The sequence below is a fragment of the Exiguobacterium sp. s145 genome (assembly GCF_018618835.1).
GTDB classification, from domain to species: domain Bacteria; phylum Bacillota; class Bacilli; order Exiguobacteriales; family Exiguobacteriaceae; genus Exiguobacterium_A; species Exiguobacterium_A artemiae.
The window spans coordinates 1-50,029 of sequence record NZ_JACSMV010000024.1 but is presented as its reverse complement, the minus strand read 5'-3'; the positions used below and the strand labels follow the sequence as shown (position 1 = coordinate 50,029).

Annotated in this window: 47 protein-coding genes; 12 read left to right on the top strand and 35 right to left on the bottom strand. The window is 46.4% G+C overall.

Annotated elements, in window-relative coordinates; genetic code table 11:
- Nucleotides 1-212 precede the first annotated feature (212 nt).
- Nucleotides 213-407, bottom strand: coding sequence for a hypothetical protein (locus KNQ07_RS14315; protein ID WP_214767437.1), 195 nt, complete (start codon nucleotides 405-407; stop codon nucleotides 213-215).
- 170 nt (nucleotides 408-577) lie between these two features.
- On the opposite strand from KNQ07_RS14315, the gene KNQ07_RS14310 reads away from it, so the two are divergent.
- A complete protein-coding gene (locus tag KNQ07_RS14310; protein WP_214767433.1) occupies nucleotides 578-1,057 on the top strand; it encodes a glutathione peroxidase in 480 nt (159 codons plus the stop codon).
- A 125-nt stretch (nucleotides 1,058-1,182) separates the two neighbouring features.
- Here KNQ07_RS14310 and KNQ07_RS14305 read toward each other — a convergent pair whose 3' ends face one another.
- Both KNQ07_RS14305 and KNQ07_RS14300 read right to left on the bottom strand, forming a co-directional pair.
- Entirely contained in the window at nucleotides 1,183-1,752 is a 570-nt protein-coding gene (locus KNQ07_RS14305) for a hypothetical protein (protein ID WP_026832030.1), read from the bottom strand.
- A gap of 95 nt (nucleotides 1,753-1,847) precedes the next feature.
- Complete coding sequence (locus KNQ07_RS14300; RefSeq protein ID WP_214767429.1) at nucleotides 1,848-2,942, bottom strand: glycerate kinase; 1,095 nt, start codon at nucleotides 2,940-2,942, stop codon at nucleotides 1,848-1,850.
- 249 nt (nucleotides 2,943-3,191) lie between these two features.
- On the opposite strand from KNQ07_RS14300, the gene KNQ07_RS14295 reads away from it, so the two are divergent.
- Both KNQ07_RS14295 and KNQ07_RS14290 read left to right on the top strand, forming a co-directional pair.
- Nucleotides 3,192-3,881, top strand: coding sequence for a hypothetical protein (locus tag KNQ07_RS14295; protein ID WP_214767426.1), 690 nt, complete (start codon nucleotides 3,192-3,194; stop codon nucleotides 3,879-3,881).
- Nucleotides 3,878-4,507 (top strand): hypothetical protein, encoded by a 630-nt coding sequence (locus tag KNQ07_RS14290; protein ID WP_214767423.1) that lies wholly within the window; start codon nucleotides 3,878-3,880, stop codon nucleotides 4,505-4,507. The genes KNQ07_RS14295 and KNQ07_RS14290 overlap by 4 nt, the downstream gene beginning before the upstream one ends.
- An 88-nt stretch (nucleotides 4,508-4,595) precedes the next feature.
- On the opposite strand, the gene KNQ07_RS14285 is transcribed toward KNQ07_RS14290, so the two are convergent.
- The gene (locus KNQ07_RS14285; protein WP_214767420.1) at nucleotides 4,596-5,504 is read right to left on the bottom strand and encodes a Gfo/Idh/MocA family protein; all 909 of its coding nucleotides are present in this window, start codon (nucleotides 5,502-5,504) and stop codon (nucleotides 4,596-4,598) included.
- A 158-nt stretch (nucleotides 5,505-5,662) separates the two neighbouring features.
- On the opposite strand from KNQ07_RS14285, the gene KNQ07_RS14280 reads away from it, so the two are divergent.
- Both KNQ07_RS14280 and KNQ07_RS14275 read left to right on the top strand, forming a co-directional pair.
- Entirely contained in the window at nucleotides 5,663-6,916 is a 1,254-nt protein-coding gene (locus KNQ07_RS14280) for a serine hydrolase (RefSeq protein WP_214767418.1), read from the top strand.
- A 152-nt stretch (nucleotides 6,917-7,068) separates the two neighbouring features.
- Nucleotides 7,069-7,680, top strand: a complete 612-nt coding sequence (locus tag KNQ07_RS14275; RefSeq protein ID WP_214721783.1) for an AmiS/UreI family transporter — start codon at nucleotides 7,069-7,071, stop codon at nucleotides 7,678-7,680.
- A gap of 132 nt (nucleotides 7,681-7,812) precedes the next feature.
- On the opposite strand, the gene KNQ07_RS14270 is transcribed toward KNQ07_RS14275, so the two are convergent.
- From KNQ07_RS14270 to KNQ07_RS14210, 13 genes are read right to left on the bottom strand one after another with little or no spacing between them, the layout of a single operon-like run.
- Nucleotides 7,813-8,760: an LCP family glycopolymer transferase gene (locus KNQ07_RS14270; protein WP_214767416.1), complete on the bottom strand. Its 948-nt coding sequence runs from the start codon at nucleotides 8,758-8,760 to the stop codon at nucleotides 7,813-7,815.
- A 34-nt stretch (nucleotides 8,761-8,794) separates the two neighbouring features.
- A complete protein-coding gene (locus tag KNQ07_RS14265; RefSeq protein WP_035387569.1) occupies nucleotides 8,795-9,538 on the bottom strand; it encodes a hypothetical protein in 744 nt (247 codons plus the stop codon).
- A 23-nt stretch (nucleotides 9,539-9,561) separates the two neighbouring features.
- Complete coding sequence (locus KNQ07_RS14260; protein WP_214767414.1) at nucleotides 9,562-10,716, bottom strand: aminotransferase class I/II-fold pyridoxal phosphate-dependent enzyme; 1,155 nt, start codon at nucleotides 10,714-10,716, stop codon at nucleotides 9,562-9,564.
- On the bottom strand, nucleotides 10,713-11,780 hold the full coding sequence (locus tag KNQ07_RS14255; protein WP_214767412.1) for a lipid II:glycine glycyltransferase FemX: 1,068 nt from the start codon (nucleotides 11,778-11,780) through the stop codon (nucleotides 10,713-10,715). The genes KNQ07_RS14260 and KNQ07_RS14255 overlap by 4 nt, the downstream gene beginning before the upstream one ends.
- Nucleotides 11,761-12,381, bottom strand: a complete 621-nt coding sequence (locus tag KNQ07_RS14250; RefSeq protein WP_026832018.1) for a sugar transferase — start codon at nucleotides 12,379-12,381, stop codon at nucleotides 11,761-11,763. The genes KNQ07_RS14255 and KNQ07_RS14250 overlap by 20 nt, the downstream gene beginning before the upstream one ends.
- A 16-nt stretch (nucleotides 12,382-12,397) precedes the next feature.
- On the bottom strand, nucleotides 12,398-13,507 hold the full coding sequence (locus tag KNQ07_RS14245; protein ID WP_214767410.1) for a glycosyltransferase family 4 protein: 1,110 nt from the start codon (nucleotides 13,505-13,507) through the stop codon (nucleotides 12,398-12,400).
- Nucleotides 13,495-14,838, bottom strand: coding sequence for a nucleotide sugar dehydrogenase (locus KNQ07_RS14240; protein ID WP_251139567.1), 1,344 nt, complete (start codon nucleotides 14,836-14,838; stop codon nucleotides 13,495-13,497). The genes KNQ07_RS14245 and KNQ07_RS14240 overlap by 13 nt, the downstream gene beginning before the upstream one ends.
- 12 nt (nucleotides 14,839-14,850) lie before the next feature.
- On the bottom strand, nucleotides 14,851-16,200 hold the full coding sequence (locus tag KNQ07_RS14235) for a phenylacetate--CoA ligase family protein (protein WP_214767408.1): 1,350 nt from the start codon (nucleotides 16,198-16,200) through the stop codon (nucleotides 14,851-14,853).
- On the bottom strand, nucleotides 16,190-17,227 hold the full coding sequence (locus tag KNQ07_RS14230; RefSeq protein WP_214767406.1) for an NAD-dependent epimerase: 1,038 nt from the start codon (nucleotides 17,225-17,227) through the stop codon (nucleotides 16,190-16,192). The genes KNQ07_RS14235 and KNQ07_RS14230 overlap by 11 nt, the downstream gene beginning before the upstream one ends.
- A complete protein-coding gene (locus KNQ07_RS14225) occupies nucleotides 17,217-18,509 on the bottom strand; it encodes a hypothetical protein (RefSeq protein ID WP_214767404.1) in 1,293 nt (430 codons plus the stop codon). Before KNQ07_RS14225 ends, KNQ07_RS14230 begins: the two co-directional genes overlap by 11 nt.
- Before the next feature lie 14 nt (nucleotides 18,510-18,523).
- Nucleotides 18,524-19,786 carry an oligosaccharide flippase family protein gene (locus KNQ07_RS14220; protein ID WP_214767402.1) on the bottom strand — a complete coding sequence of 421 codons (1,263 nt, stop codon included), beginning with the start codon at nucleotides 19,784-19,786 and terminating at the stop codon, nucleotides 18,524-18,526.
- Nucleotides 19,787-19,800: 14 nt separating this feature from the next.
- Entirely contained in the window at nucleotides 19,801-21,669 is a 1,869-nt protein-coding gene (locus tag KNQ07_RS14215) for a polysaccharide biosynthesis protein (RefSeq protein WP_214767400.1), read from the bottom strand.
- Between the two features lie 21 nt (nucleotides 21,670-21,690).
- Nucleotides 21,691-22,341 (bottom strand): YveK family protein, encoded by a 651-nt coding sequence (locus KNQ07_RS14210; RefSeq protein ID WP_214767398.1) that lies wholly within the window; start codon nucleotides 22,339-22,341, stop codon nucleotides 21,691-21,693.
- 328 nt (nucleotides 22,342-22,669) lie between these two features.
- Here KNQ07_RS14210 and KNQ07_RS14205 point away from each other — a divergent pair, with 328 nt between their 5' ends.
- Both KNQ07_RS14205 and KNQ07_RS14200 read left to right on the top strand, forming a co-directional pair.
- The gene (locus tag KNQ07_RS14205) at nucleotides 22,670-23,959 is read left to right on the top strand and encodes an O-antigen ligase family protein (RefSeq protein WP_251139565.1); all 1,290 of its coding nucleotides are present in this window, start codon (nucleotides 22,670-22,672) and stop codon (nucleotides 23,957-23,959) included.
- Between the two features lie 31 nt (nucleotides 23,960-23,990).
- Nucleotides 23,991-24,749 (top strand): hypothetical protein, encoded by a 759-nt coding sequence (locus KNQ07_RS14200; RefSeq protein WP_214767396.1) that lies wholly within the window; start codon nucleotides 23,991-23,993, stop codon nucleotides 24,747-24,749.
- Nucleotides 24,750-24,809: 60 nt separating this feature from the next.
- Here the strand turns inward: KNQ07_RS14200 and KNQ07_RS14195 are convergent, their stop codons facing one another.
- Nucleotides 24,810-25,802, bottom strand: coding sequence for an ATP-grasp domain-containing protein (locus tag KNQ07_RS14195; RefSeq protein WP_214767394.1), 993 nt, complete (start codon nucleotides 25,800-25,802; stop codon nucleotides 24,810-24,812).
- Between the two features lie 95 nt (nucleotides 25,803-25,897).
- Nucleotides 25,898-26,395 (bottom strand): VanZ family protein, encoded by a 498-nt coding sequence (locus KNQ07_RS14190; RefSeq protein ID WP_251139564.1) that lies wholly within the window; start codon nucleotides 26,393-26,395, stop codon nucleotides 25,898-25,900.
- 233 nt (nucleotides 26,396-26,628) lie between these two features.
- Here KNQ07_RS14190 and KNQ07_RS14185 point away from each other — a divergent pair, with 233 nt between their 5' ends.
- Nucleotides 26,629-27,048, top strand: a complete 420-nt coding sequence (locus tag KNQ07_RS14185; protein ID WP_214767390.1) for a helix-turn-helix domain-containing protein — start codon at nucleotides 26,629-26,631, stop codon at nucleotides 27,046-27,048.
- Nucleotides 27,049-27,113: 65 nt separating this feature from the next.
- On the opposite strand, the gene KNQ07_RS14180 is transcribed toward KNQ07_RS14185, so the two are convergent.
- The 4 genes from KNQ07_RS14180 to KNQ07_RS14165 all read right to left on the bottom strand — a co-directional run bounded on the left by KNQ07_RS14180 (nucleotide 27,114) and on the right by KNQ07_RS14165 (nucleotide 29,782).
- Complete coding sequence (locus KNQ07_RS14180; RefSeq protein WP_026832004.1) at nucleotides 27,114-27,425, bottom strand: hypothetical protein; 312 nt, start codon at nucleotides 27,423-27,425, stop codon at nucleotides 27,114-27,116.
- A gap of 184 nt (nucleotides 27,426-27,609) precedes the next feature.
- A complete protein-coding gene (locus KNQ07_RS14175) occupies nucleotides 27,610-28,353 on the bottom strand; it encodes a hypothetical protein (RefSeq protein ID WP_214767388.1) in 744 nt (247 codons plus the stop codon).
- On the bottom strand, nucleotides 28,346-29,557 hold the full coding sequence (locus KNQ07_RS14170; RefSeq protein ID WP_214767386.1) for a hypothetical protein: 1,212 nt from the start codon (nucleotides 29,555-29,557) through the stop codon (nucleotides 28,346-28,348). The genes KNQ07_RS14175 and KNQ07_RS14170 overlap by 8 nt, the downstream gene beginning before the upstream one ends.
- A 78-nt stretch (nucleotides 29,558-29,635) precedes the next feature.
- Nucleotides 29,636-29,782 carry a hypothetical protein gene (locus tag KNQ07_RS14165; protein WP_214767384.1) on the bottom strand — a complete coding sequence of 49 codons (147 nt, stop codon included), beginning with the start codon at nucleotides 29,780-29,782 and terminating at the stop codon, nucleotides 29,636-29,638.
- A 146-nt stretch (nucleotides 29,783-29,928) separates the two neighbouring features.
- Between KNQ07_RS14165 and KNQ07_RS14160 the strand changes: the two genes are divergently transcribed.
- Nucleotides 29,929-30,816 (top strand): helix-turn-helix domain-containing protein, encoded by an 888-nt coding sequence (locus KNQ07_RS14160; RefSeq protein ID WP_214767383.1) that lies wholly within the window; start codon nucleotides 29,929-29,931, stop codon nucleotides 30,814-30,816.
- Nucleotides 30,817-30,821: 5 nt separating this feature from the next.
- Here KNQ07_RS14160 and KNQ07_RS14155 read toward each other — a convergent pair whose 3' ends face one another.
- From KNQ07_RS14155 to istA, 4 genes are all read right to left on the bottom strand, one after another.
- The gene (locus KNQ07_RS14155) at nucleotides 30,822-31,055 is read right to left on the bottom strand and encodes a hypothetical protein (protein WP_214767381.1); all 234 of its coding nucleotides are present in this window, start codon (nucleotides 31,053-31,055) and stop codon (nucleotides 30,822-30,824) included.
- Nucleotides 31,056-31,354: 299 nt separating this feature from the next.
- Complete coding sequence (locus tag KNQ07_RS14150) at nucleotides 31,355-31,528, bottom strand: hypothetical protein (RefSeq protein WP_167331054.1); 174 nt, start codon at nucleotides 31,526-31,528, stop codon at nucleotides 31,355-31,357.
- 89 nt (nucleotides 31,529-31,617) lie between these two features.
- Complete coding sequence (gene istB, locus KNQ07_RS14145; RefSeq protein WP_214767440.1) at nucleotides 31,618-32,316, bottom strand: IS21-like element helper ATPase IstB; 699 nt, start codon at nucleotides 32,314-32,316, stop codon at nucleotides 31,618-31,620.
- Between the two features lie 11 nt (nucleotides 32,317-32,327).
- Entirely contained in the window at nucleotides 32,328-33,764 is a 1,437-nt protein-coding gene (gene istA / locus KNQ07_RS14140) for an IS21 family transposase (protein ID WP_214767379.1), read from the bottom strand.
- A gap of 262 nt (nucleotides 33,765-34,026) precedes the next feature.
- Between istA and KNQ07_RS14135 the strand changes: the two genes are divergently transcribed.
- The gene (locus KNQ07_RS14135) at nucleotides 34,027-34,608 is read left to right on the top strand and encodes an LOG family protein (RefSeq protein WP_214767377.1); all 582 of its coding nucleotides are present in this window, start codon (nucleotides 34,027-34,029) and stop codon (nucleotides 34,606-34,608) included.
- Nucleotides 34,609-34,646: 38 nt separating this feature from the next.
- On the opposite strand, the gene galU is transcribed toward KNQ07_RS14135, so the two are convergent.
- The 4 genes from galU to KNQ07_RS14115 form a co-directional block, all read right to left on the bottom strand.
- Complete coding sequence (gene galU, locus KNQ07_RS14130) at nucleotides 34,647-35,525, bottom strand: UTP--glucose-1-phosphate uridylyltransferase GalU (RefSeq protein ID WP_214767375.1); 879 nt, start codon at nucleotides 35,523-35,525, stop codon at nucleotides 34,647-34,649.
- A gap of 479 nt (nucleotides 35,526-36,004) precedes the next feature.
- Complete coding sequence (locus KNQ07_RS14125) at nucleotides 36,005-37,807, bottom strand: glycosyltransferase family 2 protein (RefSeq protein ID WP_214767373.1); 1,803 nt, start codon at nucleotides 37,805-37,807, stop codon at nucleotides 36,005-36,007.
- A gap of 188 nt (nucleotides 37,808-37,995) precedes the next feature.
- Nucleotides 37,996-38,949: an ABC transporter ATP-binding protein gene (locus tag KNQ07_RS14120; RefSeq protein ID WP_214767371.1), complete on the bottom strand. Its 954-nt coding sequence runs from the start codon at nucleotides 38,947-38,949 to the stop codon at nucleotides 37,996-37,998.
- A 14-nt stretch (nucleotides 38,950-38,963) separates the two neighbouring features.
- On the bottom strand, nucleotides 38,964-39,773 hold the full coding sequence (locus KNQ07_RS14115) for an ABC transporter permease (RefSeq protein ID WP_214767369.1): 810 nt from the start codon (nucleotides 39,771-39,773) through the stop codon (nucleotides 38,964-38,966).
- An 800-nt stretch (nucleotides 39,774-40,573) separates the two neighbouring features.
- Here KNQ07_RS14115 and KNQ07_RS14110 point away from each other — a divergent pair.
- Nucleotides 40,574-42,430: a bifunctional metallophosphatase/5'-nucleotidase gene (locus tag KNQ07_RS14110; RefSeq protein WP_214767367.1), complete on the top strand. Its 1,857-nt coding sequence runs from the start codon at nucleotides 40,574-40,576 to the stop codon at nucleotides 42,428-42,430.
- 42 nt (nucleotides 42,431-42,472) lie between these two features.
- Here the strand turns inward: KNQ07_RS14110 and KNQ07_RS14105 are convergent, their stop codons facing one another.
- The 4 genes from KNQ07_RS14105 to KNQ07_RS14090 form a co-directional block, all read right to left on the bottom strand.
- On the bottom strand, nucleotides 42,473-43,885 hold the full coding sequence (locus tag KNQ07_RS14105; RefSeq protein WP_214767365.1) for an ankyrin repeat domain-containing protein: 1,413 nt from the start codon (nucleotides 43,883-43,885) through the stop codon (nucleotides 42,473-42,475).
- A 503-nt stretch (nucleotides 43,886-44,388) separates the two neighbouring features.
- Entirely contained in the window at nucleotides 44,389-44,901 is a 513-nt protein-coding gene (locus KNQ07_RS14100) for a VanZ family protein (RefSeq protein WP_214767363.1), read from the bottom strand.
- Between the two features lie 121 nt (nucleotides 44,902-45,022).
- Entirely contained in the window at nucleotides 45,023-46,042 is a 1,020-nt protein-coding gene (gene desA, locus KNQ07_RS14095) for a Delta(5) desaturase DesA (RefSeq protein WP_214767361.1), read from the bottom strand.
- Between the two features lie 323 nt (nucleotides 46,043-46,365).
- A complete protein-coding gene (locus tag KNQ07_RS14090; protein ID WP_214767359.1) occupies nucleotides 46,366-47,898 on the bottom strand; it encodes an FAD-dependent oxidoreductase in 1,533 nt (510 codons plus the stop codon).
- 1,218 nt (nucleotides 47,899-49,116) lie between these two features.
- Between KNQ07_RS14090 and KNQ07_RS14085 the strand changes: the two genes are divergently transcribed.
- Nucleotides 49,117-49,581, top strand: a complete 465-nt coding sequence (locus tag KNQ07_RS14085) for a hypothetical protein (RefSeq protein WP_214767357.1) — start codon at nucleotides 49,117-49,119, stop codon at nucleotides 49,579-49,581.
- Nucleotides 49,582-50,029: the final 448 nt, after the last annotated feature.

The following is a 50,029-nucleotide window of genomic DNA, read 5'->3' as shown; positions in this document are numbered from 1 at the left end:
ATGGGAGACCACGAAAATGTCTTAACTGGAAAACTGCATACGAGGTCTTCACGGAAGAAGTGTTGCACTTAATTTGACAAACCGTCATAAAAATAGTGTTTTTGGAACATATGCTATAGAAGAAAAAAAACCGCAGCGACCGATTCCTTCATCTGAATGGAAAACATCCTTCAGCAAGAAATCAGGCTACGGCTTTTTTGAATAAACAAGGTTTATGATTGCTCATTCAGTTTGGTCTGGACCGTCAAAGGAGCTAGCATCGTCACCCAAAGGGCAACCACTCCAGAAACAAGAATCACAATATCGCGTTCGAATCCGAGGGTCAGCAAGGCAACCGCACTTGCGACCAGGACGAGACAAAGCGTCGCGATCATGACAAAACGCGATTGTTTCAACATCTTTCTCATGTGGCATCTCTCCTTTCCTTCCAAAGTCTTTTGTAGTCTACCAAATTTTGCAGGATTTCGGGTGTGCTGACACTTGATTGTGAACGGATTGTCATCTGACAGCCGTTTTCTAGGCGAAAGACCAACCGGTTTGGTACACTGATTTTAAGACCATAAGGGGGAATTTAGACATGTTACAAGAGCAGACTTTTCAACGGATTGACGGAACCGAAGCCACGCTTCAAGATTATCCGGGACAAGCTTGGCTGATCGTCAACACGGCAAGCAAATGCGGCTTGACGCCACAGTTCGAAGGACTCGAGCAACTCTATCAAGATTACCGGAAACAAGGACTCGTCGTCCTCGGTTTCCCTTGTAATCAGTTCGCCGCTCAAGACCCGGGGACCGATGAAGAAATTCAAAGTTTCTGCCAAATGAACTACGGCGTGACGTTCCCTGTCTTCTCAAAAATCGATGTCAATGGTGAAACGGCACATCCCTTGTTCGCCGAGCTGAAAAAGCTTGCCCCGAACACGACAGGTGAAGAAGACGTGGAATGGAACTTCACGAAGTTTTTAGTGACACGTGACGGTGAAGTGACACGCTTCGCCCCAAAAACGAATCCGACTGATTTGGTCGCAGCAATCGAACGGATTCTCGTTGCGGTTTAATACAGCCTTAACAACCCACCAACAAAAAAAGTTCTGTTTCGACCGTACATCGAAGCAGAACTTTTTTTAATTTCCCACTGATTCAAACACTGTTTTCTACATAGACCCGTCTCACCGATTTACAGTCAAGGTGTTCCCGGCTCCAAGTGTCCTTTAATCATTTCTTCCGTCAAGACTTTGACGTCCTCGACGTCGCGCATCTCCGTAAACGGATGTCCCCAGACATCGAGCCATTCGATTTCTTCGATTGGTTGCGTCCGGAAACGTTCCCCGGTCGGTTCAAAAGAAGCAGCAGCCGTCGACTCGAACGCGGCATATTTCAGCAACCACGGTTTGTCGAGCAACAGCTTCATCGTCTGTTTCGGTTGCTTGAACATGACGTCGCCGACCAAGACGACCGGATCAAATCGTTCATGCAATGGATGCGTGTACTGGACGGAAACGATCAGCGCATGGTTCAGGACTTTTTCATTTTGACGCGTATACGACCGCGTCAAAAAATGCGGCACCAATGATTCGGCACTGTCTTTTGTTTGATGGATGCTTAATCCGTGTTCCGTCTGGACGACGTCCGGTAACGTCGGCTCATAACCGCGGTTGGCAAGCTGTTGGTCAAGCTCTTTAAATAACAATAAGGTATGTTCGACGAGTGCCCGCACTTGTCGAAATGAGAGTTGAATCGACTGATTGATCATAATGGTGACCTGCCTTCCAATTAATAGAGTAGTATAATTTCTTTTACCCTAAGCAGCACCCCTTCATTCCTGTTCCATCCAACCATTTCCCTAAATTAAAGAAGTTTGTCCAGCTCTCCGCTTGATTTCGTCATAATCCGCCTGACGACTTGTTCCGCACGTCGTGCCAATCGTTTTTGAGTGATGACCGGATCCAGCGTCTTTACTTCATCCGGATCATGAATGGATTCACAAAACCAGGCCTGCTCCAGCCGTTCCGTGACCTCTCCTGCCAGCAGGATGGAAGGGACATGCGCACGATCCGACAAGGCAACGACCGTTGCCGGAAGTTTTCCCATCGTCGTTTGGCGATCAATCCGCCCTTCGCCTGTCCAGACATAATCCGCCTGACGGATCCGCTCTTTTATGCCCGTCTGTTGTAGAATGTATGCCGCCCCCGACTCGATTGACGCCCCCAGTGCGTAAGCCGCTCCTCCCAGTCCGCCGGCAGCACCGGCTCCTGCTACGTGTTCCACGCCAAGTTGTTGTCCAAGATGGCTTAACTGAGCGTCCAGTAACTTGATCTGTTGTGCCGTCAATCCTTTTTGCGGACCAAACACGTGTGCCGCACCTGTTGTTCCGGCATACACGGCGGTGACATCTGCTAAGACATGTAAGGAAACGATGGGTGACGGCAGTATGATCCGGTCGGTTTCAAGCAACGGATTGGTCTGCCACGCAATCGGTCTACCGGTCTTCGTCAACAGGTGAGTGCCCAGTTCCGCCAACAGACCAAGCCCACCGTCCGTCGTCCCGGTGCCCCCGAGTGCAAGGTACAAATCTGATACGCCGGTCGCCAAAATCTGTTTTGCGAGACGCCCGACACCCCGTGTATCAAGCAACAGCGCCTCATCCTCCGGTCGCTTCAAATGCAACCCGCAAATCGCCGCAGCTTCAATCACGGCGACTCGCTCTTTTTGTACATACACCACTTCGATTGGACGTCCGGCTAAATCCACCGTCGCAGCTGCTACGTGTTGGAATCCATTCGCGGTTAAAGCTTCAATCGTCCCTTCTCCCCCGTCTGCGACCGGACTCCAATCGATCGTCGCGTCCGAATCAGCACTTAAGATACCGGCACGGATGGCACGCGCCGCGTCAGATGAACTCAAGCAGCCTTTGAAGCTGTCGATACAGATGAAATGATGCATGACAATCCTCTTTTCATTTTGAATTAACAATCAAATTTAGAAACGGCACGCGGAAAAGATGCCATAAAAATCCTCAAAAAAAGAGTAGTTCACTGAATCAGACACCTTCGAAATTCTTTCTAAACAATGACTTAAAAGAGATAGTCACCTAATGAGTTTTTGATTCAGTTTCCAATTAATGTTATTATTAAAATGGATTTCAAAAATACATCATAGACATGAAAAATACCCGACGAGGAGGGGTTTCTAATGGAACTTTGTTCACTTTGCGGCACACCTTTAAAAACAGATGCGACGTCATGTTCCTATTGTAAACACCCTGTCCTGAAAAAAATACAAGTAACAGATTCATCCATTTCCACGAAACCCGCTCAACGTCTTTTTTCCTGCCTCTTCTTTTTAGTCATCGCTCTCACATCTGCCGGTCTCTGGTACGGACTGACGCAAACGGACTCCACGCATACGACGCTTGCACCGCCTGTTCAGGCTTCGCCGACAGCAGACTGGTCCGATGAAACATCCGCCTATAACCAAACCTATTCGTCAGAAAATCCACCGGCGTCTTACGACGTTCTGAAATTTGTCCGTCAGTATACGAAAACGGTGCCGGAAACCGCCACCTATTCCAAAACAACGGATACGCTCGAGACCTTCTCGGCAATTCAATTCGCGACGCTTGAGACGTTTCATTCGGAAGTCGCTGCCTTGCGGACGATCCAAGCCGCGTCTGACAGTCCGATTCCTCCCCGTCTGTACACCGTTGACTTCGAACGGTTTGTTTCGAAGGGCGCATCGTTTCAAATCAAGACGGTCGAGACGTATCAGCTGACACGGTCAGCCGGTCAACATTTCGTCACATATGATGTTCGGTACAACGTCCGGTTACATACGGATCATCTGCAAATCACACACATCGTCCGCACGGAGGTGAAGGCATGAAACGAACTGTAATCATCCTGTTGTGTGTCCTGTTGGCCGGCTGTACAGAAGTACGACCATCCGGCGTCCAGTCCGAACTCGAGCTCGGACAGTACACGCAAGCCGTCGATCAATCTGCACGTCAAGATACGATGCACGACCCTGCCAAGTTGATGGTGCAACTCGAAACGGCATTAGCGAGCTATCATTTTAAGGAAGTCGTCAAGATTGCCCGAAAAATCGATCAACTTGCCTTGGCGCAAGACAATCCGATCCGTCTCCGGGCAAACTCCCTTCAATTGAGTGCGGAAACGATGCTCGATCAACTGAAACAAGTCGAAGGCACCTATCAAATCGAACGAAGTACACTTGATACGGGTCTGAAAGAACGGTCGTTTCCTGCGACCGGACAAATTGACGTCTCCTTCGCGAAACGCGATGGACTGGTGGCAACGATTGACTATCAGGATTTTGGAATGGTCGAGGCACCCCGCAATGATACGGAGTCGATTCGGTTTGAACCGGATTTGTCCGCCCGCCTTCCGTTATCAGAAGGACTGGTCAGTTACCTCTTCAACCAATCCGGCTTTACACTGACGTTCGAAGGTCCCGGCGGAAGATTGGTCTATCAATTGAAAAAAATTTAATAGAGCCGGATACAAAAAAACGAACGGTTTCCCTCATCTGATCGAGAGAAATCGTTCGTTTTTTGATGTTGTCCCGGAGGACCTATGCTTACAATTCGTCCAACCGTTTGACGACTTCCGCACAAAGTTCGTGTGTCGCCAGACTGTCTTCCCCTGTCACCGATGTCGACGGACGACCATGGATGGTCTCGATGAACGCATCGATCATCTCGACGAAGCCGCGTCGGCGTAATGTCGGTTCCCAGTTATCGAGCGGCAACCGGAGCTTTCCACCCTTTGTCAGCTGTTCGACCGATGTGACGTCGGTTGCGACACGTTTTTCGTTTGGCCCCATCACTTCGACCCGTTCTTCCGTCACTCCGTTATTCCGGTTCATGATGCCGATGGCCGTGATGCCGCTTGCTTCAAATTGAATCGTGACATGATGCAACAATCCCTCCACTTTTTTACCGCGGACTTGCAGGTTCTCAATCTCACCGCGTCCTGTCAAGAAACGAAGCGTATCCGCGACGTGGACAAAATCGTCGAAGATAAACGTCTTGGCATCTTCAATGAACGAGGTTCGATTTTTTTGCATGACAATCAAATTCGGCTCTTCGACTTCCAGTAAGCTTCGGTGCGCCGATGCGAACCGGCGATTGAAGCCGGTAATGAAATGTAATCCGTTGGCTGTTGCCTGTTCCGTCAATGACCGGACTTCCTCGACTTCGAGCGAGACCGGCTTATCGATGTAGATATGGATACCCGCATTCAGCAACTGTTTGGCTTGCTCAGCATGGACCTTTGTCGCGGAATGAATCAACGCGACTTGAATCCCGTTTGTGATCACATCCTCGATTGAATCAAGCGTTCCAGCGAATCGATAGGCGGCCCGCAATCGTTCAGCTTTTTCCCGATCCGTCGATACGAGATACACTTCTAAATCCGTTCGTTCGGCGTAAACAGGCAGATATGCCTTTTGGGTGATGTCCCCTAAACCAATCACTGCAATTTTCATCTGACTTCCTCCTTGAACACGTCTTTTGCTCTCATTCCCTATGTTAAACGGTTTCATGCTTCTCGTGTATCCGAAGTATTTTTTTGAAAAAGAAGATAATTTCCTTTTTTTGTTTTATGATAAGAACATATTTTGTAAAAGGAGGGAATGAGATTTTTATGAAGTCATTATTCAGGATTTGTTTGACACTCGTCCTACTCATCACACTGTGTCTCCCGGCCTTACCTGCTCAGGCTGCCAGTTATCAGGTCATCGTCACCTCGACGATTGGTGCAAATATTCGGACGAAGCCAAGCACGAGTTCATCAGCAACCATCACCCGTCGCGCTCCGTACAAAGCTAAATTCGTCGCTGTTTCCTATTCAAACGGTTGGTACAAGATCAAAGATGGAAGTGCCTACCGTTATTTATCAAATCAAGTTGCACAAAAAGTAACGACTGGCTCTAGCTCTACCGGTACATATTCAATCACCGTTACTTCTACGATCGGCGCAAATATCCGAACAACACCAAGCACAGCTTCTAGTCGGACCATTACCCGCCGAGCTGCCTACAATTCAAAACTTGCTGCGATGTCTTATACAAATGGATGGTACAAGATTAAAGACAATGGCAGCATCCGGTATGTATCTGATCAGGTAGTCCAAAAAACGACTTCTGCCGGTACATCTTCCGGCAGTCATCCGGTTGCCTCGATGCGTTATTTCAAGCTCGGATCATCCGGTTACGAACTGACGAAAGAAAGTTTTGCCCGCCGTTACCCGGCGAGTACGACGAAGTTATTGACGGCACTCGTCGCTTATGACGCCGCTGCCAAAAAAGGGACACTCGATCAGACATTCACACTGACCTATTCGATGTTGTCCGTTCCTGCCGGCAGCAGCTCCGCTGGTTTCCGGTCGGGTGACAAAGTCACGATGCGCCAACTCTTGAACGGGATGCTCATCCGGTCCGGCAATGACGCGGCGAAAGCGATTGCCGTCCGTACAGGCGGTTCGGAGTCGAACTTCGTTTCCATGATGAACAGCCGGGCGAAAGCGATCGGCATGTCCGCCAGTCATTTCATGAATCCGCATGGTTTTTATCACGCAAGCCACTATACGACGGCAGCAGATATGCAGAAGCTTGCCAATACGTATGCCAAGTACAGTTACTTGATGACAGTCAGCGGACGCAAGTCGTACCAGACCGCCGTTAAAGGACCGTATGCACGGACATTGACGTGGTACCACACGAACACGTCACTTCCGGGAGACACGCGTGTCTACGCCAGCAAAACGGGCTATACACCGGAATCTGCGTATACTCGTGTCTTCTTCATCAAAAAAGGCTCGACGCGTTACGGTCTCGTCACGTTAAAAGGAACGCTCCCGCAAACGGAGACGACGTTACGCTCCGTCCTCAATCGCTAAGAAAAGGCTCTCGGATTCGCTTTCTCCTGAAAGTGAATCCGAGAGTCTTTTTTCTGTTGATTCCCCCTCGAAAATTTACTTGCATTGGAAGCGAATTCATCATATGGTTAAGTTAACAATCAGACGTCTGACGTCTTAACGGAGGAATTCATGTGGGAAATGTAAGTTTGTTATTCGGGGGCGTTGCGCTCTTTTTAAATAGCCTGTCGTTGTTCGGGAAAGTTGATTTAAAAAGTGCCGGTCTGTTCAGTTTATTGACCGGTTTATTGCAGACCTTCATCGCGACGTGGCTCGTCATCGGTGCAGCCGGTGATCCGGCGTTGACGTTCGGTTATGCCAGCATCTACTTGTTTGCGTTTACGTATCTGTATGTCGGCATCACATTTTTATTTGGACTCGACGGCAGCGGTGTCGGTTGGTTTTCGTTATTCGTCGCCATCGCCGCTCTCTTCTATGCTGGCGTCAGCTTCAGTACAGGTGACTGGATTGGCGGCGCCACGTGGATGTTCTGGTTCGTTCTCTGGGGTCTGTTCTTCCTCGGTATGGGCTTGAACCTCAGCGTTGATCCCTTGACGGCACGGGTCGCGATTGTACTCAGTTGGCTGACGTTGATCGTTCCGGCGCTCGTCGGTCTCCGCTTCGGTACGACGGGTGCGAATTATCAACTCGTCTGGAGTGCCGCGGCCATCATGACGGTCTTGTATTTTGTCTATTCCGCGGTTAAATTCGTTCCCTTACGAACGCTCATCCGCTCGAAAAATTAAACACAAGCTGACGCGAACGTCGGTTTTATACAACGGAGGGAGGTGGATATCAAAATCCGCCCCCCTCTTTTCATTTCAACAAATCATGTGGTGCACAAGACACCTTGCGCTGGCAGAGACGAACACTGGTAGTCACTGAAGCTCGTTCTGTAACGTTGTCTGAACTTGCTTCAGCGAGGCTGCCGTCGGATGCCAGTAGTAAATCTTATCTGATTCAATTCCTCCGCTTCCTTCAAGCGACAGCGTTTCGACATTTTGTAGACTGGCGCGGTAATCCGTCGCCAGTTTCCGCACGACCGGGAACGGGATATCGGTCTTGACGTTTTTCCCGACCGCCGTCAAGACGTCATTAAATCGCGTCAAGGAAAAATCAGCCGTCAATTTATCGGCAACTGCCTGCACGACTTGCCGTTGCCGGATTTGCCGTCCGAAGTCTCCCCGTGGATCGTCATACCGCATCCGGACATACGCAAGTGCTTCTTTACCGTTCAGCGACAACTCGCCTTTCGGGAACTTCATCTCGTAATACGAGAAGTTGATATCGTTTGCGACCGTCACCCCGTCAACCGCATCGACCAGATCGGTAAAGCCGTCCAAATTGATTTCCGCAAAGTAGTCAATTTGCAAATCAAGCAAATGTTCGACCGTCTCACGCGCCATCTCCGGTCCGCCGAACGCATAGGCGTGGTTGATCTTATCATTCGCGCCGTTGCCGATGATTTCTGTCTTCAAGTCCCGCGGAATACTGAGCATCTTGCTCGAACCGGTTTCCGGATTAACCGTCACGACGATGATCGTATCACTCCGACCTGCTTCGTTGCCGCGTTGATCAACACCAAGCAGTAACAACGATATGGTTTCCGATTCGGTTTGTTTCCCGTCTTGTTTCTTCCGGTCTGCTTTTTTGGAGTCTGCTTTTTTTCCTTGTTCCGTTTGAGCTGTTTCCGTTGGTTGGACACTCGCTTCCACCGGTTCATCGACCAGCTGACTGTTTTGATGATAGACGTACCCACCTGATCCAAAGAAAACGAGTAATCCGATACCTAATGCCGTTAAGATCAGCCATCTCCATTCTTTCATCACGATTTCCCTCTCTCCTTCGAATCAAGTCGATTTACGATTGACGTTGGTTCAAGACGATCATCACGGCATTGCTCCAACTGCCAAACAAGGCTGTGATGACACCGATGCTCGGTGTATTCCGTCCTTCACTGAACTTTTGATAATGCGCAATCGTCAAGCCGTCGCGTTCATCTGCTGCTTCTGCGAGAATACGTAACACTTCTTCTTCCGTCCAGCGTTTGCGGGGTTGTTCGATGCCGATGATTTCCAAGGCGTTGCTCCACGAACCGTACCGCCTTGCAATCGTCGCAACCGTCGGCCGGTTTTTCCCGGCTGCCCACTTCGTATACGTTTGACTCGTCAAAACGGGTAAGGTTTCCTGTGCTTCGAGCAAGGATTCAATGATACGTCGCTCCATCTCCTGCACCCGTTCCTTTAAAATTTCCGCTTCTGATAAGGCCTGCTGCCACGAGTTGAATTGATGGACGATATCGGTCAAGCTCGGCGCCTGATGTTGCTGAGCCCATTCACGGTACGTCGCACTCGTGAAGGGTTCCAGTTCCTCCTTCGCAGCGCGTAACGCTTCGATGATATCCGATTTGGTAAAAGCAACGCGAACGGTGCCGATACCGGCCCGTTCCAAAGCGATTTGCCAAGAACCGAATAAAATCAGGATTTCTGCGACACTTGGGTACTGGGTATTCAGTTGCCAACGAAAATAGGTATTGGCCGTCAGTTCATTTTTCCCGTTCGCAGCGAGACGGAGTGCTTCGATCGCTTCCTCCAAATCGCTCATCACGATGTCTCCCTCCCACACATTCATAGCTGCACATTGCGTCGAACATCTGCAACGAGTCCTTGCCGAACCGAACGGATGACCAGCGCCTGCTCCGTAAACGTCATTTGGGAAGCGGACGGCAGGCAAATCCCTTCTTCAAACAGTCGACGGCTGACATCCTGCTCTTCACCCGTGATATACGGAACATCCCGGTAGACCGGTTGCAAGTGCATCGGTTTCCAGACCGGACGCGATTCAATGTTTTTCTGTTGCAACTGTTGAATCAGCAGATCCCGCTGTTCCGTGCCACCGGGGACCGTCATGGCCGTCAGCCACCGGTTCGCACGACTGCCGCTGATTTCCTGTTGATAATGACGGGCATCAATCGTCTCGAACGCCCGGACATACCGCTGAAAGATGGTTCGGCGCGCCTCGACCCGGTCTTCGATCACTTCGAGTTGTCCTCGCCCGATACCGGCAGAAACGTTACTCATCCGGTAGTTGAAGCCGACTTCCGTATGTTCATAATGCAAGACGGGTTGACGGGCTTGCGTTGCGAGATAAAAGGCCCGTTCGATCAAGTGAACATCATTTGAGACCAACATGCCGCCACTCGAAGTCGTGATGATTTTGTTGCCGTTAAACGAGTAGATGCCGAACGTGCCGAATGTGCCGGTCATCCGTCCGTTGACCGTCGAACCAAGTGATTCGGCTGCATCTTCAATCAACGGAACATCGTATTCCTCACAGATTGCCGCCAGTTCCTCGATTTTAGCGACGACGCCGTACAGATGGACGACGATGACGGCTTTCGGTAACCGACCGCGCGTCGCTGCCTGGATCATCGCCCGGCGCAGCGCGGTTGGTGACATGTTCCATGTATCGGATTCAGAATCAATCAAGACCGGTCGCGCACCGACGTACCGGATCGGATTCGTCGAAGCGACGAAGGTCAACGACTGACAAAACACATTGTCCCCTGCCGTGACACCTAATGTCGCTAATGCCAAATGAATCGCTGACGTCCCGCTGCTCGTCGCAAGCGTCGCTTGTGCTCCACTGTAGACCCGCATACCGGCTTCAAAGGCTTCGACGTTCGGACCGAGCGGTGCGACCCAGTTGGTTTCGAGTGCTTCTGTGACGTACCGCATTTCCTGACCACTGAGGTGTGGGATGGATAACGGGATGTTTTTCATGATGACTCCTCCCCTCTTCGTGACAGCTGACGAACCGGCGTCCGGTATAGCGGAAACCAATCCTGCGATGAGAACACTTGATTTTTCAGATGTTGCTCCGATAACTGGGCGTAAATCAACGGGTTCAAAACCGACGTCCCGAGCGCATACTCGGTCTGTTGAGGACTGAAGGAACGTTTGTAGGCCAGTAAACTGTCGGTCTCGTCCCGCGTCGTTCCGCCGCCTAAATGAAGGGCGGTTTTCCCGAGCTCCTTGGCCCGGCGGATCATTTCGGCAAATAACAGATGATTCGGACGGACAGCCAGCTGTTCGGGATCCGATGCGCCGAGATGATAATGGGCGAACTGTTGACCATAGAGGACGATGCAACCGGCGATGATGATGCCGTTTCGTTCGGCGACGAGCAGTTCAGCCGGTAATCGTCCGTCTTGCAACTGTCGAAAGTACTGATCGCTGAAGTAATAGCGGGCATCCGCTTGATGTTTGTCCATCGTCAATCGGTACAGACGGATGAAGCTTGCATATTCTTCCGGCCGGGCAACCCGGACCGTCACCGCTTCACGTCGCGCTTTTTTGATGTTCCGCCGCGTCATCGAGGAAAAACGTCCTTCAATTATGTCAATCGGATCGGTCAACGGCACCGTGACAGTTCGTTGGATCACTTGAGCACGATCACACCAGGCTTGACCGAGTTCACGATTCTGAAGAACCGGATGAAACCGGACCGTTTCCGTGATGATCCGTTCTGCGTGACAGTACGCGAGAAAATGACGCCGCACCTCTTGCACCTGATCCGTCGACCACAAGCCGATGAAGACCGGTCCCCCGTATCCGTATGGGGTCGTGATGTCTTGAAAGGGGGTTCCGGCTATCGGTCGTTTCAAGTACGGATAGATCAAGATGCCGAACTCGGAAGGACAGATATACATCTCGGGTACGGCTGACGGCTCTTCCGCCAGTTCGAAGTATGCATACTCGTAATAACAATCCAGTCCGTAATGCGTCACGAGCGCATTCCATTCCCGCGAATCGTGAATCAATCGTTCAGCGCTTAACGACATCATGAGGGACACCCCCGTCCAACCCTTTGAATTCGCCCATCCCGGTCTGATGATCGGTCGAGTTCCCTTCGGACAAGACAACAATCTTGACGGTCTTGAAGAGGATATACAGATCGAGTCGGAACGTGTGGTTTGCAGCGTACCACTGATCTTGTTCGAGCCGTTCCTGCCAGGTCGTCGCGTTCCGTCCGTGAATCTGCGCCCAACCGGTCAAGCCGGGCAAGACGTCATGCCGTGTCATCTGTTCTTTCGTATAGTGGTTCAAGTAACTGACGAGCAACGGGCGGGGACCGACGAAACTCATCTGTCCGCGGAGGATATTAAAAAATTGCGGGAATTCGTCCAGACTCAAACGCCGGATCCATTCGACGGATTTCGGAATCCGCTCGGCGTCCGGCAAGAGATTGCCTTCCGCATCGGTCTCGTTCGACATCGTCCGGAATTTATAAATCTTAAACAGTTCTCCTTTGTAGCCGGGACGGACCTGATTAAAGAAAATCGGGCGTCCGAGCTTCGTATAAATGAATAAGGCGACAAGGAGATAGACGGGCAACAGGACGAGAATAGCGAGTAGACTGACCGTAAAATCAAATGTCCGTTTCATGATGACGTCCTCCTTTTCATAAGGTCGAAAAGAGATCGAGTTGCCGCTTGATGACATCTGCTTCGTTAAAGTGTTTCATTGCCCGTTCGAATCCGGCCCGACCCATCTCAGACGCGACGGCCGGCTGTTCGACGAGATCGAGCATCCGTCGAGTCAACTGCTGCTCATCCTGTACTTCGACCAGGTAACCGGTCTTACCGTCGATGACTTCTTCGCGGCAGCCGCGGATGTTCGTTGCGATGACGGGTTTTGCCGTCGCCATCGCTTCGATGATCGAGCGCGGTACCCCTTCGCGATGTGATGGCAGGACAAACGCATCGACTTGGTGCAACAGCGTCGGCACATCTTCGACGAAACCGAGATAATCGATGTTCGGGATTTCCCGAATCCGTTTCATGAACGTGTGTTTCGTCGTCTGATCCCGTTCACTTGCCATCATTTCACCGGCGATGACGAGCCGGACGTCCGGTTGAACCGCGACGACGTCTTCGAAGGCGTTCAACAATTCGAGAATGCCTTTTTCTTCGACGATCCGACCGATGAATAAAAACGTAAACCCGGCATCCGTCTGACGAGGACGGGGATAAAAGCGGGTCAAATCGATACCGTTTCCGAGGTGCATCAGCCGGGTCGTGTTTTTGAACCGTTTCCGGTTCGCCAGTTCATAGTCTTCAGCGCTCTGGAGCAACAGATAGTCCGTTGCGAACCGGGCGAGCCACTTCTCGACCGAGTACGTCAGTTGATAGGTGACGCGACCCATCTTTTCGTGAAAGTAAAAGCCGTGGGCGGTATAGACGATATGTTTCGTCCCGGCCCGCTTCGCAGCGACCCGGCCAAGGGCTGCTGCGACCGGCGTATGCACATGCACGGCATCGTATTGTCCGTCTTTTAGAATCTGGACGATCGAGCGAATCGTCTTCCAGTTGCTCGTCCAGTCGATTTTCCGTTCGATCGGAATGTCATGCATCGTGAAGCCTTGCGCGGCGAGCTTTTGCGCCGCTCCGGTATCCGCACAGGCAATTCCGACATCGTGTCCGGCTCCCTTCAAGGCGAGCAATAAAGGCTGAAGCATCGTTTCCGCCGTCGTATCGAGGGCACAGACTTGAAGGATTTTCAGAGTCGCCATAAATGCACCCCTTCCGGTTTTTCCGACGGTGTCAGCATGCCTTTGATGTCAATGACGATTCCCCGTCCGACTTTGAGCAGGTGTTGCGCAAGCAGCCAGTTACCTTCGACGTATTCTTCGTGGGAGACCGCGAAGATGACGACGTCTGCCGGTTTTAACTCCGCGAGATCGACTAAATCGATCCCGTATTCGCGTTTCGCATCTTCTTTTGCGACGAGACGATCCGCGACCTGGACTTCAATCCCGAACTCTTCGATTTCCTTGACGAGGTTCGCGACTTTCGAGTTTCGGATGTCACTGACGTTTTCCTTGAACGATAGGCCAAGGACAGTGACCCGGGCACCAAGGACCGGCATGTTTTGTTTGATCAGATTCTTGACGAGTGATGTCGCGATGAACCGTCCCATCGTGTCATTGATCCGCCGTCCGGCTAAGATGACTTCCGGATGATAACCGAGTGATTCGGCTTTCATCGTCAAGTAGAACGGGTCGACGCCGATACAATGTCCGCCGACGAGTCCTGGACGAAACGGCAGGAAGTTCCACTTCGTACCGGCGGCTTCGAGGACCTCGAGCGTATCGATGTCCATCCGGTCAAAGATGATCGCCAGTTCGTTCATCAAGGCGATGTTCAAGTCCCGTTGCGTATTCTCGATGATTTTTGCGGCTTCTGCGACCTTGATCGACGATGCCCGGTGGACTCCGGCATCAACGACCGCTTCGTATACTTCCGCGACGATATCGAGCGTTTCTTGATTTTGGGCCGAGACGATTTTTTTGATCGTCTTGAATGTGTGCTCATGATCGCCCGGATTGATCCGTTCCGGTGAGTAACCGACGAAGAAGTCGACCCCTGCCTGCAGACCGGAAGCTTCTTCGAGGACCGGGATGCAATCCTCTTCTGTCGCGCCCGGATAGACCGTCGATTCATAGACGACGATATCCCCTTTGTTCAGTTGGCGTCCGACGAGCTGCGAGGCCCGGAGGAGCGGTGTCAAATCCGGTTGATTCTGCGCATTGATCGGCGTCGGGACGGCGATGATGATGAAATCGCTCGCGTGAAGGGCCGCTGCGTCCGTCACGTAGGCGACGTCTGCATTTTTGAGGACGAATGGACTGAGTTCAAGCGTCGCATCGATGCCTTCTTTCAGTTCGGCGACGCGTTGCTCTTTGATGTCAAAACCGACGACTTCCGTTTTTTCACCAAAGGCGACGGCGACGGGAAGACCGACGTATCCGAGACCGACGACGGCAATCGAACGGTTGGCGATGGGGAGTGATCGAGTTTCGGCTGCTGTCGTATCTACGATGTGTGTGACTGCCTTATTCATGATGGATTCCTCCTATTTCATCGACTGTCTGACGATCAGTGTTTTCCCATTCGGTTCCTGCTTCATCTGCCGGACCGGCTCGAGCGTGACTTGCATCGAGGAACCGAGCAGCTTCTGCATCTCGCGTAATAAGATTTTTTCATGTTTCGGGACAAACCGTTGTTCGTCCGGAATGTACCGGAGCGTCACTTGATTTAATGCGTATTGTTCGACTTGCAGGCGTAAGACCGAGTTCGGTAATTCGCGGGCAATCGTCGTGATGTCTCCTTCAAACACTTTGCCGCGCTTTTCACTGACGATGTAGCTTGTCCCGCGTCCGTCAATCGACTCAATGACCGGACCGTTTAAGCCGCAGTTGCACTGTTCGTTGCTGAGCGTCATCCGGTCGCCGATCCGGTAGCGGATCAGCGGTGTCCCGCGTGTCGTAAAACATGTGACGACGACCTCTCCGCCCTCTCCGTACGGTTCGATGATGCCCGTTTCGTGATGCAGATGGAGTTTCCGCTCCCGGCATTCGGAAATGATTGGTGCCCCTTCCGAGGAACCGTACTGGTCAAAGACCGGAGCTTGAAAAGCTTCTTCGAGCAGGTGCCGCATCTCCGGTGTCACCGTCTCCGATGTCGGAAAAATCGCGACCAACTGAAACTCAAGCCGGAGATTGTTTTTGAGTAAATATTGGGCGATTTCGAGCATCGCCGTTGGTGTCCCGTCAAGCGCTGCCGGTCGAAAACGATTCAGCTCCGCGATATAAGCGGGAAAGTTCTCTTCTTTCATGTGGAAGATCGACAATAACAATTGATTTAACGGTCGGTTCATCCGCCAGAAGATCGGTTTTTTCTGATCCACCGCCGTCAACGTCCGACCGGTGAAACTCGCCCGGCGCATGCCGGAATAAAAGCCGTGCAGTTCCTTGAAGTAATCGAGATGTGCCATCCGTTCCTGCACGTCTTCGCGTACGAAGGCGACTTGGAGTGACTTCCCGCTCGTTCCGCCGGTTCGGCCGCGAACCGGCGCATCGATGTTCGACATGAACGCTTCATTTTGTTGCCTGAGCGTCTCTTTCTCAAGGATCGGAATCGTCTTCAGCTGTTCCAGTGAGGTGAAGGGTAATCGGATATCGTGTTCTTGAAACAGCTTTTGATAGTACGGTGTGTGTGCTTGGACGAACAGCAGAAACGCATTGAGACGTTCCAGCTGTTCGACCCGGTAATCCACCGTCCGGTCTTTCTCCCGCAGTTCTTTCATCTTCGCTTCGTATTCGGGTCCATATCGTTCCTGCATCAGCTTTTTACCGTAAATAGAAGTCAAAATATTCTGAATAAATATCGGAGATCTGTAGTAGAAATCTTCTTTAAGCGCCATCTTGCACTTCCTCCTTCAGCTGATAATGACGTTCATACCAGTCGATGAATGCGTGGACCCCGTCTTCGATCGTCGTCTGCGGACGGTAGCCAATCGTTTCGAACAATGAGGTCACGTCAGCGAAACTTTCCGGAACGTCGCCTGCCTGGAGCGGCATCTCGTGTTTGATGGCTTTTTTGCCGAGTCGCTGTTCGATCAAGGCGACGAATTCATTCAGCCGGATCGGGCTGTGACTGCCGATGTTGAAGACCCGATACGGGACATCGCTGCGGTCGGGCAAGGGATTTTCCTGATCAAATGCCGGATCGGCGACCGGTTCGGTCTGCATCAGCCGGTAGATGCTTTCGATGATGTCGTCGACATACGTGAAGTCGCGTCCCATCTCACCGTAGTTGTACAGATCGATCGGTTGACCATTCGCAATCGCTTCCGTGAACTTGAACAGTGCCATGTCCGGGCGTCCCCACGGTCCATAGACACTGAAGAAGCGAAGACCGGTCGTTTTGATTCCGTAAAGACTGCTGTACGTGTGGGCCATCAGCTCATTCGCTTTTTTCGAAGCGGCGTAGAGGCTGAGCGGATGGTCGACCGCATCCGTCGTCGCAAACGGCATCTTAGTATTCGAGCCGTAAACGGAACTGGAGGAAGCATAAATCAGTTGTTCGACCGGATGATGTCGACACGCTTCTAGGATCGAGAGGAAACCGACGATGTTTGAGGTGATGTAGACATCCGGCCGATCGATGCTGTACCGGACACCGGCTTGGGCGGCCAGGTGAAGCACGAGATCAATCTGCTCCGTCTCGAACACCGTGTGGACGGCTGCTGTATCTTCAAGGGAAATCCGGTAAAACGTGTAGCGGCTTGGATCCAGTTCGATCAACCGGGCTTCCTTTAATGCCGGATCGTAATAATCATTGACTTCATCCAGTCCGACGACCCGGTACCCTTCTGCCAAAAAGCGACGTGCCGCATGAAATCCGATGAAGCCAGCAATCCCGGTAATCAAAATCGTTTTATTCTGCACGTTTCTCAACCTCCTCGAAGTGATGAAGCACCTGATAGCGGATGTAATGAATCGATGTATAGACAATCAACAGCATCGGGAACAATTTGTAGCGATGGCGGATCGCCGTCCCGACATTCCCGGTCCCGAGACCAAAAATCAAGGCGTTAACGACGAAGAGAATCAACATGAACAGAAGCACACTGCCAAACGGATGCTGTTTGAGGTATTTCAGATGCAGCATCGTCAGACCAAACAGCAGGAGATAAAAGACAGCGTCGGCGAAGAAAATCGCGATGTTCATCAGGCTCGACCACTGCCACGGGAACGGCGAGAACAGGAAGTAGATCATCCGGATCGGAGAATAGACGATCATATCGAGTGGTCCCGTCACCGTCAGTCCGTTCAGATAAGCCGATACACCACGGTCATAACTCATTCCGCTGAACAATTGCCCGTTTTGTGAGACATGGGTAAATTTCGCGAACAAGACGTCCTGGAAGCTGTAGACGATGAATCCGACGAGCACGACTTGAACGAGGAGCCGCTGGACCTTCGATGCTTCGAAATCCATCCGCTTCGTCTCGTGGTTGTAGAACGAGAAGTAGACGAGTAACACGAGAATGCCGATGGCGAGTCCCGAGTGAAACACGGTGCTGACGAAGTAACCGGTATACGCGAGCGTCAGGCTGACGGCTGATTTTTCAACCGTCCAGCGCACCATGTAATAAAGCGTGTAGACCATGCCGAGTGCAACGATTTGGTCCCGCAGGAGAATCGGTGAGAGCAACAGCCCTTGGGCGAAGAAGGCGAAGATTCCGGTTGCGATCAAGACGTAATGCATCGGTAACTTCAGCAGCAACAGTGTTTTCGACAAAATGACGATTGAGACGACACCGAGGATGACGTTTAAATACTGGGCCAACATCCGCTCCGGTCCAAACGCGAGATAAAAGAGACCCAAAAACTTCGAGTAACTTCCCCGGACGACCTCGTTGAATGTCGTCGGATCGGTATAGATCAGCAATCCCTCCAGATGGAACGCCTCCGTATCATCCCCGCTGTGCGGCGGGAGCCGGAACAGTTCGAGATCGACCAGCATCAAGGTCAGTCGTACCAGAAACGCGGTGACGAAGATGAGAAAAAGTGGCGTCGTGTCCGCTTGTTTCAAGAGGTACCACATCAACAGGACCGAGTTGATGACCAGGAGTGTCGCGACGTATCCTTCAGAAGTCAAAAAGAGCGGTCGAACCAATTGGCTGAGCAAGGCTTCGATGGCAATGACAATCAGGATCGGCCGCATGCTTTTCCCCTCCTTCAGCTGCTTTGTTCGATGGCGAGTGCGAGTTTACGTGGATAGAGTGAACGATAGAGTGCGGGAATCAGTAGTCCGATCTGGGTGACGGCACAGAGAGCGTAAGCGATCGTCGCCCCGAACAACCCGTACATCGGAATCAAGACGCTGCAGGCGACGATGTTGACGACGACACTGCCGAAGATCGAGATCGTCTGGACCCGGAACTGTTGGAATCCGGTCAACAATGCTTGGATGACGGTGGAATTGTAGAAAAAGAGTGAGGCGACCATCATCAGGACAAAAATCGTATGGTACTGAACGAAGGAGGCATTGTAGAAAATCGTCAGCCCCCACTTCCCAAAGAAGATGGATCCGATAATCAACAGGATACCGACTGCATTTGTCATCAGCAGCATCGAGCGGGTCAGCTTCCGCAGTTCCGGGAGACTTTGCCGTTCCCCGCTGTCAGACGAGAAGTTCGGTAACAAGACTGCGACGAGTGAGTGGATAAATAAACTGCCAAGGACCAGCAGGTAAGCGATACTCGCGTAGTAACCGAGTTCTTCCGTCCCGATGGCTTGACCGACGAACAAGCGGGGAATGTTGGCGTTCAAGGCAATCAGCAAGGCGACGAAGCCCAGTGGGACGGCTTTGATAAATAACTGTCGTCCCGTTTGATACCGCTCGCTCATCGTGTTGTTTTCAAAACCATGACCGATGCGCCGGACAGTCGGTAAGTCATACAGGACGAGCATGACCAAGTTCCCCGCGACCAATGCAAGCACGAACCCGTGAATCGAATGGGTCGTAAACAAAATCAAGGCGGCTCCCGACACATTGACGAGACTGCGGAAGATTTTTGATAAGGCGACTTCCTTGAATGCCATGTGACCTTGGAGGAATCCGTAAGCGAGATCAGCGAACGATTCCATGTATTTGTTCAAGTAGACGAGTAACGTCAGCCATAAGATGTCGGCTTCTCCGAAGAAGTAGTAGACGACGAGTAAGACGAAGACACCGACCGTCAGCAAGGAAAAACGGGTTTTGATGAAAAGACTGAAGTTCTTCAGCCCGGAACGTTCTGCCGTCAGAATCGTACTGGCATTGAGCCAACAAAACATGACGATGGGTGCCGTCAAAGCGAGCGCATAATTGAAATAACCGATGTTGAGCGGGGTGCTCCATTTGATCAACAGGGTCAGGATCATCCACTGGTGCAGCGAATACGCTGTATCGGCGACGAAGATGAGATTGAAGCGTGATAACTGCCGGGCTGATTTCATACCGTCTCCCCCCTTTATTCCCGGGCGACCCGAATCGCGGGTGGAATCGTTTCCGGAATCGGACCGGTTCGATTCGTCGCTTCGAGTAAATACGTCCGAAGTGCCTGTTCATCGTCAATCGCGAGCGCAATATCGCGGAGATACGGATCAATTGAACCGAACGGCCGGGTCTTTCCGACTAAAATCTTATCGAAGACCCGCTCTTCGTGAACCTCCTCGGTCGCCAGTAATTCTTCGTACAACTTTTCGCCTTTGCGGATACCGCTGTAGACGATCGGGATCTGTTCTTCCGTAAATCCACTCAAGTGAATCAAGTTGCGGGCGAGCGTCGTGATGTTGACCGGTTCCCCCATATCGAGGACAAATACTTCGCCCCCTTCAGCGAGGACACTCGCTTGGATGACAAGCCGGCTCGCTTCCGGGATCGTCATGAAGTAACGGGTCATCGCGGGATCCGTCACGGTGATCGGTCCCCCGTTCGCGATCTGTTCCTTGAAGAGTGGGATGACCGAGCCGCGGCTGCCGAGGACGTTTCCGAAGCGGACGACGGCGAAGGTCGTTTCGCTGTTGCGGGCGATTTGCTGAATGACCATCTCGGCGATGCGTTTCGTCGCCCCCATCACACTTGTCGGATTGACCGCTTTATCGGTCGAAATCATCACAAACCGTTTGACGCCGGCTGCTTCCGCCGCCAAAGCGACGTTCCGCGTCCCGTAAACATTGTTTTTGACGGCTTCACTCGGATTATCTTCCATCAGCGGAACGTGTTTATGAGCCGCTGCGTGATAGACGAGATCCGGTTTGAAACGTTGCATCACGTCCATCATCCGGTCCGCATCCTGCACATCGGCGATGACGGAATGAAGCGTGATGCCGTCCGTCACGGCTTCCAGTTCCCGACGGATCAAGTAGATGCTGTTTTCACCATGACCGAGTAAAATCAGATGATCCGGTTTGAACTTCGCCAGCTGGCGGCAAATTTCAGAGCCGATTGATCCGCCGGCGCCGGTCACGAGCACCGTCGCCTGACTGACACTCCGTTCAATTTCCGTGATATCAAGTTCGACCGGTTCCCGTCCGAGCAAATCGGCGATCGAGACTTCCCGGATCTGATTGACGGACACTTTCCCGGATGCCAGTTCCACGAGCATCGGTAACGTATGCGCTTCGACTTTCGTCTGTTTGATCCGGTTCAGCAAAGCGACCCGGTCCGGATAGGACAAGGACGGGATGGCAAGCACGACGGCCTCAATTTTGTATTCCTCGATGATGCACTCGAGCTGTTCGATGGCTCCGACGACCGGGACACCATGGATCATCATCCCTTTCAGCTCCGTCAAATCATCGAGTAACCCGACGACGTTGAGGATGTGTGCTTTTTTCTGTTTCAGTTCTTTTGTAATCATCTGACCGGAGGCGCCGGCACCGATGATCAACGTCCGTTTTCCGAGTGTCCGCTCCCGTTTCAATTCAAGGTGACGTCCCCGGATCAACAGCCGGACGAACAAGATGCCGTTTAAGATAAGACCGGTTTGAAGAAAGACGGCCCGTTCGACCGCAAAGTCGAAGAGCGCATATTCGAGACCGAGTAAGACGAAGCTGCTGGCGACGACGACGACGAGTAAGACACCGAGGTCACGCAGACTGGCATAACGCCAGATGATTTGATAAAAACGCATCCAGTGAGCAACGAGTGTCAAGGCCACCCATTGGATCAAAGCGATTTCGACTGCATCGACCAGTTCAAAGTTCGCGGTCAGATTCAGGGGATTGAAGAAATAGAATGTCACGACCGTCGCTGCGATGATGACCGCGGCGTCGATCAACCGCAAAAGACCGATTTTGAGATGCCTGCGGTACTGATGAAGTGGTGGGGCTTGCATGACGGCTCCTCCTTTCTCTGGTTATGAACGGCTAGGACGGCTGACAGCTTGCGGGTAAGCCGGTTCTTTTGTTTCTTCAGCGACTGACTTTTTTCCAAGGGCCCGGGAGTAGACGATCAATAATCCGAACAAGAGACCGAGGATGCCACCGATTGCTGTGTTCATGAGGATATTCGGTGAGACGGGTTTCGTCGGGATCCGTGCCGTCGAGAAGACTTCCGTGCTGCTCGTTTTGATCAATTGAGGTAAATAATCCTGAAAGACTTCCGTCATCGTGTTCGCTTGGATCGCTGCCTGTTCCGCCGATCGATCCGTGATGGATAAGGCGATGACTTGCGAATCCAAGTTACTGGAGACGGTCAGGCGGTCCGTTAAGTCAAAAATTCGTTTATCGGTCACGTCCATCTTTTGAGCGACCTGATCGATGACTTCCGGACTTCTCAGGATATCCTGATAGGTACTGACGAGTGTCGTCGTGGCTGTCGCTTCCGTATCTTGTTGCGGAACAACAAGGATGTAGGCAGTCGCCTCATAGGTCGGAGGAATCACATAGGTGCTGACCGCATATCCTGCACCCGCAAATAGAATCGCTAGCAAGCAGAGAATCCACCAGCCTTTCTTCAATGTCGTCAAATGATCTCCGAATGTCTTTTTTTGATGGATGGAGCTCACGCTGTTCACCTCTTTCTCGTTACCTGACACGTTGGATGGACATTGGTTATGGTTACACCTTATTTCCAAACGGCTACCAAAACAATTAGAGCTTGGTGGAAATGATTATATTTTTTTGAGGAGTCATTATGCCCGCGTATCGTTAACTCACCGAAAAAGATTGATTCACGAAAAAAAGACGATTCACATAAAAATGATCGCCGTTTCATCAAAATCATCCCCATAAACTGCATGATGTTCATAAAATTAAGGGTAAATACCAATTTGATGATTAATAAGTGCGAAATTCGGTAATAAGTCCTATATGAAGGGTGGATAGAGATTAGTAATGATGTTAAAATCAGTCAATATACCTGAATCGATTGGCTTATTCACCCTAGCACTTTGGGTAACGATCGATTTATGGACCCGTCCTTTATCTTTTACGGACGAAGTCCTGCCGCATCAGTGGAACGTATGGATCGCCGTTGTCTATCTCGCTCTGTTCGTGACGTTTTATCTCATCACCCGTCCCTTGTATTTTCCATCACGTGCTTTGACGCAACGACTCGTCAACTTGTTTTTGATCTACCTCACCTTTCACACGCTTGTTTTTCTGTTTCGTCCAGCTACTGCTTCTTCGCTTTCGTTACTCCATCTGTTTACGACATGGCTTTTTGTCATCATCGTCCTATCACTTACCGCTCTCCCATTCGTTCATTGGTTTCAGTTATTGAACCTCATTCTCTTGTATCAGGCCTTATTTCTTGCAGCGTATGCCTTACTTGTCTCATTTGGTCAACACTATGTCCCAATCGATAACATTCAATCGTTACGACTTGGTCCCGTTTCCTTATCTCAGCTGTATGTCGGAGAACAAGGCAGCTTTCTCCGCTCGGCCAGCCTGACGAATAATCCCAATACCTTTGCCGCTTGGCTCGTTCCCGGTGGACTCATCGCCTGGATGTATGTCCTCCAGTCGCTTGCCCGGAACAGATGGCGTTTCTGTCTCTTGTTCGGAAGCTTCCTGTTGCTGATCGTTATTGGTTTGATCCTGAGTGCCTCCCAGACCGGAATTTACTCCTTTTTCCTGCTTGCGTTGCTGACGACCGTCTTACGGTTAAAACGGAAACGGCTTCGCTACCAAGTGACGGCGCTTTACTTGCTTGGCGCCGGTATCGTTCTTCTCTCGATGTCGTTTAACCAAGCCTTGTTTTCACAAGTGATCAGTCTCAATGGACGCAGTGCACTCTGGCAGGCAGGAATTGCGGCTTCCACCGACCGCCTTTGGTTTGGACATGGACTCGGCTCTTCTGCTGTTGGACTCGAAGAACAACTTGGTCCGAGCACGTTGTATACGTTCCACAGCACGCCGATCGTCTATCTGTATGAATTGGGCGTCGTCGGTCTGTTGCTCTATCTTGCTTCGTTCCTCCTGATACTCGTTCGATTGATTCGGGATTACCGTTATGATGATTCCTTATCGATTGCCTTGCTCGTGCTCAGTCTTTGGTTGCTGTTTCTTCAGTTCACAGAAAGCGTACTCGTCCGACCGAGTGGATTTTACTTCATTTGGCTCAGTTTGCTGATTTATGCGACACGCCGTCGCACAACCTCACAAGAAAGTACCCACACCTAGACGAACACCTACATGAAAGGGGTATAACATCATGAAGAAATGGACAGAACAACAAGTAATCGACAGCTTAATCGAAGCCACCATCGCTTACCCTGCCTTAGACGCCAAAACGTATGCCCGCTGGTCGACTGGAAAAGAAATTCCTTCCATCACGACGATCATCAACGTGTTCGGTTCATGGCGTGAAGCGTTACATGCTGCCGGACTGTCATCGATTCGTCCGTATTACTCGGATCAGGAAATCCTCGCTTTCATCCAGGAAGCATCGGAGCGTCTGCACCCATTCCACAGCAACAGCTACCGGGAATGGGCCAAAGCAAAGCACGGTCCTTCCTTGACGTTAATCAATCTACGTTTCGGGTCATGGTCACGGGCCCTTGAGGAGGCCCATATCGAGATGACACGTTCGATCTGTATGACAGAAGAACGCATCATCAACGCGCTCCTCGAAGCATCGGACGTTCTTCCGCGCTTAACGACCCAGACCTACTCGATTTGGGCGCAAGAAAACGGACATCCGACGGTCGCGACGATTGCCCGAAAATATGGATCGTGGGTCGATGCCCTCGCGTGTCTTGACATTGCCCCTCCTCGTCGGAAGTGGGTCGAGGAAGATGTGCTCGAAGCCTTGACGCAGGCGCAACGTGAGCTCCCGTCCCTCAGCATCATCCATTACCGCAAATGGGCGGAAGGACGGTCTGTTCCAAGCACCTCGACAATCAACGCCTTGTTCGGCAGTTGGACATCGGCTGTCCAGTGTTTAAAACGCTCCCGGATTTCGATTTCTTAATAATTTGTTTCTACACAAAAATAAGGAACTGATTTCTTACGAAATCAGTTCCTTATTTTTTCAACGTTTCATTTGTTGTAACGCAGCTGCCGAGACCAGTGTCATCGTATCGTGCTTCAACATGTACAAGTCGCTCGTATAGTTTCCGATGTGCGGCGGGTTGACCTCGTGCTGAAGATTACGGAAGAGTTGCGCCGGAAAATTGACGCCACATTCATAGGCATGGGGATAACCGCCGCCAAACCGTGGATTGATTTCCGAGAGATACAACGTACCATCGACATCAAACAAATCAAAATCCAGCGGACCGACCAGTCCGGAATGTTCGAGCACCTGTTCGATCAATTCGAACACATCTTCCCGGACGACGGATCGACTTTTATCAGTCTCTCCGGCTCGCATCGTCAATTTTTCCTTGATGAAGATGGACGTGACCTTACCGGAAATCAAATCGACGTAAGCGTCCACCCCCAGTTCTTGACCGACCAACAGTTCCTGAACGATCAACCCGCTATTTTTCGCAAACAGTTGCTCGACTTCCGCAAGTGTCTCGACTCGTCTGACCTCAATGCTGGCACTGCCGCTACGCGGCTTGATGAAAACGGGCAACTTGATTTCGGACAGAGCCAGTGCTTCTCGGAACGATTCAATCGAATGATACGTCTGCGCATGAGCGATGCCTCGGCTGAGACAATATTCATACATAGCGTACTTGTCAAAACAGAGCTGGCACGCTTCGTGAGATGAGACGATGACCGTCACACCAATCGCCTGAAAACGTTCTGTCGCTTCTGCCAGTAATCCAAGTTCCGGATCAATCAAGGACAGGATGGCCGTCACTTCTTCGGTCTGACAAAGCCGAAGCAGATGATCGATATAGTCGACCTCATCTATTTTCGGCACAATATAATGGTGCTCGGTCATGTATAGTGCGGCGGCCAACGGATTACAATCAGCCGTACTGACACGACCAGTTGTCCAGTCTCTGACAAAATAGTCGACCAGTTTTGCGCGACGCCCGGCACTTGTAATCAATAGATGAGGTGTTTTCATACGATTCGCTCCTTTTAGTTAATGGTGTTAGCCTTAAGGATTCGACCTCAATCAAACAAAACCTGCTCCCGTCAAAAAAAACTAGGACCGAAGACTTACGTAGAACGAATCGGTTGATGGTTTGGTCGTTTTTTCCAAATTAACAGATATAAGAGAATCCCGATTAATGCCCCCGTTCCATCCAGCAACACATCTTGGATCAATCCGGTCCGTCCACCGGTCAAAATCTGATGGAATTCGTCAAACACGGCAATCGTAATTGCTAACGTATAGGCAAATACAGCAGCCAACGGGACAGGACTCATCAAACGAATCGTTAAATCAATTAACGCGATACCGAGGACGATAAAAATCGAGACATGTGCCGCCTTACGAATGAAGAACTCAACGAAACCAGACGCTCCAAGCGCCGCCACACTGACTTCCCCATTGTAGTCAAACGAAATAAATCGTAACTGCTCCACAAAATCTAGATTAAAATAACGGGATAAACCCGGTTTGAGTGACTGTTCTTCATACGGCATCGAACTCGCTATAAACAAAATAATCAAGACGAGTAACGTCACATAACCCGACCAAGGAATTTTTTTCATCACAACTGAACCTCCATTACTATTTCTTTCACTAGAATAGCATGTTCTCCTTTCCTGTCATTCCTGAAATAGACAATATCATAAAAGTTATCTGAATTTTAAATCCATTACATACATAATCATGCAATTATTTTTTATGTAAAACTTTTTTTTACATTTCAAAGGTTTGTGATAGTACTAAAATGGTTATTTAGTACTATAATGTACGGATGTAAGAATAGGAGTTGAGTACTGTGAATCGTGCTCTCGGAAAAAAAATCATGCAACTGCGAAAACAACACCGGTACACCCAAAAACATTTAGCAGAACGGTGTGGAGAGACCGTTACTTCCATTTCGGCCTATGAACGGGGTCAACGAATCCCCACGACACAGGTCCTGGAACGATTGGCTATGGCCTTGAATACGACGGTAATCGATCTCATTGATCCAAAGTATGTCCAACATCCTTCGTTACAGGACTTTATCGATCAGTCGCTCGAGCCGAACCAGCCGCTAGATGTCAAGCCTGTCCTTGAAGATCTTCTTGTTCATCTGACACTGTCGAGCGAAGTGTATTTCAACGGTCGTTTGCTCACGAAAGAGGTTCGGGATCAGATGGCGACATCACTGAATCAGGCGTTGCAACAGGGATTACAGTCAATCAAGATTTGATAAAAAAACACGATGAGAAGCGGACAGGATGTTTCCTGTGCACGTCTCATCGTGTTTTTTGTACGCTAATCTGACTTCAAAATGTGATGGATGTATAATTGACCCTCTTCATATGTCGCTTCCATCATCCGGCTGAAGAACGGGGAAGATGCTGTTTTTTCCGCTAAAAAGACCCGCTCAAAACGACTGTGTGCTTGACTGACAAAGCTGAGTTTTAACTCACGTAAGGCAGATTTGAACGTAAAGTGTGTTCCGGTATGTCCAAAAGCGTCCGGAAGTGTCTGCTGTTCAACGAACTGAAAGGTTTCCTCTGGAAACAACGTCGTGATAAAGGATAAACAACTGGCTTGCCGTGCTTGTGTCGTCTTCTCATCCATAACGTTTACCTATCCTCCGATTTTCTTGATGATGTAAACTTCACTGACGATTAAGGACTGCTCTTTTTATTACCCCACCTTTAGACCTATTGAAACCAGTATAAAAAATATTTTAATTAATTTGAAGAACTATTTTTGTTTTCGAAAAAAATTCTGCACCCAGTGGATACAGAATCGATTTCTCTCAGCCTATTTTATCGAGTTCGAGAATACTGACAGTTTTCCCCTCATACAGTGTCCGCCCTGTATAGCGTGACAGTTTCGCAAATTCAAATAAGGTATCCGGCTCATACAGATGCTCAATCGCATAGCTGACCTTTTCGTCCTCATGCGATTTCAAATATAAATTAAAGATCAGTCGGTTACGGTCAACTTTTTGTCCGTAAAATAATGTACAATCTTGAACTCGTCGTGAGGCAATCGGTTGGACGTGTGTTTTTAAATACGTCGCATTGTGGATGTTCACGAGTAATTGCCCCGCCGGCGTCAACAGTTGTCGGACATTCCGGAAGAACAACAACAACTCTCCTCGTGAATAACGCGCAATCGTCGTCCCCGGCAACACGATTTTATCAAACGCCCCGCTGCCCATCACATCGACCAACTCATTACTCAGCCCATAGACGCGGTCCATGTAACGAGACGAGATGCCAGTGATCCGGTTCAATTCCGGTTCGACCAGATACAGGTCATAGCCTTCTTGGCATAACGTATTAAACAGGTCAGGAGAAAACGTTCCGTATAAAAGGACACGGTCTTCTTTTCGAAGATAACGGCGGTATAACATCAATTCATCAATTTCCGGTAAGGTAGCAGTTTCTTGATACAAGGCGACGAAGCGGTCATCGGCAAACAAGTTATCGAGAACCTCAACACGAGAGTAGCTCCCTTTTCTTGAGAATGGACCAAACAACGGTCGCTCATCCATGATAAATCAACTCCTTATAAGTCTGTATGGCCGCTTCATAGTCTGCCCCCAGCCGTTCCGGCAAGATGTCGAACCGTTCTTTTTGATCGGCTTCGAGGATCGCAAGAAAAATTTCATCCGTCTCAAACAGTTGGTTCGTCGTCAGTTCAAACGCAAAACAGCCTTCCGTGTTTTGAATACCGACCATCGACAGCGGACCAATCTTCCCGTCCGTTCGGGGCAGTTCAAGATCACTGTACGGCGTCACGAATCGGCTCGTTCCTTTAAAAGCGGATGCCAATTGGAACAAGAGCGGATAAAGCGTCAGTTGCGCAACTGGTGCAAGCGCCTCGAGCTGTTCCCGTTGCCGCTCGCGCAACTGACACACATTGACGGCAAATGTGTCACTAAGTTGGAGACGTTGCCCGTAATCCGCGAAAATTCCAAAATTACAGATAAACAAACGATGGGACACGGTCAGTCCGGCAAGTGTCGCATAATCCATGATCCCGGCACGGTGTTCCTCGTTCGAAATGATCCCCGTGTCATGCCACTGCTGAAACGCCAGCTGTAACGCCTGGCGATCAAACGCCGCCAGTCGTTCCTTGATGTCAAACGGCAACGTATCGGAAAATGCCAGCAAGACCGGTGTCCGACTCATCAGTTCAATCACCGGCAAATCATGACGAGTCGACTGATCGATGTAAAGCAGGCTGTTGATCGTCATCTGATCAAACAAGGACGGCTCAATCGAGTCAAGTAACGCCGTCTCCTCGACATAGACATGACGTAACGGTTGCGGATGACGCGACGCCGCATCCGGATAGACACCTGTGAACAAAGACATCAAGGCATCTTGTAAGGCAATCGGTTGCTCAGAAACGAAGGACGTTTCAAGCGGTACCTGCCCTCCGTTCAAGAAATATGGGTCCCCAAATAACACGTCGCCCCGTTCATTCATCAAGTGGAACTGGACATGTAACATCCGTTGTTGTAAATACGCGACGAGTCGCAGCGTCCGTTCACCCGGTCCGCGTAAGATAAATAAATAGTGTTCGAATTCTTGAAACTCCATATAATCGAGTAAATCCAAAAACGTATGCTGATCGTAATCATAACGATCCATCGAAAAACGATGCTGTTCACAAAACGTGATGAGCTCAGGGGTCGGATCAAGTTGATGCAACCAACCTTGGCTTTCGGAAAGAATCGTTAATCCAATCATATGCCCACTCCTTTCAGTTGATGATGATAAAAAAGGCTTCAGACCGGTGACGGAATGAAGCCACGTCGAGAGACGTCATTATGAAGTTTTTAATTCACGTTTCGCCGGTGGTTTGATCCGGTCCATTTCCCGACTTGCCAAGGGTGCGACCGAGACATGAGCAGCATTTAAGCACCAGCCCGAAGAAGTCATGGTTCGGCGCGATTCTTTAAAGGTGAGATTCATAGGAGTTACCCCTTTCTTTTCGTTTGAAATGGCAGACAACACGTTGACGAACTTTAGAAGTAAAAGATTGGTGTCTCATCAGATTCCCTTCTATAATGAAAAGGGAATCATTTCTCAAATCCACTGGACAGAAAGGACAGAACCCGATGGATCAATTCACGACACCGCAGATTGGTCTCGCCCTTCGCCGTCTTCGTAAGAAACATAATCTGACCCAGAAGGATTTGGCGAATGGGATTTGCAGCCAAGCCGAAATCAGTAAAATTGAGAGCGGGACTCATTCTCCAACTGTTGATTTGTTATATGCGTTATCGCGAAGACTACAGGTTCCTATAAATACGTTTCTAGATCATACGAATTATAGAGAATCTTTAAAGGTACTAGATGAAAATTTGTTAATCCGTTTTAGAAATGGTGAATTTCAATCAATTTATCAGGAAACTCAAAAGATAATACATGCTAGTCCACTTGATCGTGAGTTGGACTTACTGGTACGGTATTTCTATTATTTAAGTTCTTATCGTTTAAAAAAAATCGACTATAGAACTTGCATCATTGGCTTGCAACAACTATCAGATTACTACACTAAATTGTATTACTCGCCTAGTATGATTTTAAGAATTAAGTCCGCAATCGCAATCTTACACTTTGAGAATAAAAGCTATAAACATAGTAGAGCTGTTTATGAAGAATTGATGGAGCTTGACTTTGATAGCGATGAATTGATAGTTGAAAGAATTAGAATTCATTATAATTACTCAAAAATTTTAATGAAGCTGCATGCGGTTGAAAAAGCATTATTTATTGTAGAAGAAGCCATTCGCATAAGCTTATTTGAAAAAGATATGTCTTTACTAGGACAACTCTATTCTCAAAAAGGGGAATGTCAGGAACTATTAAAGTTCTCTTTTAAGGATATCTCCGATTCATATACAAAAGCTTTTCTTTTATTCGATTTAATGAATATCAGAGAGTATCGTCAAATAATTTTAGATACAAAATCCAAATTCATTAAAAATAACTTAATAGATTAAATATTTTAAGCAAGATCACGTTTAATTGAAAACTCGAACGGGATTTCTTTCGCTACATCACGTTTGATTGAAAACTCGAACGGGATTTCTTTCGCTACATCACGTTTGATTGAAAACTCGAACGGGATTTCTTTCGCTACATCCGTTTTAAAATTAGAATGTGATGCTCCATTAAAACCCAGGCTTAATGATAAAGTAACTACGCCTGCAAGAATTCCTAATTTCTTTTTTAAGTTCATGATCAACAACCTCCTAATATTTTTGTCTGGCTTTGTAACAACATCATATATCCTTAGACCCCCTTTGGATATTCGAATACGAATATTTGGTGTAATTTGCACATTATTTACACTTACCGCTACTTTAGACTTGGGTCATATGTCACGAAAGATGCGTAATTTTTACATTTTATCCGTCTTTATGTCGAATCCGTGTATAAAAATAGATTTTTTAGAATATTCCTTCATTCTTAAATACTTCTGATCACACATAAACAAAGCCGTTTCGTTTGCTCCAGACAGACGAGACGGCTTTGTTTTTATTTCGATGAATGACGCAGGGCAATGAAATAACCGATTCCGAGTAAGACGACTAATCCAAGCAACACACTGCTGATCGTCGTTCGCGTCGGCGATTCCGGCACCCAAATTCCGATTGCAAGATTGATTGCTGCAATCAGCAATACGAGCCATACGATGGTTTTCGGTTTCATCTTTTTCTCCTTCAGTTTGACGTATGTATTTTGCAATAGGTTTGTGCAGTGAATTGCAGAAAAAAGTACAGAACTTTGCCAGTACATATTTAATTTCTTGATAATGCATGTGTGACACGATAACTGTCGCCCGTGAAGGTCAGAATGTGCGCATGATGAATCACACGATCGACGAGTGCTGACGTCAATCTTGGATCTGCGAAAACACGATTCCATTGACTGAATTCTAGATTCGATGTGATGATGATACTTTTCTTTTCGTACCAGTCTGTAATGAGATGGAACAGGAGTTCTGCGGACTCTTTGGATAATGGAAGATAGCCCATTTCATCCAAGACGATAAGATCCGCAGAATCGAGGCGTGTATGGAAGCTACTCAGCTTCCCGTCACGCCATGCTTTGGTGAGTTGCTCTACGAGCTCCGAAACACGAAAGAAACGTACTTCTTTTCCTTTACGACAAGCTTCCCGTCCTAAACCAATCGCAAGATGTGTCTTACCAGTGGGGGCACCCGTGAGCACTACGTTTTGCTGATGATCGATGAAAGAGAGCGACATCAATTCTTCTTTCTTAAGATGACGAGGGAAGTAGATGTTGTCATGCCAGCGATAGTCCTCAAGTGATTTATTATTGATGAATTTTGCTTTTTTTATGAGCCTCTCTGCCTTCGCTTCTTCACGAAGTCTCATCTCCATTTCAAAAAGTGTCAGGAGAAACGTCTCGGACGATTCCATCGGAATCGCTTCGTAAATTTCAGCGACGTAAGCGAGCCGAAGGGATTTGCACATCTCTTTTAGATTCACGACTGCACCTCACTCTGCCATGGTCGATTCAAACTGTCATACTTGCTCCAGTCGACATCGTAGGGATGCTCTTCGATGTCAGAATAGGCATCGCTTTGGCTCAGTAGCTCATACAATCGTTCATCGATTTCAGTGATTGAATGCAGGACTAATCTAGAACGTAGCCATCCCAGTCTTTCTCTACGTATCATCAGATTTTGGATGTTCAGATACTCCCGAATTCGTCCAGGGAGGTACTCCGCGTGACGTGAATGACCATAACTACGTGGCTTTTTGTACCATTCGTTGAGAATACTTTCCCAAGGTAACGCCCGTTTCGTCATCATATAAGGTCGTTTTTCTTCGTACAGGATTTCTCCATGACGAGAAATGATTTTCATATCGTCCCATTTTAGGATTGCTCTCACTTGTCCATGTCGGGAACCTGATGGAACGAGAATCTTCGTTTGATCGATGGTCACTTCTCCATATTTGTTCACCTTCAAGAGTTCCTCTCTAAACACCGGAAAGTCTTCTTCCGGCAGTCGAAGGAGATGCTTCTGCTCTTCCACAACGAGATCTTTGATCCGTACTTTTTTTTCGTAATGGATACGTTCCATGTCATCCCTGAGGGATGATGCGAGGCGCCGGTTCAATGACTCGAAGTCATTCATGATGGGCGAAGGAACTAGGAAGTTGTAACGGACATATCCGACCTTGTTTTCGACGCTTCCTTTCTCATTCCCACTGTACGGATTACAGCTTTGAACCTGGAAACCATAGTGCGCCACGAATTGTTGGAAGGCATCCGTATAAATGGCTTCTTCCTTTGTTGTCCGTACTTTAGCGACGGCTGCCGGGAGATTGTCGATCCGTAATTGTTGCGGCACGCCTCCGATTTCTTCGAACAGTCTCTTCAATCCGGTCAGGAAACATTCCTGGTTCTCTGCTGGTAATGCAACCGCAGCTGTTCGATTGCTATATGGCATGGATAGGATCAAGCAATGCACATCGACCGCATGACTGTCCTTTATGACTTCCATGACACCAAAATCTACTTGTGCTTCTCCGGGAGGGTGGGCCAATCGTTCGAATCGACTATCGTTTTCTACATCGCGACCTAGTCGCCATTCTTTTATGAATTGACAGACGGTCCGGTAGGACCCTTCAAATCCATATGTACATAAGGTCTCATATAGTTTTTTATTGGTTCGCCGTTGTTTCTTTTTCATCATCGCATCTTCCTGTAGCCATTCCTCAATCATTTCGCCCCAACGGGTGCCATACATCATGCCTCGCTTGGAAGAAGGACTTTCTTTTGGTAGAAAAGACTCATCGGCATATTTTTTAGCAGTTCGCCAGTTCAGGTTAAGATCTTTCGCAATCTTATTGATGGAATAGGATTTATGGTTCCTTAAAAATTTGATACAATTGATTTCGGACATTGTTAGCATTCCTTTCATCTCCTTAACGTTCTTGTTTCGCAACTTAAACGTTAGGATGAATTTGTGGGTGCTGGCAAGTCCTTTTCTTTTTTCGAAAAAGGAGTGCAGAACTGTGTACGTTTCCGTCGCACAAGTCTGCACTCCTATTCTGCATTACACAGACGTAGTCCAGTCTGTTATTTTTCATGATAACGATACATGATCCCTCTTATTCGAAACGACCTGATATGATATGTTGACAGAAGACGATTTTAACAAGGGGGACCTATGGATGAAAAAACTCGCAGTGTTTTGTGATTCAAAAGATGGAGCAACACCGATTTTCCGTCAGGCAGCAGCAACGCTTGGTACCGCGTTGGCACGTCATGACCTTGACCTTATCTATGGCGGGTCACGCGTCGGAACGATGGGTGCTGTCGCTGATGCGGTCCTTGCAGCCAATGGACAAGCGATCGGTGTCCTGCCGCACTTCTTACAGGAAAAAGAAATTGCCCATCCGAATCTGACAGAGCTTCATCTCGTCGAATCGATGCACGATCGCAAAGCCAAGATGGCTAAACTGGCAGACGGATTCATCATCTTACCGGGTGGTCCGGGAACGATGGAAGAATTTTTTGAAGTCTTCACGTGGGCACAGCTTGGCTTACATGAAAAACCATGCGGCATTTTAAACATCGACGGCTACTATGATCCGCTCGTCACGTTGTTTCAGCAGATGGAGACGCAAGGTTTCCTGATACCGGAACACGCCGCGATGCTCCTCGTCGAGTCTGATCCGGAACGGTTGCTCGAACGCTTCCGCACGTATACGGCACCACGCGTCAAAACGTACATGAATAAGAAGCAGACCTGATCAAGGCAAAGCTCACCCGTGGGCTTTGCTTTTATTGTTTAATCGGTCCAGCTTTCGACGTGCCGGCGAAGCAAGGCTTTGACATCGGCTTGAATCTCAGCGTCCTTTAAGGCAAAGGCAAGCGTCGTCTCGACATAGCCCATCTTCTCCCCGACATCAAACCGGTCACCGTCGATTTCATAACCATAGACGTCTTCCTGTCCATTTAACCGTTCAATCGCGTCCGTCAGCTGAATCTCGCCGCCTGACCCAACCTCTTGCTTGGCAAGGAACGCAAAGATCGCCGGCGTCAGGATGTACCGTCCAATGATTGCCATGTTTGATGGTGCCGTACCTTGCGCCGGTTTTTCGACGAACTGCCGGACGTGATAACGACGACCCTCTTGTTTCAACGGGTCAATGATGCCGTAACGGTCCGTGTCACTGGTCGGCACATGACGAACGCCGACGATTGAGGACTCCAGTTCCTCATACTGATCAATCAATTGCTTTAGTCCCGGTTGTTCCGAGACGATGATATCGTCACCGAGCAACACCGCGAACGGTTCATCACCGATGAAATGACGGGCACTCCAAATGGCGTGCCCGAGTCCCTTTGGTTCCTTTTGCCGGATGTAATGAATCTCGGCCATCGTCGTCGAAGCATCGACTTCTTTTAACAAGTCGAGCTTCCCTTTTTGCCGGAGGATGTTCTCAAGCTCCGGTGCGTGATCAAAATGGTCTTCGATCGCTCGTTTGTTTCGTCCGGAGACGATGATGATTTGTTCAATACCCGCCGCGACTGCTTCCTCGACGATGTATTGAATCGTCGGTTTCGTCAGGATCGGTAACATTTCTTTTGGCATCGCTTTTGTCGCCGGCAAGAAACGTGTCCCGAGTCCCGCTGCCGGGATAATGGCTTTTCTGATTTTTTTCATAACCTTCCTCCAATTTATTAAATATTCTTAAATTAGAAAGATTTGTTGTAATCGTTAAAGTAAAACATTGATACATTTAAACTTCATACTTTAAATTGATAAAGATAATTGTTTTTATATTATTTCAAATGCCCTCCAAAAGGAATCATCAAAAATAACCGAAAATCCAAAACTTATTTTTATGTTACTCTGCTTCGGGTTTTGTACAAAAATCAAGGGTGGTATCGAATAGAACCACGAAAAAATTTTACATATATTTACTACATTCCTTATTATTCATGATTACTAAACTGGAATTCATACTAAAAACTTAATTATTCTAAAAAAATCCGATTACGATTCTAAGTTTTTTTTCATTTGAAATACAGTAATTTTATTCGTTTTGAATATTTATAAAAAAACAAAAAAACTGCACAAGTAAACGTTTAGTAACTTCCTCTGTTTACCTGTACAGAACTTAAAAATTCATGAGACTTCTTTTATATTGTTATGGAAATTCTTTTTGTTTTAGTTCCTATTGAAATATCTATTACTACTTCGCCACTAATATTATTAGGATTATGCAACTCTAAATAAGCTTTATCTTCATTTGTAGTTAAATAAACTTTTGTTTCTGTAAAACCGTCAAATTTTTCACTATAAATCGAAGCTAACAATTCTTGTTTGCAAACACCATAAATATACTCTAATTTTAATGGTATTCTTATAAAATTATCTTTAATTTCTAACTCTTTTACATCCAATTGTATAAAGTCTAAAAAATTCTTAACTGTAGAATTTAAATCAATCGACAGTAATTCAGATGCATTTTTATATATCAAATACGTATTTCCATTTATTATTGCCGTACGCTTAAAATCCTCTGTGCATGCAATCCCTCTTTGAGAAAAGTAATCTAAATAGGAAAACCTTGTAGCAAGATCATATGGTTGTTGAGCATCAATCTGATCTTGAATAAATTGATCTAACTTTAATCCAAATGTTAGTTTACTAGTCACTTCATAGCCCATTAAAGATGTTTTATAAGTAAATTCATTATTTTTTATATTTTTAATATCCCACGTTGTTCTAGTAAATCTACCTTTTAAAATAGGCAAATACATATTTTTTTCAAAATCTATATCTTGATAGACGGTTAAATCTTTTGATAATACTTTTTTTACATCTTTAGGCAAATTTAACTTTGGTGACTTTGGTTTACCCTTGATTTTAATCTTGTTTGCATCCAAATCACCGTCCGTAATGGTTGCTTCTGTAGTAAAAATAATTTCATCTTTATCAAAATAAATTTCTTTAATATAACTACGTGCTGTAATATCTGCTTTTGATTTTGAATAAGAAATAGCTAGCTGAGGTAAATTTAATTCCAATATTTTATCTAGTATCTTACTTCTTGTATCTAATCGAGAAATGACTTCTTCCGAAACATGTTTATCTTTCCATATTCTAGCATTATTGAATTCTAGTTCTTTTGTTGCATCCTTTTTAGTGTGAAAGTTTTTACGGATAGCCCCTAGAATACGAGAATTGTACCAATGTGTAATCATTGTTATTTTATCTTCTTCTTCCAAATGATTCTTAAAAAATTCAGCTAAATTGTTAAGTTGCATCCATTTATAGTTTAAGTCTTTACCAAATCCCGCAGAAACATTTTGTTCTCTCCAATGATAAATAGGATAGTCTGCCAAAATTCCGATCTTAGGTTTTTTACTATACACAAGGCAAGAATACATAACATCTTCCCACCAAATTTTTTCCCCTTCAGAAAAATATAAATCATTTTCAATTAAAAATTCTTTTCTATATAGTTTAGGAACAGTCATCGGTCCCATTGAGCTAATGCCATCTTGTTGGGCATCTATTTTGTTCGATTGGTACTCGTCCCATCCCCACGACCAACCTTTTGTTTTGACAACTTTAGGATTGACAACATCTAAATCATTCTTCTCAGCAAAATTATACATACGCTCTAGCGCTTGTGGAAATATAGTATCATCATCATCGCTGAAAAAAATATATTTAGAATCAGCCAATTTTATACCTTTATTACGAGGTCTACTCGACCAACCAGATGGAGATATACGATATACATGATAATTATCATGATTAGCTGTTTTTTCTTTTAGTCTTTTGTAAGCGTTAAAATCACTAGATCCATCATCAATAAATATTACTTCAAAATCTTTTTTGTCCATAGTTTGTTCGTTTAAAGAACTTATCAATCTTTCTAGAACTTCACTTTTATTGTTAAAACTAGGTATAATTACACTTATCTTTTTCATTAAGAAAACCCCCTAAATACACTAGAATAAATATTACCATATTATTTAATAATGTTATATGAGCAACGTTCATTTATACGATGTAATTTTCAAAAAAATTAACGGTCATAACTCAAGAACAACAGAGCTAAGACCGTTAAATTTAATTGTTTTAATCTATACTTTCATTAAAAAAAATAATACTCTTTTCAAAATATTTTTAATAAGATTTTTTCAAGAGCCGAAAAAGTTGGTGTTTCTTCAACAACCATTAGACTTCCGGTTATAACAATTAATAAACTGAGCATTGAAAATAACAAACCTGAGTGTCTATTAGTATTGTTTTCCTCAACGTTATGATTTATTGTTTTTTCATATTTCGACTGTTCTTTTAAACGATTGTTTCGATAAGAATGTTGTTCATCTTTAGACATTTTTTTATATTCCGCTAAAAAGTTGTCATACTTTGGAATAACTTCTTTAGTGGTTCCATCAAGTTTCACTTGACCATATTCAAGCCATATTACACGTTCACAAAAACTTTTAATTTGATTGAGTGAATGACTGACAAAAATAATTGTTTTCCCTTCATCTTTAAATTCATTCATCTTATCAATACATCGGTTATAGAATGTTTGATCGCCTACAGAAAGTGCTTCGTCAACAATTAAAATGTCTGCATCTACATTTATAGCAATTGCAAAGCCAAGACGCGATTTCATTCCACTCGAATACTTTTTGATGGGCTGATCGATAAATTCACCAATATCAGCGAAATCAATTATCCAAGGCATTCGACGATCAATCTCCACATCGTCCATCCCAAGCATTAAGCACTTTAAACGAATGTTCTCACGACCGGTTAATACGTTTTTTAGACCTTGTGAAACAGCTATAATTGCAACTTCTCCATTGATAGAAACTTCACCTTCGTTAGCGTAAATTATTCCAGAAATTAAATTAGATAAAGTAGATTTTCCCGATCCATTAATCCCGACCAATCCAACAACTTCACCTGCTCCAATGTTAAGAGAGATATCACGTAGTGCTGTAAAAGTTTTGCTGCTTTTACGTTGATTTTTAAACAATAACTTAAATTTTTCTTTTGTTGTCGTAACCATATCAAAATATTTCGTGACATGACTGAGTGTTATCATAGACATAATGAGTTCCTTTCTTAGACAAGCTCTGTAAACGATTTCCTAAACTTGATGTGTAGTAACGTTCCAGCAGTAAACAAAAAGAGCGTTACACTCCAAAAATAAAGTCCTGTTGACCATTCACTCCAAATCCATGAGCCGCCAAGTAAACTAGATCTATAACCTTCTATGAGATAAAAGATTGGGTTGAGGCGAAGTACTCCATGCAATTCACTTGGAAACCTTTCTATATTCCATACAATTGGTGTTATATAAAAAAGCATTCTCAATAGTGATTGTAAAAACAAGTGAATATCTTTAACAAGAGTAATTAAAGTAGAAAAACATAAAGAGAACGCGTAAACGAAAATGTAAGTTGCTATTACGTAATAAGGTAATTGAAGTAACTTCCATGTTAAGGGAATACCGTTCAACATGATAACAACAAAAACGATTAAGAGCATTGCAATATGCTGATACATTCTTGAAAGAATAACATATGAAGGAATAGCGCTCATTGGAAATCTCATTTTTGTTATCATTGCGAGTCGACTATTGATTGAGTTTGATCCACGTAGCAAAGCATCATTAATGAAAAACCAAGCTACTATTCCACAAAGTAACCACACGATAAATGGGATGTTGCCATTAACATTTTCATTCCCCCGCAAACCAATACCAAAAACAAACCAATATATAAATATCTGTAGTCCGGGATTTAACAGTTCCCAAAGTAAACCAAGGCGCTGCTCCGCATGTGCCGATTTTATTTCATAACGAGCTAAACGGCGTATAAGCGGAAAATTCTCCACTTGTTCGCGAATAATACTCTTCATTTCTTTCCACATAATAAATTCCTTCCGATCTGTATCTATAAAGGTACACTTATTTTAATTTAGTTACTTTATATTATATTTGTTTTTTTTTCAAATAGCAGTTTATATTAAACAACTCGCTATAGTTTTTAATTTATCCCTCCCTTTTTACATTCAGATCATTACTTATTGATATGCTATTCAATTTCAATACACTTAATCAATTCTAGCCATCGTTAAAAATCGTGTCAACGTATTCGACAAACCGACACCAAACTGTAGCTTTCTATGTGACTAAAAAACCGCTTTAACGATTTAGAAAACATCGATAAAAGCGGATTTAGAATGGGTTATAAATGGAAAATCAATTGTAGTCGGTGGAGAGGCCAGTCCCCATAACAACAAAATACTCATTAAACATAAAATGACCAAAATTACGGTCCCTTGAATCGTTTCTTTCATCGTGTTTTCTGTCCCTCTCCCAATGTTTCCTCATTTCTTCATCATACAGAAATCTTGTACCGAAAACCATCATCTGCTTATCAAATAATGGAAATGTTTAATGAATAGATGGATGTTTTCGTTCCTTTTTTTTATAAGACAGATTATAATGATAGCGTTATCAATTTATAACTTTAATTTGTATGTCTTAGGAACACTTCTTAAAACAAACGTCTCCACCGGGTTGTCATGTCGTCCGACCTAAGAATTTACGAAGTTTACAAAAGTTTTATCGCACCCGGTACTTAGAACGACTTATAGTAGAAGAAGAGGTCAACGATCGCATTTCGACCTTGTATTCATACACCCACTTTGAAGGAGGATTTCTACGTATGTACAAATCAAAACCGCTTTACGCGGCAGCCGTCGCTGTCGCCCTGACGACATCGGCAATCGTGCCGGTTGCGCAGATGAGTGTCTCGGCAAGCGAAAAAAAACATGTCAACAAGGTTGAACTTACACCTTTAACTTTTATAAAAGGTAATCCAATCCTCTTACCTACATCTTATAACAATGAAAAAATCACATGGAAAAAATATAATAAACACATTCTTAATCGCTATCAAAAAGTTACAGGAACATACGGTAAAAAACAATTACCTATTGAGATAAAAATTTTAATTAAAGAAGAGTTTTCAATCGGCTTGTTACACACAAATGACACGCACGCAAACCTCGATAAAGCACCCAAACGAGCAACTGTCGTTAAAGAATTACGCGCTGCATACGAAGCAAAAGGAACTCCTTCTCTACTACTCGATGCAGGGGATGTCTTCTCGGGATCTCTTTACTTTAACAAGTTCCAAGGTCAAGCTGATCTCGCCTTGATGAACTATATGCAATATGATTTAATGACGTTCGGAAATCATGAATTCGATCTCGGGGATGCAGATAATCATCAAGCCTTAAAGGACTTCGTCACGAAAGCCAATTTCCCATTCATCACAGCAAACGTCGATTTTAGAAAAAACGAATTACTCGCTGATCTGCAATCAAAATCGCTCTCAAAAAATCCTGTGAATGGAAATATCTATCAGGGCGTAATCAAAGAATACAAAGGACAAAAAATTGGGTTCTTTGGTTTGACGACAGAAGAAACAGCCGATATTTCAAGTCCAGGAACTGTTGCCTTTGCGAACTACATCGCGAGCGCAAAAGCTACCGTCAAAAAACTTGAAAATCGTGGTGTCAATAAAATTGTCGCTTTGACTCACATCGGTTTTGATGACAATGAAGCGGTCGACAACGATCAGTTACTTGCACGGAACGTGGACGGAATTGATGTTATCGTCGGCGGTCACTCGCATACGAAGATTGAAACACCTGTCGTAGTCGATGGTAAAGTTGTTCCGGGTAAAACAGAACCAACAATAATCGCTCAAGCTTATCAATATGGTGATTTCCTCGGAAATCTGGATTTGACATTTGACTACAAAGGGAAATTGACAGAGTACAACGGTTCGTTGATCGATGTGGCAAAAGCTGTGGAAGATACACGTGCTGCTGAAATCCTGAAGCCATATGCGAATCAAATCGCTGAGTTGAAGAACGAAGAAGTCGGCGCGAATATCGTCAACGAGCTCGTGAACCCACGCGGCGAAGTCAGTGTCCGAAACAGCGAGACGGCACTCGGAAACTTGATCACGGATGGCATGCTCAAAAAAGCAAAAGAGTATAATGCTGAAACGGTCATCGCGATGCAAAACGGTGGTGGGATCCGTGCTGCCATCAATGCCGGACCACTTACAGTCGGCGAAGTCTTGACGACGCTTCCGTTCGGAAATACGCTCGCGACAGTGAAATTGACGGGTCAGGAAATCAAGGACCTGCTTGAAATCAGCGTTGGTGTGGCACCACTCGAAAACGGTGGATTCCTCCACGTATCGGGCATGAAGTTCGAATACAGCAGTAAACTTGCAAAAGGAAACCGTGTCACGAAGATAGAAGTCAACAACGGCGGCACGTTTGAAGCAATCGATCTTGCGAAAACATATGTCATCGCAACCAATGCCTTCACAGCAAAAGGCGGCGATGGTCTGACACCGTTTGAAGTGGCTTACAAAGCGGGCCGTGTGACGGATCTGGGTCTCTCGGACTGGGAAAACCTTCGTGACTTCACGAAGTCACTCGGCGAAGTCAACTACAAAATTGAAGGTCGTATCCTCGATACAAAAGTCGAAGCCAACTAATCAGCAAAAAGACGATTTTCCCAAGCGGGAAATCGTCTTTTTTTATAAGGTCTGCGTTTGATTTTGTTTCAGTAAGACGATGATGTCTTCAAGCTCATACTCTTCTGCCATCATCAACGGCGTGTAGCCGTCGGCATTCTTCAGTGCCGGATCCGCCCCACGCTCGAGCAACAGTTTGACGGTCTCTTTGCCTTCGCCTTCGACCGCGTGATGAAGCGGCGTATACTCCTCGTCATCCCGTTGATTAATTGCTTCGCCGCGTTTCAAGTACAGCTCCACAAGTTCCTTGTTGTTGCTGTAGACGGCGGTGATGAACGGTCGTTCTCCAAAGTCATTGACGGCGTCAACGTCACTTCCAGCCGACAGCAAGCCTTGGAAAACACCCTCGAGCCCTTCGCTCGACTTCCGGTATCCGAGATAATGTAATGCCGTATCTCCGTCCGCATCGACCGCATTCATGTCACTCTTCGGAATCAGTTGGTTGATTTCATCAAGCGTTCCCTTTTGAATCGCGGCCATCAGTTTTGATTCACCTAAATCTTGCTTAGTATCATCTTGCTGCACGGCTGACTCCGTCCAGCCCGACCACTCTGGAACCTCAAGCTCCGTTGCTGTAAAGACGAGACCGGCCAGCAACAGACAACTCAGAATGACAAGCAGACCGCTTGTCACACGCGCCAATCGGGGTGCAGTCGTCTTCAGTCCGGCAACTACCAAGCGCCGGTGCACGGATGGCTGATGACGGAACAGTTCACTCAAACTCGTCACGAGTGACGGCGCTTGTTGTTTTTGTTCTATGTAGTGCACAACATCCAGTCGGCGCCATAATGCGGGACCAACAATCGAGCGGACGAGAGCCGGAATTCGCTCATCGTCAGCCAACTGAGTAAGCGCAAACCGGTCAGCCGTCTCTTCACAAGCGCGTAAGTAAGCCGCACGCAAGAATGGGACCCAGCTCCCGATCAGTAACAACAGCTGTTTTTCTTCGTGGTTTTGTTTTAAGTGGGCCAGTTCCCGTAAGATTTCAAACCGTGTCGTCTCATTTAACGGATAATCCGCCGGCAACACCAACATATACTTTTGGAACAAACCAATCGTCCGTGGTCGTGTCATCTTCAAGTCCTGCGTCAACAGGATTTCTGGTGCTTTCCAGAAGCCCATCCGTTCTGCATCACGACGAAGTTGCGTATAAACGAGTGGTTGTTGGGTCTCACTCAGAAAAACTCCTTCTGTCCGAATCGTCATCACCCGGACCCATTGGCGAATCCAAATCGCTCCGAGTAAGAGGATGGTCAGTCCGAGTAAGACGACACCAAGCGTTCCGAGCGCCAGTACTCCGACAATCAGACCACATCCTGTTACGAGTGTGCTCAGCAGGAGCAACCAGAAATAAAGCCGTTCTCGTTTTGTAATTGATTTTGAAGTCTTTTTGACTTGATCTAGTTCGTCTATCATCTATTCACCTCTTTCATCCTTTCATCATACCTATAATTATATAGGAGTTCCAAGGAAATTATTGTTAATCTATAGATGTTCACAACCAATACATCACTAAAAAAGGCGATTCTTTATTTTATTTAATCGTCTCATCGTCTATAGTCATATCAAACTTATAAACAGAATTTGTAATTACTACTGATTCAAATTGATAATTTAACTAATGTACTATACACCATCTTATAACAACTACGATCTAGGAGTTATGTTTTTGAGCTTATTCAATTTATCGATCAAAGAATACTCTGTTCAGTATCAAGTAATGGAATCTGACGAGATTATTGATACTGACCGATTGATCATTAAGGCTCGTGATCATACGGCTGCTCGAAAAAAAGCAGAAAAATTACTTCGTAAGCAATACGGTCGAATGCAATACAAAATCGAATGGGTCCAACGTTTTTGATCGTCAAAATACCCGGTCGCCTCAATCCTTTTGAGACGACCGGGTATTTTCGTATTCAGCTCGATTGCTGATATTCTGATTTGACGATTCGATCCGCTTTGAGGAACAAGCGGATTCCGGTATACAGCAAGATGCCAAAGACGGCTCCACTTCCATCAATGATGACATCTCCGACCAGTGGTGTCCGTCCGCCGGTCAGTTGTTGATGAAATTCATCCAAGACACCGACCGTGATTGCCGTCGTCGCAGCAAAAAAGGCAGCCGGCACAGGACGATAACCACGCATGCGTAAGACACGGACCAGGCTCGTCCCAAGAATGAAGAACAGACCGGCATGCATCCCTTTCCGGATGAAGAACTCAAGGAACGCCGCTGGACCTAGCGACGCGACACTGATCGGAACTTCATAATGAAACGAGACGAACGAAAAGGCATAGACCCACCCGAGTTGGATATGATTCGTCAGAAACGGAATCAGCGATTGTTGCTCATAACGCATCGAACTGAAGGCGAACAGCAAAAGTAAGATGGCTCCTGCTATGACGTAAGCAATGGGTAGACGACGCATCATCATCCCTCCTTCAATACTTGCCATCGTACCATGGATCAAGGCGCGCGACATACGGCAAAAGTCGTAGCCGGCATCAAAAAAGACCTGACTTCCACGAATGGAAGTCAGGTCTGTGTGCTTAAGAGACGGACGTTTTTGGTTCACGCAGCAGATGCTTGATTTCACCGAACGTCACAAACGTTTTATTTTTCGCATCATACAGCTTGTAACGAAGCGACTTCAGACTCGAGAACAAGCCAATCGTCGTTGCTTTTTGAAGCGGTGGTGTCGCTGTATGGGCTTTTTCTAAATTGTAGTTCGGTACACGCGGACTTAAGTGGTGCACGTGGTGGAAACCGATATTTCCTGTCACCCACTGCAAGACTTTCGGCAATTCGTAATACGAGCTGCCTTCGATCGCGGCCTTGACGTAATCCCATTCGCTCTCATCCTCGAAATACGAGTCTTCAAACGTGTGCTGGACGTAGAACAACCAAATCCCGAGAACGCCTGCTGTGAACATCGTCGTGCCTTGAATGATCAGAAATGCCTGCCAACCGATGAAGTAAATCATGATGCCGTACAGGACGATCAACGACGCATTGATGACATGCGTATTCATCCGTTCCTTCTTGCGGGCATCTTTTCGGTTGAAGCGGCTGACGACCAAAATCAACAAGAGTGGTCCAAGACCAAACATGACGAGAGGATTCCGGTACAGACGGTACTTTAGACGTGTCCATTTTGACGCTTCGACATATTCTTCAATCGTCATGACCCAGATGTCACCGACACCACGTTTGTCCAAGTTCCCGCTTGAGGCATGGTGGATCGAGTGCTCACGTTTCCACTTCTCATACGGGAACAAGGTCAGGATGCCTGTGATCGTTCCAACGATTGCGTTAGCTTTTTTGTTTTTAAAGAATGACCCGTGTGTACAGTCATGGAAGATGATGAACATCCGAACGACGAAACCGGCTGCGACGATCGCAAGCGGAACAGCGAGCCAAACGGAAATCTGTAAGGCTTGATAAGCCAGGAACCAGGCCACGAGAAACGGCAAGATCGTGTTGATCATCTGCCGGACGCTGGATTTGACGTCTGCCTTCTCAAAAGGCGAGACGTGTTTGCGGAGCTGGACGATTTTTTCTTTACTCATGTGTTGCTTCCTCCTCGAATTCGTACAGCGTTCACGACGCTACTATGAAATGAACTTGATATAAAACCTGTAAACGGCGTCCGTGACGGTGAATTCGTAACATCCACATGAAGATCGACCCGACCGATATAGTTAAACGCTTGAATATTTTTAATACCAGGTAATTATAGCACATCCAAAAAATAATAAAGTATTAAATTCTGATATCAGTCAAAATATTTACGGTCATCTGTTCGTAAAACTATTGAGTATCCAACAAACGAGAGTTTCAAGCGAATTATTCCACAAAAAAATCGCCCCCGAGATCAGAGACGATCACTGTATCATTTTAACTTCTTCAACGGCTTAACAGCCGGACCTTCGAGCACATTTCCTTCGTAATCAAATCGCGAACCGTGACACGGACAATCCCATGAGCGTTCCCTGTTATTCCACTTGACGTCGCACCCCATATGCGTACACGTCGTCTTGACGAGATGCAACTCACCAGACTCATCGCGGTATCCGCCGACCGTCTTCCCGGCATGACGGACAAGTCCCCCTTCATCGATGCCGAGGTCGTCCGCCGATTGACTGGCGCGACTGACTTTCCCCTTCAGCAATTCAATCGCGACATCGGCATTGTTCTTCGCAAATTGTTTGGCATCCTGTTTATGCAGCTTCGACCGGTTCGGATCAAACAATCCCCGGAAACGGTTTGGCGTTCCTATTAATAAATCAGACAAAAGCAGTCCTGCCGCAATCCCATTCGTCATCCCCCACTTGGCAAAGCCGGTCGCAATCAAGATATTCGGATCATCACTCGTCATCTGACCGATGTACGGCACTTTATCCAGTGAAATCAAATCCTGGGCCGACCAAAATTGCTCGATTTGGGCGACATCAAATTCACTCTCTGCGAAATGCGCCAACGCTTGATAGTTGGCTTTCGTATCCGTCTGATGACCGGACAGATGGTTCTCTCCACCGAATAGTCCGAGCCTAGTCCCATCGTCCAGATGCGTATGCCGAAGTGACCGACTTGGTTTGTCAGCACTCATGAACATACCGTCCGGGAACTGTTCCGGAACACGTCCTGACACAATGTAAGACCGGTGGACTTCGAGTTTCGAGAAATAGAGTCCTTTAAAATCGTTGAATGGAAAGTGGGTCGCGACGATGACTTTTTTTGCTTCGATCTGGTGCCCGGATTCAAGCAACACGGTCGGCGTCCGTTTCGACTCAACAGACGTCGCCCGCGTCTGTTCGTACAGCTTCCCGCCTTGTTTCGTGAAGTATTCTGCGAGACCAAGTAAGTATTTGACCGGATGGAACTGGGCTTGATTGCGGATGACGAGGGCTTGTTCGACTGGATACGGTAACTTCCCTTTGACCTCATCCGTCGCGTCGCCACCGTTGATTCCAAGACGGCTGTAGGCATCTGCTTCTTTGATCAGTTGCTTGTGCTTTGCTCCACTCGACGCAACGTACAAGTACGCATCCTGTTCCTCAAGCTCACAGTCGATTGCCAGACGTGTCGTCTGATCACGGAGGAACCGAATCGCCTCTTCATTCGCTTCGTGATAGAGTTTTGCTTTCTCTTCGCCGAACGTCTGGATCAGTTCATCATAAATTAAGCCATGTTGCGACGAGACCTTTGCCGTCGTATAACCGGTCGTTCCGCTTGCAATCCGATCGGCTTCAATTAACGTCACGTCATATCCCCGTTCAACCAGTTGCACGGCCGTGACGAGCCCGGCGATCCCGGCCCCGATGACGACAACGTCACTCGTTATATCTGTTTCCAGTTTCGGATACGTCGATGCTTCAATCGAAGTGCGCCAGTACGATGTTGGAAATCCGTCCAGTTGCTTCATTTTCCTCGCCTCCGTAAGTGTCAGTTTTTGCTTTCTGGCTAACAGTTACAGTTACCCCTGTTCTTCCAAAAACATTCTCAGTTATATTTTTATTTTTTGAGGGATTTTACTGATTTACATCTTAATCATTTCCTTATAAAACAAATAAATTAGTAAAATTAATGGTAATTTATTTTATAATGTCTTTATATTAATAAAATAAAGGAGATCAATTATGTCATTTTTACTTGGAGTTTCTCTAATCGCGATTATTATTGTGATGATAAAACATCATCACGAACTCATCCCTCAACTACGGGCTGGTTCATTGAACTTAAAAATAGGAATATTTTCTTTAGTAGTTGGATGGATTATTCATATTTCGAGCAAAATGACTGGATTTAATGAATTACTAGTTGTTAATCAAATCAATTCTGCTTTTTTCCTTTTAGCATTTATTTGTCTTATTATCGGAGTCACCAAATTCATTAATCGATTACCATTAAACTTTAATCGAAGATTGATGGTTTTTACACTCATTTTAGCTTTCGCTTACACTATCGTGAATGAACAGTTTTCGTTTTTAAGTTATTTGATTCCAACGACGTTCAACTATAGTTTAATTTCATTCTTTTTATACATCGTTGTTGTGTGTTGCCTCATTATTGAAGTCTATCACTTCATTTTCACTGGGAAAGTATCTAAAGATGTATCATCTGAAGACAATAGGTTCTAATTCTATCTTTCCATTCATTTCTTAGTATTTTTAACCTGTGTCCTTTTTGGATTCAGGTTTTTAATTTTTTTAATTAGCGTCGATGGTTTTTCAAATTAAGTTCATCACTTCTTCAAAGAAAACCTCGTATGCAATTTTCAAATGGAGACATCTTCTTGATCTGCCATTGATCCAGTAAAGTATTTGGGCGAGTTCAGAACGACTAAATTTTTTTAGGTCTGAAACGTTCCTAGCAGCAAGTAGAGAGGTAAACCGCAAACCCTCGATCAAACGGACCCATCTTCCGTTGGTACAGTGAGATTAAAAAATTTTATACTCTCATACTTTGAATTATCTGACCCCACTAACTTTATGTAATATTTACTAAAAACCGAATAAAAGAACTTGAATTAATAAAGATAAATAATGGTAAAAAATGAAAAAAATAGTTTACATCATTTTTAATTTGAAATATTATTGATTGTACATGATTTATAGATTTTTTTAAAAAAGGAGGAAATAAATTGAAAAAAGCAACGTTTTTACTCCTTGTTGTTACGTTAATTTGTTTGAGTAGTGCAAGCCTTGTCTTTGCCTATGATACATACAAAAAACAAGCCATCAAGATGGCGGACGGAACAACAATTTCAGGTGGTGTCATCCGAATCGATCCCGTTAAGAAAGTATATATTCATACGAACAGTACCCATCACTCCAGAGGAATTAAGAGTGTTGGTATAGATACCCGGACAGGTGCTGTCAAAATCGTACGCGATCAATCAGATGCTGTTATCACTATTTCTGCTGACGAGGACGAATCATTGGCTGCCCGAAACATTAAAATCGGGATCTCCGGTGGCGGTTTAACAACTCTTGTCTTTTTCTATCAAAACGGACGTAAGCTGAATATGGCCAATAAAAATGATTTCAACAAGGTCGCGAGTACGACATCAAATTTTTGGATTCAATGGATCAGTGAGCCTTTTTGATCCGTTTCAAGTGGAACAAGGTTGACTGATTCGAAAGGTCAATTCATGTTCAATCGCGCACCATTGTCCTACTGTCTCCTTTCTCGTTTTATCTTTGAAGGAGCTGTAAAATGTGCTTGTTTTGCGTAATCACCAGTTGCCAGTATACGACTTCCGTACGCATGATTGGATTTCATTAGTAATTACAATTAGGCCGAAACCCTTATCTATTATACGACCGAGGATATCGATTTCGATATGCACGCCTATCCGCTCGCGGACACCGTTAGTCGAATTCCGTAAGAGCAACAGAATGAGAACACTTCAATGTTGAGTGATAAAACAAAAAAAGAAGCATTCGCAACTAAAAACAGTTTAGGTGAACTGCTCCCCGTCAAGTAGACAGGATAAATAATAAAAATCTTTTAAACGGCTTGAGCTCTGTATTCTAATGGAGCCAAGCCGTTTA

Bases quoted from the DNA above. Each gene is read 5' to 3' on its own strand.
- KNQ07_RS14315 (WP_214767437.1), bottom strand. From the start codon at position 407: ATGAGAAAGATGTTGAAACAATCGCGTTTTGTCATGATCGCGACGCTT.
- KNQ07_RS14310 (WP_214767433.1), top strand. From the start codon at position 578: ATGTTACAAGAGCAGACTTTTCAACGGATTGACGGAACCGAAGCCACG.
- KNQ07_RS14305 (WP_026832030.1), bottom strand. From the start codon at position 1,752: ATGATCAATCAGTCGATTCAACTCTCATTTCGACAAGTGCGGGCACTC.
- KNQ07_RS14300 (WP_214767429.1), bottom strand. From the start codon at position 2,942: ATGCATCATTTCATCTGTATCGACAGCTTCAAAGGCTGCTTGAGTTCA.
- KNQ07_RS14295 (WP_214767426.1), top strand. From the start codon at position 3,192: ATGGAACTTTGTTCACTTTGCGGCACACCTTTAAAAACAGATGCGACG.
- KNQ07_RS14290 (WP_214767423.1), top strand. From the start codon at position 3,878: ATGAAACGAACTGTAATCATCCTGTTGTGTGTCCTGTTGGCCGGCTGT.
- KNQ07_RS14285 (WP_214767420.1), bottom strand. From the start codon at position 5,504: ATGAAAATTGCAGTGATTGGTTTAGGGGACATCACCCAAAAGGCATAT.
- KNQ07_RS14280 (WP_214767418.1), top strand. From the start codon at position 5,663: ATGAAGTCATTATTCAGGATTTGTTTGACACTCGTCCTACTCATCACA.
- KNQ07_RS14270 (WP_214767416.1), bottom strand. From the start codon at position 8,760: ATGAAAGAATGGAGATGGCTGATCTTAACGGCATTAGGTATCGGATTA.
- KNQ07_RS14265 (WP_035387569.1), bottom strand. From the start codon at position 9,538: ATGAGCGATTTGGAGGAAGCGATCGAAGCACTCCGTCTCGCTGCGAAC.
- KNQ07_RS14260 (WP_214767414.1), bottom strand. From the start codon at position 10,716: ATGAAAAACATCCCGTTATCCATCCCACACCTCAGTGGTCAGGAAATG.
- KNQ07_RS14255 (WP_214767412.1), bottom strand. From the start codon at position 11,780: ATGATGTCGTTAAGCGCTGAACGATTGATTCACGATTCGCGGGAATGG.
- KNQ07_RS14250 (WP_026832018.1), bottom strand. From the start codon at position 12,381: ATGAAACGGACATTTGATTTTACGGTCAGTCTACTCGCTATTCTCGTC.
- KNQ07_RS14245 (WP_214767410.1), bottom strand. From the start codon at position 13,507: ATGGCGACTCTGAAAATCCTTCAAGTCTGTGCCCTCGATACGACGGCG.
- KNQ07_RS14240 (WP_251139567.1), bottom strand. From the start codon at position 14,838: ATGAATAAGGCAGTCACACACATCGTAGATACGACAGCAGCCGAAACT.
- KNQ07_RS14235 (WP_214767408.1), bottom strand. From the start codon at position 16,200: ATGGCGCTTAAAGAAGATTTCTACTACAGATCTCCGATATTTATTCAG.
- KNQ07_RS14225 (WP_214767404.1), bottom strand. From the start codon at position 18,509: ATGCGGCCGATCCTGATTGTCATTGCCATCGAAGCCTTGCTCAGCCAA.
- KNQ07_RS14220 (WP_214767402.1), bottom strand. From the start codon at position 19,786: ATGAAATCAGCCCGGCAGTTATCACGCTTCAATCTCATCTTCGTCGCC.
- KNQ07_RS14215 (WP_214767400.1), bottom strand. From the start codon at position 21,669: ATGCAAGCCCCACCACTTCATCAGTACCGCAGGCATCTCAAAATCGGT.
- KNQ07_RS14205 (WP_251139565.1), top strand. From the start codon at position 22,670: ATGATGTTAAAATCAGTCAATATACCTGAATCGATTGGCTTATTCACC.
- KNQ07_RS14200 (WP_214767396.1), top strand. From the start codon at position 23,991: ATGAAGAAATGGACAGAACAACAAGTAATCGACAGCTTAATCGAAGCC.
- KNQ07_RS14195 (WP_214767394.1), bottom strand. From the start codon at position 25,802: ATGAAAACACCTCATCTATTGATTACAAGTGCCGGGCGTCGCGCAAAA.
- KNQ07_RS14190 (WP_251139564.1), bottom strand. From the start codon at position 26,395: ATGAAAAAAATTCCTTGGTCGGGTTATGTGACGTTACTCGTCTTGATT.
- KNQ07_RS14180 (WP_026832004.1), bottom strand. From the start codon at position 27,425: ATGGATGAGAAGACGACACAAGCACGGCAAGCCAGTTGTTTATCCTTT.
- KNQ07_RS14175 (WP_214767388.1), bottom strand. From the start codon at position 28,353: ATGGATGAGCGACCGTTGTTTGGTCCATTCTCAAGAAAAGGGAGCTAC.
- KNQ07_RS14170 (WP_214767386.1), bottom strand. From the start codon at position 29,557: ATGATTGGATTAACGATTCTTTCCGAAAGCCAAGGTTGGTTGCATCAA.
- KNQ07_RS14165 (WP_214767384.1), bottom strand. From the start codon at position 29,782: ATGAATCTCACCTTTAAAGAATCGCGCCGAACCATGACTTCTTCGGGC.
- KNQ07_RS14160 (WP_214767383.1), top strand. From the start codon at position 29,929: ATGGATCAATTCACGACACCGCAGATTGGTCTCGCCCTTCGCCGTCTT.
- KNQ07_RS14155 (WP_214767381.1), bottom strand. From the start codon at position 31,055: ATGAACTTAAAAAAGAAATTAGGAATTCTTGCAGGCGTAGTTACTTTA.
- KNQ07_RS14150 (WP_167331054.1), bottom strand. From the start codon at position 31,528: ATGAAACCGAAAACCATCGTATGGCTCGTATTGCTGATTGCAGCAATC.
- istB (WP_214767440.1), bottom strand. From the start codon at position 32,316: ATGTGCAAATCCCTTCGGCTCGCTTACGTCGCTGAAATTTACGAAGCG.
- istA (WP_214767379.1), bottom strand. From the start codon at position 33,764: ATGCTAACAATGTCCGAAATCAATTGTATCAAATTTTTAAGGAACCAT.
- KNQ07_RS14135 (WP_214767377.1), top strand. From the start codon at position 34,027: ATGAAAAAACTCGCAGTGTTTTGTGATTCAAAAGATGGAGCAACACCG.
- galU (WP_214767375.1), bottom strand. From the start codon at position 35,525: ATGAAAAAAATCAGAAAAGCCATTATCCCGGCAGCGGGACTCGGGACA.
- KNQ07_RS14125 (WP_214767373.1), bottom strand. From the start codon at position 37,807: ATGAAAAAGATAAGTGTAATTATACCTAGTTTTAACAATAAAAGTGAA.
- KNQ07_RS14120 (WP_214767371.1), bottom strand. From the start codon at position 38,949: ATGTCTATGATAACACTCAGTCATGTCACGAAATATTTTGATATGGTT.
- KNQ07_RS14115 (WP_214767369.1), bottom strand. From the start codon at position 39,773: ATGTGGAAAGAAATGAAGAGTATTATTCGCGAACAAGTGGAGAATTTT.
- KNQ07_RS14110 (WP_214767367.1), top strand. From the start codon at position 40,574: ATGTACAAATCAAAACCGCTTTACGCGGCAGCCGTCGCTGTCGCCCTG.
- KNQ07_RS14105 (WP_214767365.1), bottom strand. From the start codon at position 43,885: ATGATAGACGAACTAGATCAAGTCAAAAAGACTTCAAAATCAATTACA.
- KNQ07_RS14100 (WP_214767363.1), bottom strand. From the start codon at position 44,901: ATGCGTCGTCTACCCATTGCTTACGTCATAGCAGGAGCCATCTTACTT.
- desA (WP_214767361.1), bottom strand. From the start codon at position 46,042: ATGAGTAAAGAAAAAATCGTCCAGCTCCGCAAACACGTCTCGCCTTTT.
- KNQ07_RS14090 (WP_214767359.1), bottom strand. From the start codon at position 47,898: ATGAAGCAACTGGACGGATTTCCAACATCGTACTGGCGCACTTCGATT.